The sequence below is a fragment of the Rufibacter roseus genome (assembly GCF_001647285.1).
Lineage (GTDB): Bacteria > Bacteroidota > Bacteroidia > Cytophagales > Hymenobacteraceae > Nibribacter > Nibribacter roseus.
Genome location: NZ_LRML01000005.1, coordinates 115,343 through 173,013 on the forward strand (window position 1 = coordinate 115,343; position 57,671 = coordinate 173,013).

Annotated in this window: 46 protein-coding genes (1 of these 46 cut by a window edge); 21 read left to right on the forward strand and 25 right to left on the reverse strand. The window is 47.1% G+C overall.

The genetic code is table 11. The features are described 5' to 3' along the window. Positions 1 to 1,437 carry the 5' portion of a hypothetical protein gene (locus A8O23_RS08935; protein WP_066619840.1) on the reverse strand. The gene continues 180 nt to the left of window position 1, outside the view, so 1,437 of the gene's 1,617 nt are visible here — the first part of the coding sequence; it begins with the start codon at positions 1,435 to 1,437; its stop codon lies beyond the left edge, outside the window. A 194-nt stretch (positions 1,438 to 1,631) separates the two neighbouring features. Between A8O23_RS08935 and A8O23_RS08940 the strand changes: the two genes are divergently transcribed. The 4 genes from A8O23_RS08940 to A8O23_RS08955 all read left to right on the forward strand — a co-directional run bounded on the left by A8O23_RS08940 (position 1,632) and on the right by A8O23_RS08955 (position 5,155). Continuing rightward, positions 1,632 to 1,904, forward strand: coding sequence for a hypothetical protein (locus A8O23_RS08940; protein ID WP_066619842.1), 273 nt, complete (start codon positions 1,632 to 1,634; stop codon positions 1,902 to 1,904). Positions 1,905 to 2,008: 104 nt separating this feature from the next. Continuing rightward, on the forward strand, positions 2,009 to 2,299 hold the full coding sequence (locus A8O23_RS08945; protein ID WP_066619844.1) for a hypothetical protein: 291 nt from the start codon (positions 2,009 to 2,011) through the stop codon (positions 2,297 to 2,299). Between the two features lie 267 nt (positions 2,300 to 2,566). Further along, positions 2,567 to 4,438 (forward strand): glycoside hydrolase family 2 protein, encoded by a 1,872-nt coding sequence (locus A8O23_RS08950; RefSeq protein ID WP_066620412.1) that lies wholly within the window; start codon positions 2,567 to 2,569, stop codon positions 4,436 to 4,438. Between the two features lie 237 nt (positions 4,439 to 4,675). Further along, on the forward strand, positions 4,676 to 5,155 hold the full coding sequence (locus tag A8O23_RS08955) for a very short patch repair endonuclease (protein WP_066619846.1): 480 nt from the start codon (positions 4,676 to 4,678) through the stop codon (positions 5,153 to 5,155). Between the two features lie 71 nt (positions 5,156 to 5,226). Here A8O23_RS08955 and A8O23_RS08960 read toward each other — a convergent pair whose 3' ends face one another. Then, the gene (locus A8O23_RS08960) at positions 5,227 to 6,369 is read right to left on the reverse strand and encodes a TlpA family protein disulfide reductase (RefSeq protein WP_161486712.1); all 1,143 of its coding nucleotides are present in this window, start codon (positions 6,367 to 6,369) and stop codon (positions 5,227 to 5,229) included. Positions 6,370 to 7,054: 685 nt separating this feature from the next. On the opposite strand from A8O23_RS08960, the gene A8O23_RS08970 reads away from it, so the two are divergent. Then, positions 7,055 to 10,603: a BamA/TamA family outer membrane protein gene (locus A8O23_RS08970; RefSeq protein ID WP_082882968.1), complete on the forward strand. Its 3,549-nt coding sequence runs from the start codon at positions 7,055 to 7,057 to the stop codon at positions 10,601 to 10,603. A gap of 133 nt (positions 10,604 to 10,736) precedes the next feature. Here A8O23_RS08970 and A8O23_RS08975 read toward each other — a convergent pair whose 3' ends face one another. After that, positions 10,737 to 10,997 (reverse strand): hypothetical protein, encoded by a 261-nt coding sequence (locus A8O23_RS08975; RefSeq protein ID WP_066619865.1) that lies wholly within the window; start codon positions 10,995 to 10,997, stop codon positions 10,737 to 10,739. Between the two features lie 258 nt (positions 10,998 to 11,255). Here A8O23_RS08975 and A8O23_RS08980 point away from each other — a divergent pair, with 258 nt between their 5' ends. Both A8O23_RS08980 and A8O23_RS08985 read left to right on the forward strand, forming a co-directional pair. After that, the gene (locus tag A8O23_RS08980) at positions 11,256 to 11,501 is read left to right on the forward strand and encodes a hypothetical protein (RefSeq protein WP_066619867.1); all 246 of its coding nucleotides are present in this window, start codon (positions 11,256 to 11,258) and stop codon (positions 11,499 to 11,501) included. Between the two features lie 12 nt (positions 11,502 to 11,513). Then, entirely contained in the window at positions 11,514 to 12,608 is a 1,095-nt protein-coding gene (locus tag A8O23_RS08985; protein WP_239693372.1) for an MBL fold metallo-hydrolase, read from the forward strand. Positions 12,609 to 12,865: 257 nt separating this feature from the next. Here A8O23_RS08985 and A8O23_RS08990 read toward each other — a convergent pair whose 3' ends face one another. The 3 genes from A8O23_RS08990 to A8O23_RS09000 form a co-directional block, all read right to left on the reverse strand. Continuing rightward, the gene (locus A8O23_RS08990) at positions 12,866 to 13,489 is read right to left on the reverse strand and encodes a PRC-barrel domain-containing protein (RefSeq protein ID WP_066619871.1); all 624 of its coding nucleotides are present in this window, start codon (positions 13,487 to 13,489) and stop codon (positions 12,866 to 12,868) included. Positions 13,490 to 13,513: 24 nt separating this feature from the next. Continuing rightward, a complete protein-coding gene (locus A8O23_RS08995) occupies positions 13,514 to 13,708 on the reverse strand; it encodes a hypothetical protein (protein ID WP_066619874.1) in 195 nt (64 codons plus the stop codon). 269 nt (positions 13,709 to 13,977) lie between these two features. Beyond that, positions 13,978 to 14,985: a hypothetical protein gene (locus A8O23_RS09000; RefSeq protein ID WP_082882969.1), complete on the reverse strand. Its 1,008-nt coding sequence runs from the start codon at positions 14,983 to 14,985 to the stop codon at positions 13,978 to 13,980. A gap of 153 nt (positions 14,986 to 15,138) precedes the next feature. On the opposite strand from A8O23_RS09000, the gene A8O23_RS09005 reads away from it, so the two are divergent. The 3 genes from A8O23_RS09005 to A8O23_RS09015 all read left to right on the forward strand — a co-directional run bounded on the left by A8O23_RS09005 (position 15,139) and on the right by A8O23_RS09015 (position 17,698). Beyond that, positions 15,139 to 15,843, forward strand: coding sequence for an SIMPL domain-containing protein (locus tag A8O23_RS09005; protein WP_066619877.1), 705 nt, complete (start codon positions 15,139 to 15,141; stop codon positions 15,841 to 15,843). A gap of 142 nt (positions 15,844 to 15,985) precedes the next feature. Next, complete coding sequence (locus A8O23_RS09010; protein WP_066619879.1) at positions 15,986 to 17,134, forward strand: ribonuclease D; 1,149 nt, start codon at positions 15,986 to 15,988, stop codon at positions 17,132 to 17,134. 177 nt (positions 17,135 to 17,311) lie between these two features. Continuing rightward, entirely contained in the window at positions 17,312 to 17,698 is a 387-nt protein-coding gene (locus A8O23_RS09015; protein WP_153042134.1) for a DUF6960 family protein, read from the forward strand. Positions 17,699 to 17,769: 71 nt separating this feature from the next. On the opposite strand, the gene A8O23_RS09020 is transcribed toward A8O23_RS09015, so the two are convergent. Further along, complete coding sequence (locus tag A8O23_RS09020; protein ID WP_066619886.1) at positions 17,770 to 18,642, reverse strand: manganese catalase family protein; 873 nt, start codon at positions 18,640 to 18,642, stop codon at positions 17,770 to 17,772. 501 nt (positions 18,643 to 19,143) lie between these two features. Here A8O23_RS09020 and A8O23_RS09030 point away from each other — a divergent pair. Continuing rightward, the gene (locus A8O23_RS09030; protein ID WP_066619892.1) at positions 19,144 to 19,362 is read left to right on the forward strand and encodes a hypothetical protein; all 219 of its coding nucleotides are present in this window, start codon (positions 19,144 to 19,146) and stop codon (positions 19,360 to 19,362) included. 144 nt (positions 19,363 to 19,506) lie between these two features. Here A8O23_RS09030 and A8O23_RS09035 read toward each other — a convergent pair whose 3' ends face one another. Then, on the reverse strand, positions 19,507 to 20,721 hold the full coding sequence (locus A8O23_RS09035; RefSeq protein WP_066619900.1) for an NAD(P)-dependent oxidoreductase: 1,215 nt from the start codon (positions 20,719 to 20,721) through the stop codon (positions 19,507 to 19,509). A gap of 204 nt (positions 20,722 to 20,925) precedes the next feature. Here A8O23_RS09035 and gcvP point away from each other — a divergent pair, with 204 nt between their 5' ends. Then, complete coding sequence (gene gcvP / locus A8O23_RS09040; protein ID WP_066619902.1) at positions 20,926 to 23,844, forward strand: aminomethyl-transferring glycine dehydrogenase; 2,919 nt, start codon at positions 20,926 to 20,928, stop codon at positions 23,842 to 23,844. A 408-nt stretch (positions 23,845 to 24,252) separates the two neighbouring features. Beyond that, a complete protein-coding gene (locus tag A8O23_RS09045) occupies positions 24,253 to 24,873 on the forward strand; it encodes a DUF4136 domain-containing protein (protein ID WP_066619904.1) in 621 nt (206 codons plus the stop codon). Between the two features lie 767 nt (positions 24,874 to 25,640). Here A8O23_RS09045 and A8O23_RS09050 read toward each other — a convergent pair. From A8O23_RS09050 to A8O23_RS09070, 5 genes are all read right to left on the reverse strand, one after another. Next, positions 25,641 to 27,635, reverse strand: a complete 1,995-nt coding sequence (locus A8O23_RS09050) for an OmpA family protein (protein WP_066619907.1) — start codon at positions 27,633 to 27,635, stop codon at positions 25,641 to 25,643. A 20-nt stretch (positions 27,636 to 27,655) separates the two neighbouring features. Continuing rightward, a complete protein-coding gene (locus A8O23_RS09055; RefSeq protein WP_066619910.1) occupies positions 27,656 to 28,618 on the reverse strand; it encodes a PorP/SprF family type IX secretion system membrane protein in 963 nt (320 codons plus the stop codon). A gap of 30 nt (positions 28,619 to 28,648) precedes the next feature. Continuing rightward, on the reverse strand, positions 28,649 to 34,675 hold the full coding sequence (locus A8O23_RS09060; RefSeq protein WP_082882970.1) for a DUF7507 domain-containing protein: 6,027 nt from the start codon (positions 34,673 to 34,675) through the stop codon (positions 28,649 to 28,651). A gap of 484 nt (positions 34,676 to 35,159) precedes the next feature. Next, positions 35,160 to 36,044: a lipoyl synthase gene (lipA, locus tag A8O23_RS09065; RefSeq protein ID WP_066620425.1), complete on the reverse strand. Its 885-nt coding sequence runs from the start codon at positions 36,042 to 36,044 to the stop codon at positions 35,160 to 35,162. 69 nt (positions 36,045 to 36,113) lie between these two features. Beyond that, positions 36,114 to 36,875, reverse strand: coding sequence for a hypothetical protein (locus tag A8O23_RS09070; protein WP_066620433.1), 762 nt, complete (start codon positions 36,873 to 36,875; stop codon positions 36,114 to 36,116). Positions 36,876 to 36,947: 72 nt separating this feature from the next. On the opposite strand from A8O23_RS09070, the gene A8O23_RS09075 reads away from it, so the two are divergent. After that, positions 36,948 to 37,355 carry an OsmC family protein gene (locus A8O23_RS09075; RefSeq protein ID WP_066619919.1) on the forward strand — a complete coding sequence of 136 codons (408 nt, stop codon included), beginning with the start codon at positions 36,948 to 36,950 and terminating at the stop codon, positions 37,353 to 37,355. 132 nt (positions 37,356 to 37,487) lie between these two features. Here A8O23_RS09075 and ytxJ read toward each other — a convergent pair whose 3' ends face one another. The 4 genes from ytxJ to A8O23_RS09095 form a co-directional block, all read right to left on the reverse strand. After that, entirely contained in the window at positions 37,488 to 37,826 is a 339-nt protein-coding gene (ytxJ, locus tag A8O23_RS09080) for a bacillithiol system redox-active protein YtxJ (protein ID WP_066619922.1), read from the reverse strand. Positions 37,827 to 37,856: 30 nt separating this feature from the next. Continuing rightward, on the reverse strand, positions 37,857 to 38,195 hold the full coding sequence (locus A8O23_RS09085; protein WP_066619925.1) for a hypothetical protein: 339 nt from the start codon (positions 38,193 to 38,195) through the stop codon (positions 37,857 to 37,859). Further along, positions 38,192 to 38,485: a hypothetical protein gene (locus A8O23_RS09090; RefSeq protein WP_153042135.1), complete on the reverse strand. Its 294-nt coding sequence runs from the start codon at positions 38,483 to 38,485 to the stop codon at positions 38,192 to 38,194. The genes A8O23_RS09085 and A8O23_RS09090 overlap by 4 nt, the downstream gene beginning before the upstream one ends. Positions 38,486 to 38,593: 108 nt before the next feature. Continuing rightward, positions 38,594 to 40,573, reverse strand: a complete 1,980-nt coding sequence (locus A8O23_RS09095; RefSeq protein WP_066619930.1) for an alpha-ketoacid dehydrogenase subunit alpha/beta — start codon at positions 40,571 to 40,573, stop codon at positions 38,594 to 38,596. Between the two features lie 311 nt (positions 40,574 to 40,884). Between A8O23_RS09095 and A8O23_RS09100 the strand changes: the two genes are divergently transcribed. From A8O23_RS09100 to A8O23_RS09120, 5 genes are all read left to right on the forward strand, one after another. Continuing rightward, the gene (locus tag A8O23_RS09100) at positions 40,885 to 42,168 is read left to right on the forward strand and encodes a M16 family metallopeptidase (RefSeq protein WP_066619932.1); all 1,284 of its coding nucleotides are present in this window, start codon (positions 40,885 to 40,887) and stop codon (positions 42,166 to 42,168) included. A 190-nt stretch (positions 42,169 to 42,358) separates the two neighbouring features. After that, positions 42,359 to 43,105 carry an energy transducer TonB gene (locus tag A8O23_RS09105; RefSeq protein ID WP_066619934.1) on the forward strand — a complete coding sequence of 249 codons (747 nt, stop codon included), beginning with the start codon at positions 42,359 to 42,361 and terminating at the stop codon, positions 43,103 to 43,105. Positions 43,106 to 43,153: 48 nt separating this feature from the next. After that, entirely contained in the window at positions 43,154 to 43,666 is a 513-nt protein-coding gene (gene ispF / locus A8O23_RS09110) for a 2-C-methyl-D-erythritol 2,4-cyclodiphosphate synthase (protein ID WP_066619936.1), read from the forward strand. Positions 43,667 to 43,768: 102 nt separating this feature from the next. Further along, positions 43,769 to 45,382 carry a M28 family peptidase gene (locus A8O23_RS09115; RefSeq protein ID WP_066619946.1) on the forward strand — a complete coding sequence of 538 codons (1,614 nt, stop codon included), beginning with the start codon at positions 43,769 to 43,771 and terminating at the stop codon, positions 45,380 to 45,382. Positions 45,383 to 45,662: 280 nt separating this feature from the next. Further along, complete coding sequence (locus A8O23_RS09120) at positions 45,663 to 47,045, forward strand: LutB/LldF family L-lactate oxidation iron-sulfur protein (protein ID WP_066619949.1); 1,383 nt, start codon at positions 45,663 to 45,665, stop codon at positions 47,043 to 47,045. A 119-nt stretch (positions 47,046 to 47,164) separates the two neighbouring features. Here A8O23_RS09120 and A8O23_RS09125 read toward each other — a convergent pair whose 3' ends face one another. The 5 genes from A8O23_RS09125 to A8O23_RS09145 all read right to left on the reverse strand — a co-directional run bounded on the left by A8O23_RS09125 (position 47,165) and on the right by A8O23_RS09145 (position 52,835). Further along, positions 47,165 to 47,395 (reverse strand): hypothetical protein, encoded by a 231-nt coding sequence (locus tag A8O23_RS09125; RefSeq protein WP_066619952.1) that lies wholly within the window; start codon positions 47,393 to 47,395, stop codon positions 47,165 to 47,167. A gap of 167 nt (positions 47,396 to 47,562) precedes the next feature. Further along, complete coding sequence (locus tag A8O23_RS09130; protein ID WP_066619955.1) at positions 47,563 to 48,639, reverse strand: aminotransferase class V-fold PLP-dependent enzyme; 1,077 nt, start codon at positions 48,637 to 48,639, stop codon at positions 47,563 to 47,565. 82 nt (positions 48,640 to 48,721) lie between these two features. Further along, complete coding sequence (locus tag A8O23_RS09135; protein ID WP_074988348.1) at positions 48,722 to 49,531, reverse strand: glycosyltransferase family 2 protein; 810 nt, start codon at positions 49,529 to 49,531, stop codon at positions 48,722 to 48,724. 271 nt (positions 49,532 to 49,802) lie between these two features. After that, positions 49,803 to 51,695, reverse strand: a complete 1,893-nt coding sequence (serA, locus tag A8O23_RS09140; protein ID WP_066619960.1) for a phosphoglycerate dehydrogenase — start codon at positions 51,693 to 51,695, stop codon at positions 49,803 to 49,805. 183 nt (positions 51,696 to 51,878) lie between these two features. Beyond that, positions 51,879 to 52,835, reverse strand: a complete 957-nt coding sequence (locus tag A8O23_RS09145) for an asparagine synthetase A (protein ID WP_066619964.1) — start codon at positions 52,833 to 52,835, stop codon at positions 51,879 to 51,881. Between the two features lie 162 nt (positions 52,836 to 52,997). Here A8O23_RS09145 and A8O23_RS09150 point away from each other — a divergent pair, with 162 nt between their 5' ends. Continuing rightward, positions 52,998 to 53,462 carry an Lrp/AsnC ligand binding domain-containing protein gene (locus A8O23_RS09150; RefSeq protein ID WP_066619966.1) on the forward strand — a complete coding sequence of 155 codons (465 nt, stop codon included), beginning with the start codon at positions 52,998 to 53,000 and terminating at the stop codon, positions 53,460 to 53,462. A gap of 90 nt (positions 53,463 to 53,552) precedes the next feature. Further along, positions 53,553 to 54,437 (forward strand): glycerophosphodiester phosphodiesterase, encoded by an 885-nt coding sequence (locus A8O23_RS09155; RefSeq protein ID WP_082882972.1) that lies wholly within the window; start codon positions 53,553 to 53,555, stop codon positions 54,435 to 54,437. A 273-nt stretch (positions 54,438 to 54,710) separates the two neighbouring features. Here the strand turns inward: A8O23_RS09155 and A8O23_RS09160 are convergent, their stop codons facing one another. From A8O23_RS09160 to A8O23_RS09170, 3 genes are all read right to left on the reverse strand, one after another. Continuing rightward, positions 54,711 to 55,853 carry a DUF4407 domain-containing protein gene (locus A8O23_RS09160; RefSeq protein WP_066619967.1) on the reverse strand — a complete coding sequence of 381 codons (1,143 nt, stop codon included), beginning with the start codon at positions 55,851 to 55,853 and terminating at the stop codon, positions 54,711 to 54,713. A 198-nt stretch (positions 55,854 to 56,051) separates the two neighbouring features. Further along, entirely contained in the window at positions 56,052 to 56,792 is a 741-nt protein-coding gene (locus tag A8O23_RS09165) for a hypothetical protein (RefSeq protein WP_066619968.1), read from the reverse strand. Positions 56,793 to 56,811: 19 nt separating this feature from the next. Then, entirely contained in the window at positions 56,812 to 57,594 is a 783-nt protein-coding gene (locus A8O23_RS09170) for a hypothetical protein (RefSeq protein ID WP_066619970.1), read from the reverse strand. Positions 57,595 to 57,671 lie beyond the last annotated feature (77 nt).

The following is a 57,671-nucleotide window of genomic DNA, read 5'->3' on the forward strand; positions in this document are numbered from 1 at the left end:
ATAAATTGTAACGTAGCTGCCTTGTAAGGCATAACCTTTCAGGTCAAATAAATCATTGCCGCCCAGCCCGTACAGGTTTATTCTTTTTGTTTCGTTTGCAAAAAAAGTACGTGCATAAACCTTAGCCCCATTGGTGTTACTAGCCGACAGGCGAAAAACCTCTACTACGGTTCTACCCTGTGACAGCCTATGCACTACAAACCGCTCTGCTTCATCAGTACCTACTACGGCTACTTCTTCTGCTAAAATGTCGTAATACTTTTCTGCCGCCTGCGGCAACAGCTGTAACCGCTTCTTAAGTACTTGATACGTCTCCTCGCCTATCAATTCGTACACTTCTGCTGGAAACTGACGCACGGCTGCTCTCAATACAGAATCGTTTAGCTTATTCTGCAGCTCACGCGCCAACCGTTTGAAATCAGCCTGAGTCACCTCTGACAAAGCACGTGCATCTAAAAATGAAGCGTTAATGGTGAGGCCGTAAACATCTTTGAATTCTGGATGAAAAGAAGAGAATTTGCGGGCGGCAAATTTACGCGTGGCAAGCCAAGGAATGAGACCATCATCGTAGCGTCCGAATGCCTGGTCCCGGTCTTTAGGCACGGGCTTGTACCAAGTCTCGCCCTGGTGCCTATACTCTGCCCAGTCCCACTGCCCCTCATGTCGGTCCCAGTCGCTGATAAGGAAATCCAGAAGTCGGGCACGGGCATACGCCCATTGATCAATCCGGTGGCGGTTAGATTTGTACCGACGCACCAGCATTTCTTCAGTATCTAACAAATCAACAGCGTTACCAAACTGCCGCGAGAGCGATGATTTGTTAGAAAACTTTTCTTCCATCAGGAACAGCTTACTACCAAACAAGGTGGAGTACTGTTTAAAATCATTGTCATTGGGCATGACAAACACCAACTGAGGGGTTGGGTGCAAAACATTAGCGGCGCTGGCTAGCGGAGCTACCGCCAAGGCACCGTACGGATTAGTGGCAGAAATTTGGTCCCGCACAAAGGACCCCAACACCGTGTTCCGCCAGAAGGGAGGCAGCACCTGAATAGGATCTTTATCAACAGAGCGCAAGGCGAAGCGGCGACCCATAGAATCAGTCAACGTAAGGCTGGTCGTTTGCATACCACCACCTAGTTTTTCAATGCGCAGCCCGCCTCTCTGGTCTCCCATGTGGAACACCTTTGCTTTAACGGGCTGCCCCCACACCCTGCGGTAGTGTTTCCCCAGAAAAAACTCGCCAAGTCCTCCTCTTATATAATGGGCACCGGCACTCACGATCACACTGTCTGGTGCACCTTGGGTAACCGAGTTATCTCTGACAAAAGTAGCTTCTTGGGCATGAAACCCAGACTGCTGGTCGGCGAAGAAAAAGGCCGCTACTCCTAAAAGGAAAATTAGACCTATGACAGACCGCAGTATTATTTTCTTCATTTTACTTTTCTTGGGGGCAGCGTAAAGCTTTACCCCAAAACAGGCGGAAAGGTTAAGAACAAATATGCCATTAATTGCTTACCTGCACTGGGGCCTCTGTGTTAATTCAGCTATATTTAGCCACTTTTAGTTGCTGTTAACCTTGCAACTGAGTCCTGCGTAAGACAATTTCTCTAACCTAAACACATAATATAATGGCAAATAGTGCTACCTACAAAGGCATAACCCCTGAATTGTATAACAACCTGCGCGGCAAACTTGGCGCCGCCGGTATTGAGCTACAGGGCAACAGCGGTCGTGTCTCTAAGCAAGGCGTTACCGCCGACTATGCCTATGAAGAGGCATCACAAACGCTGCAAATCAACAATGTGCAGGTAAGCTTTCCGGCCAGCATGATGTTTAGCCCAGACAAAATCATCCAAAAAATAAATGAGGCTGTGCGTGGTGCCGGCGGACAAGTAGCTTAATTGAAAAAAGCTTGTCCGTAGTAATGGATCTTGCGTATAAACATTTCGGTGTGTTTTAGAAAGCGTGCCGTACTTAACTTTTAATACGCAAACTACCTTTTACTATGGAACAAACATCAAATACTTCTACCCACTTGGTACAGCCCAAAGACTTTGCCCGCACTGTAGAGTCTATCATGCATGTGTACCAAGGTAACCATGACGTGCTACCGGAATTACTTTCAGACGCCGGCAAACTTATGTTAAAGGCCCGCCAGAAAATGACACCGGTACAAATGATTTTATCTGTGGCAGCGGTAGCCATTGGGGCTATTGTGTTGGTAAGCTACAGCGGCCACCAATTTGCCGATGCTGAAGAAGTAAAAGACGATAACAACAGCGGAGATAATAAATAATTCTCTGTTACCATAAGCAGCAAAGCGGCGGTTCCTTTTTGAAAGGGGTCGCCGCTTTGCTGTTTCTACGCTACCGTATTTTATAAAAAGGAATAACTCACAACCGTCCGCTTCATTTTGATATCAAAGACACCATTTAAATTTTACTGCCCCTAATTGATTACTATACATTTTGCTCCTTAAAGTACTCCCTTTAAAGTCTTCTTACTATATTGTTCACATTGAATATAAATGAGCATTGGTAGTTACACAAATGACTTTGATAGCATGAAGAAAACCCCGTACATTTTACTTCTCGTTTTACTGTTTCAGGCAAGTATATCCAGTGCCCAAACTTCAGATTGGCAACTTGTCACCGGAAAAATAACATCACCCTGGGCAGAAAAAGTAAACCCTGCTAACCCTTTACCAGAGTATCCACGCCCGCAGCTTGTTCGTGAAAATTGGCAAAACCTGAACGGGCTCTGGCAATACAAGGTGCAACCACAGGCTCAGCAACAAACAATTCCTACCTCTTTTGATGGAAAGATTCTGGTGCCGTACGCCATTGAGTCTGCATTGTCTGGTGTAGGCAAAACAGTGGGTAAAGAGAATGAATTATGGTACAAAAGAGACATCAGCATTTCTTCAAAGCTGCGGAAGCAAAAAGTGTTGCTGCACTTTGGAGCAGTAGATTGGCAGTGCGACGTTTATGTGAATGGCCAGAAGGTAGGCAGCCACCAGGGCGGCTACGATCCGTTTAGCTTTGACATTACATCGGTTCTGAAAAAAGGAGCCAAGCAGGAGATTGCCGTGCGGGTATGGGACCCTACCAATGACGGACCACAGCCCAGAGGGAAACAGGTAAAAAAACCTGAAAGCATTTGGTACACTCCGGTAACAGGCATCTGGCAAACGGTATGGCTGGAGTCAGTACCGCACACGTATATTGCTTCTACAAAACAAACTCCTGATATCGACAAACAAACCATTACGGTAAATGCCCAAGTGCAAAATCCGCAGGCGAATGACCGGATAAAAGTTACTGTGTGGGATGGCAAAAAGAAAGTGAAAGAGCAGGAGATGAACGCCAACAGCCCAACAGCTATCAAAGTGCCTAACCCTAAACTGTGGAGCCCTGAAAACCCGTTTTTGTATGATTTGCAGATAGCCGTTGTTCGGAAAGGGAAAGTGGTGGATGCAGTAAAAAGCTACTTTGCGATGCGCAAAATAAGTATGGCCCCTGACGCTAACGGAATCCAACGCATGCTACTCAATAACAAGTTTGTATTTCAGTACGGGTTCTTGGATCAAGGTTGGTGGCCCGACGGGCTTTACACTGCACCAACTGAAGAGGCGCTTATTTTCGACATTGACAAGACAAAAGAGATGGGCTTCAACATGATCAGGAAGCACGTAAAAGTAGAACCAGCCCGTTGGTACTACCACTGCGACAAATTAGGCATGCTGGTATGGCAAGATATGCCGAATGGTGACTGGGGCGGACGCTGGGGCAATAAGCCCGGTATTGAAGGCGATGGCCAGGACATGACCCGCTCAGCAGAATCAGAACAAATCTTCCGGACCGAATGGGAAGAGATTATGAAAGACCTGCACAACTTCCCTAGCATTATAGTATGGGTACCTTTCAATGAAGCCTGGGGCCAATTCAAAACTGTTGAAATAACAAAATGGACCATGGACTTAGATACGTCGCGATTGGTGAACAGTGCCAGCGGCGGCAATTTCCACCCGGTGGGCCACATTATTGACATGCATAATTACCCTGGCCCAGTAATGCCACGCGCTGATTTGTTTGGAGCTAAACAAGTTATTGTACTGGGCGAGTTTGGCGGCCTTGGCTTGCCAATAGAAGGTCATACCTGGCAGCAGAAAGACAACTGGGGTTACCAGAGTTTCAAAAACGCCGATGAGTTGTTTGAGAAATATAAATCTTTCACCGAGAAACTGGAAGACTTAATAAAAAGAGGATTGTCGGCGGCTATCTATACCCAGACCACTGACGTGGAAATTGAAACAAACGGTATTATGACCTATGACCGGAAAGTGATTAAAATTCCGGTTGAGAAGTTAAAAGAGGTAAATAGGAAGCTCTACAACCCTGCCTTGGTGGACATGGGAAAATCGGCTGCGAAATAACCTCTGGCTGTTTTAGTGACGGTGACAGCTTAACCATAAGCAGGACGTACCAATCACAGCACTTGTAGATACTCTGAACAATTTCCATCTACCAAAGGTTTAGCAGAAGCTGCAGCCAACACCACAAAAGTCGTTTTAGCTCTGTTTTTGAAAAAGCAGGGCTAAAACGACTTTTCAGTTACCGTTTGGGCACTCTCTGAGTTTCATTTGTGTTCTTATCTTGCCGCACCCACTGCCATGGCCAACCGCAAGAAAAAATATACCACCTCTACTGCCTCGCCGCTTACTGCCCAAGAGAAGATAAGCCGATATATGCGGGGCAACAAAAGCAAAGACACGCAGCCTGAGCTGCTGTTGCGCGGAGCGTTGTGGCAGGCGGGCCTTCGTGGTTACCGTGTGCATTGGAAAAGTGCGCCGGGCAAGCCCGATGTCTGCTACCCCGGCCGTAAGCTGGCTATTTTTCTGCACGGCTGCTTCTGGCACCGCTGCCCCCATTGCCAACCCGCCTTGCCTAAATCAAACATTAGTTTCTGGGCTGAAAAATTTGACCGCAACGTAGCCCGAGACCAGCAGCACCGTGAACGCCTGCGCGCCGCTGGTTGGCAAGTATTGATTATCTGGGCATGTCAATTGCAGAAAGATTTGCCAGGTTGTGTGCGCACTATCAAAGGTCTACACCAAGGCGTGCCGGATAGTTATTGGCTGGAGGCGGCGTGAGAAGAATGCGAACTGGCTGTTTTAGGCCTGAATTAACAAAAAGAGGCCGAAAACAGAAGCAGGCATTATGTTTACTTTCTGTATTTCTCCAGCGTCTTTTCCAGCTCGTTGATTGGGATATCATACTCCACAATTTTGCCGCTGCTTATTTCTACTAAGGTATAGGTGGGTAGTTTCATGGCTCCCATATTGGCCAACATCTCTTTATCTGCCGGGTTGAAATGGTACTGCGGATAGTTAAAGGGTTTCTTCTTTAGGTAGTTGCTCCAAGCAGGTTGTTTTTGGTCTACCGAAACGCCTACTATTTGCACATTGCTATCTTTGAACTTTTCGGCTAGCATTTTCACAGTCGGTTGTTGTTGAATGCAGGGGCCGCACCAAGTGGCCCAGAAATCTAAAAGAACATATTCTTTACCGCCATACAAATCATACAGGGAAACAGGTTTTAGGTCCTGATTTACCATTTCAACATTGGGGAAGGGCAGACCATCTTTGGGCGCATCTCTTTTAACCTTGTCCGCAAAAGACGTCTCTATCTTCTGCATCTGGGCTGAGGCTTTTAAAGCAGGGCTAAAGCTGTCCAAGGCATCGCGTATTTCATTTCTGTATTCATAGGTCATTCTAGGCACCGGCAAATTAGCCAATGAACTAGCCATGCTCAGCGAAACCAAAGAATTATTGTATTTTTTGATTAACTCCACAGTGGCAAGGTTACGGTAGCGGTTCAGGTCGTCTAGAAAATTTCCTGAATGCACATATTGCTCATCCACCCGCTTCTGCTTGTACATGGCGTGATAGGTAGAATCAACTAAGTCAAACTCTCTTTTGTGCCGGTTAAGTTCTCCACCCTTCACCCGCGCCCATTTGGCAGCATTGTCAATATTAACTTGAATCTCAGCTGTATCAATTAAAATTCTATGCCGTTTAACATTCTTCAAGTTCTCCTTATAAATCTTATCATCCATCTTAGGTAACGGGCTTATGAATAGGAAGGCATTCACGAGTGAATCTTGATAATCTTGCCGTAACTGAATTGTGAAGCTGTTATTATTAATGGGCCCTCTATTAAACTGCACCGTCTCGGCGGAGCCGCCCGTTACCAAATAAACATAAGAACCATTAACGCCTGTACTATTCACAATTTTGCCGCTCACCGTTACTTTATCAGATTGGGCTTGAAGAGATTGGAGGGTCAGCGCGAGAATGATTATCATCACCCAAGGCGCCTTTTTAATTAAATTTCCCATATTCTATTTATTTAATTGACGATACAATGTATGCTACCCAAACACCGGTTGTGCTTAGGCTCAGTAGGTAAATAAAGGGCAGAAATTCAGAATAGAATATATAAACTATAAATCTAGTTAAAGCTTGCAGAAAACCAAATCTTTCTATTACTTTTTAAGTGTCAGCCTCTTAGGAAGCAGATAAGAAGCTTTAAATAAACTAGCTAAAGGCGTAAGAACTGCTTCAATTTGCCAATTCAAACATTGCCCCTCTGCAGCGAAATTAATTTTCAGAGGCCTTCTTCAAACAACTTTATCCAGAGCTTGTATAGCTAATTGCCTTACTTCTCCTGTCATTCTTTCTACTTCCTGCAATTATGGCAATGGCTCCACAAGTAGTAGCTAAAAAGCCGAGCGGTATAAAATAAGATGGGGCTTCTGAATGAGTTTCAACGTAACCAATATGAAATGTTATTAAAAAGCCGCACTTCCATCTGCGGTGAACTACAGCTTCAGTTCTCTACTCTTACATATGCTTAACCTAAACCCTATGAGATTGCGTAAACAGCGTCAAATGCTTCTGGTTTCCTAAAAAAGGCAAACCTGCTGTTTTAGGTGTGATTTTGCAAAAACAGGCTTAAAACAGCAACAGCAGACAACATGCAATTCTTATATGAAAAGAAACTTACCCCGCTGGGTAATCCCGCTTTTACTTTACACCAGCTTTTTGTGCCCTTCTACCAGTTGGGCACAACTACCTGCTTTACCATCTACACAGCCTACGCATACAGTATTAGTAGCCGGAAGATGGTCGCCGGGGCAAACGACGGCGGTACCGCTACCGCTACTGCAAAACCAACTGCAAACCGCAGGTAAAAACAGCACACTTGTATTCGTGGGCAATCCTTTTGCGCCGTTCACGCTACCAGGGGTTGCTTCGTCTGAGCGGCCGCCGCTAGAGGCGCAACTGAAAACCCAACTAGACTACCTGAAAAACTATCAGGGCCAACTAATTTTTATGCCCGGCGAACATGATGCCAAAGGCCGCGTGGTGCAGGAGGTGCGGAACCAGGAGCGTTTTATAGAACAATACCTGCAGAAAGAGAATATTTTTCTGCCCGCCAATCATTGCCCAGGCCCAGCAGAGGTCTCCCTCACCGACGATCTGCACTTAGTTTTGCTAGACCCTCAGTGGCTAATGCCCAACCGCCGCATGGATGAGGAGGAAGAGCTACGGGGGTGCCCCACTGTGGGGGGTACTACCACTCTGGCCGCACTAGACGATGTGGTACGGAACAACGAAGACAAAAATTTGCTGGTGGTCATGAATGTATCACCAGAAATGAGCAAGCTGGAGTACCGGGTCATGCACCGTCAACTAAACCAGTTCTACAACCAATACAGTGGACTGGTGCACGTAGAAGGAAACTCTTCGGGTTTAGTGCACCAGGTAAAAGACAGCATTCATTATATAGGGGCTGGCTTGGGCGCTACCAACACAAAGCCCATTAAAGACGGCACCACCGTTTACGGAGAAGTTAAGCCTGGCTTGGTAAAATTGCTCTACTACCCCAACGGCGAAACTTGGTTGGAAGTCTGGACCGCCCCTGATCTAAACAGTGCCACTGGCCAAGTGGCGCACCGTGCCTTAATTTCTCGCAAACCCACTTTAGAGCAAATGAAAGAGCGGGTGAGTAAGATGAATCTCAATTTTGAGGGGAAAACCGGTACCTTACCCGCCAGTACCTATTACAACGCCAGCGGTTTCAGACATTGGCTGCTGGGTCAGAACTACCGCCGAGAGTGGGCGCAGCCGGTCACTTTACCAGTGTTTGACATAGGCGCCATGCACGGTGGCCTTAAGGTCATTAAACGCGGCGGCGGATTCCAGACCAAATCTCTTCGTCTGGAAGACAGCACCGGTCGCCAATATGTGCTCCGGTCAGTAGAAAAATACCCCGATGATGCGCTGCCCCGCATACTCAGGGAAACCATTGCCGCCGATGTTGTGAAAGACCAAATATCGGCTTCGCACCCATACGGAGCCTTAGTGGCTGCTCCCCTTGCCGATTCCGTAGGTGTGTACCATACTAATCCGCAGTACTTCATCATTCCTGATGACCCACGTTTTGGCCGCTATCTCAAAGGCTTCGCCAATACCATTGGTTTGTTTGAAACCAGACCAGACGAAGATTTATCTGATATGCGGAGCTTCGGTAACACTGAAAATGCAGTGGGCACCCCTAAAGTGCTCGAGAATATACTGGAGGACAAAGATGATCAGGTAGACCAGCTGAGTGTGCTGCGCGCGCGCCTCTTTGACTTTTTCATTGCCGACTGGGACCGCCATGATGACCAATGGCGCTGGGCTGAGTTCAAGAAAAAAGGCAAAGGGAAAATTTACAAACCCATCCCTCGAGACCGTGACCAGGCATTTTTTGTAAACCAAGGAGTTGTCCCAAACATTGCCAGCCGCCGCTGGATTCTGCCCAAGGTACAGGGGTTTGACGAGAGCCTGAGAGACATAAAAGGCTTCAACTTTAATGCCCGCCACTTTGACCGTACTTTTTTAACTGGCCTTGAACGTTGGCAATGGCTGGCTATGGCAGATTCTTTGGAGCGTGAGCTAACTGACGAGGCTATTGAAGCAGCCGTAAAACAATTACCTCCCCCAATTTATCAACAGTCAGGGGAGTGGCTAACTAAAACGTTAAAAGCTCGCCGTGCCACTATCAAGCGTGACGCAGAGGAATATTATGAGTTTTTGGCTCATAAAGTAAACGTGGTAGGCACTGACCAAAACGATTATTTCACCATTGAACGCAGCGGCGATGGCTCTACATTGGTGCGCATGTACAAAGACGAAGATGAAACTGACACTCCGCTGTACCAGCGCCGGTTCTACCCAGATGAAACCCGAGAAATTAGATTGTACAGTCTGGGAGGCAATGACAAAATCGTAGTCACAGGTACTGCGCCAGAAGCAAGCCGACTACGCATCATTGGCGGAGACGGAGAAGACATCATCACCGACAGTTCCTCGGTAGAGGGCTTGCGCCGGCTTACCTATGTTTATGATACTTCTCAGGGCAACAAACTAAATCTAGGTTCTGAGGCACGCAACCTTACCAGCAAGCGCCCTCCTACCTATGACCGCCTCGGTTATAAATACAACTATCTAGGCCCACTAGCCTCATTTGAATATAACCGCGACGACGGCTTCTTATTAGGAGCTGGGGCGCTGCTGAAAACGCAAGGCTTTCAAAAAGAGCCTTATGCCATGATGCAACGGCTTGTGGGAAGCTACGCCTTTAACACCCAATCTTTTTTGATTGATTATGCCGCACATTTTCCGCAACTGCGGCTAGGCCTAGACCTAAAGCTTAACGTAAACTGGAAAAGCCCCGGCTTCTCTGAAAACTTCTTTGGGCTGGGCAATGAAACGCCTTATAACCCTGACATAGAAATTGAATACTACCGCTACCGGTCTGCCCAGTTTTACGCCAATGTGCTAGTGGGCCGTAAACTCAGCGAGTATGAAACCATTTTTGTGGGGCCAGCCTATCAAATGGTGAATGTTGAGCGCACCCCTGGCCGTTTTCTGCCCGTACAGCCCAACGAAAACTCACAGCTAGCAGGTTATTATGAGCGCCATAACTACGCCGGTGCCAGAATTGAATACGTATTAGACTCGCGTGACATACCTAATCTTCCGGCCAAAGGGGTTTACTGGAAAGTTGCCGCCGATCTGCTTGATGGCACCAACCAAAGTTCCAACAACGTGGCCATGGTTCATTCGCAGTTCGCCATTTATAGAACGCTTAGAGTTCCGCTCAAGCTCACGCTGGCTACCCGCTTTGGCGGCGGCCACACATTTGGCGACAACTACGAGTTCTTTCAAGCCCAGGTGCTGGATGGCCCAACTACGCTGCGGGGGTACCGCCGCAACCGTTTCAGCGGGCAAAGCAGCCTCTACAATAACACTGAGGCCCGGCTACGGTTGTTCAGCTTCACCACGTATCTGTTCCCAGCCTCAGTGGGCGTATTTGGTTTTCATGACATAGGCCGCGTTTGGGTAGAGAATGAAACCTCTAACAAGTGGCACAGGGGCTACGGCGGCGGCGTTTGGTTGGCCCCGCTGAACCAAATCGTTATTTCGGCAGGCTTTGCCACCTCTTCAGAAGAAAACCTGATTCTGGTTCGGGCAGGGTTCCTGTTCTAAATTCTGCTAAACCTATAAACAGAAAGGGCTAGCCAAATGGCTAGCCCTTTCTGTTTATTACCTGTTTTTCTAAAAACAGCTCCAAAACGCCACTTCAAAAAAATCTAAGTTTTAGATCTTAGATCTAAAGAATCTAGTTCAAAAAGATAGAAAACAGCTCAAAACGGTTAGAAGAGAAGCTCCAATGAGATGGGGACGGGTGAATTTCATCACCGGTTTCATCCACAATGGTCACAGCCATGCCTTCCTCCTGGTTTAGAGGTTCTGTAAAATGTTTTACGGTATATACATGCCCTTCTTCAATCCATTCTTCTGGCTCAAAGCTAGGCAAGGTGGCGTCAATGCACTTGGCATAGACCATCATATAGCTGGGTGGATAGATCAAGTTTACCATGTCTTCTAAACTATAAACAGGTGAGAAAAATTCCGGTGACGTAATGTCTCCTTTTCTAACAGAGCAAAGACCTGGCCAGGTTTGTTTCCTTGTTTTGCATTGAAAAGGTAAGACTATAATACGTAAAGAATTCGGATAAACAAGAGCCTTCTGGTAAAATAAAGGTTTTCTACGTACCCTCTTGCTCAGGCACTCGTACACATAGATGCCGGTTTTGCCGGCCTTAGTATTGATTTATCACTTAAACCAATTCACATCATGGAAAAGGACAATAAGTATAACGAGAAAGAAAAATTACCAAACGGCACCCAAGCAGCCGATGATCTGAAACAAACGTCACAAGAGCCCGGAGCCAACGCCAAAGGCAATGCCAGTGCACAGCAAGGCGGCCAGCAGCCCGGCAACAGCCAGGGAGGACAAGGCGGCAAGTCTACCGACGGTGCAAAAAATTCACGCCACGACACCGGCGATGAATTGAGCGTATTTGGCCGTTTAGACAGCTAAGTTCTGAAACCTATGCGAGACCATGTAACCGACGTGCTGCGGCAAAAGCAGCACTCCTGCTTTACCGTGGCACCAGGTGTCATGGGTATGGAGATTGTGTTTGTCAACCTGTTCTTTGTTGAAAACCCAGATAAATCTTGGGTACTCATAGATGCTGGCCTCTACGGCTCTGCCGATAGAATAAGAAGAGCCGCTGAAGAACGGTTTGGCAAAGACAATCCACCCAAGGCTATTATCCTCACGCACGGACATTTTGACCATGTGGGTGCCCTGCAAACGCTAGCCGATTACTGGCAGGCACCAGTTTACGCGCACCCACTGGAGCTACCTTACTTGACAGGTGTCTCCAGCTACCCTCCACCTGACTCAAGTGTAGGAGGCGGTGCTATGGCTTATCTGTCGTTCATGTACCCTAAGAAACCCATTAAGTTTAGGGGCAGGTTAGAGGTGCTTCCGTCTGATGGTTCAGTGCCTTTTATGCCTGAGTGGAAATGGATTGAAACGCCCGGACACTCACCAGGGCATGTGTCTCTTTACAGGCAGCATGACCGTGTATTGATTGTGGGGGATGCTTTTACCACCCGTAAACAAGAATCGGCGATGGCAGTATTGACGCAGAAGCAAGAAATCTGCGGCCCTCCTGCCTATTTTACCCCAGACTGGAACGCCTCAAGGCAGTCAGTGCAGATATTGGCATCTTTAGAACCAGAAGTTGCCGCTACTGGCCACGGCTTACCCATGAGTGGTGAAAAACTGAGGCAAGGGCTGGAAGAACTATCTAGGTTATTTGACCAGTTAGCCATTCCGAACAAAGGCCGGTATGTAAAGCAGCCCGCCATTACTAACAGAACCGGGGTAGTATCATTGCCACCTCGGGTTAATAATACCGTACCTAAAATTTTGGCCGCTGCCGGATTGGCCGCCATTGCAGGTTTTGCCACGTACTCGTTCTTTACACGAAGAAACGGCGGCACCAACAGTCGTATAAAAAGAACCTGGCCCGGCAAAGTAAAATCCACGAACCGCTATTTAGCCAGTGTTCCGTCGGTTGAACAGACACCTGTTAGCGCCCATAATCCAAACGCTACTACTAACAATTATCCTTGATAGAAAGTTGAGATTATACACAAAGAAGGCGAGCCTGCGGGCTCGCCTTCTTTGTGTAAAGTGGTGGTGTTCTAATAGATTGTGCTTTTGCTCTATCAAAATTAACCTTTAGGCACCGCTACCTGTTTTAGGTCTACTTTTCAAAAAACAGGGCTAAAACGGCATTCCTTAAAATTCCCACACCTTTACTTTTTCTAAATAATAAAGAGCCTGTGCAGGAGATTCTGCCAAGGCTCTTTTAAATGGGTCTCACTTAGTTATAACCCAATGGCTTTCCGCTTCAGCGCAGTAAACTCATCGGGGGTAATGGTGCCTTCATCCAGCATCTGACGCAAGCGCTCAATGGTGGCAATGTCTTCCTGAATAGGCGAACTACTCACTTTTGGCTGGCGGTTGCGGTAAAAACGATCCTCATCGAAATGTTCCCGGTTATAGAACTCTTCTGTAGGGGCTGTATGGCCTCCAGATGGCGCGCTATAGGTATCAGTGGGGTTAGTGAGCACATGCATGATACGGTACTCCATCTCGTCACTTATAGGTCCGCCTTTGTAGAACGGGAACCGAGCCAGCGATTCTTGACTGATGTCTGCTAAAAAAACCTGATCACTTTCATCGTCTAAGTGGGCTGCGCCAATGGGCACAACTGTATGCCGGGTGTCTACGTCTGGCAGAAGCAAGTGCTTGTCTACGTCAATGTCAAGATAACGCACTTTCATAACCGACCGGTCTACAATCAGATCGTCTACCACGCCAATCCGCTGGCCATCGGCACCAATCACTTCCCATCCTCTTATATCTAGGTCGTTATTAGCTACTTTAAAATCTGTTAGGTCATGCAGGGCGGCCAACCGTCCTGAGCCATTGTTATGTGAAGTTGTCATAGTTTTATCTTCTTAGTAGGTAAATCAGGTGGTATAATAATTGGGGGAAACGGGCATAACCCAACCAGTGGCTGGTACGTCAGTTGTCTCCGGACTGTTTGTTTGCGGTTCTAAAAGGTAGCGGTACAGCAACCAGCCTACTACGGCCAGTATGAGCAGCACTATAATCCAGCTCCAGCCGCTAGAGCGCTTTTTTGGTTCAATGTTAATTTCTGCCATAGTTTTATTTGTATTAGCCGGACTACACAAAGCCCTAAACATGGTACGAAGCTTTCTTTTAGATGTTTATGAAGCTTTGGTTGGCAGATTTATAGATGGGCGCTATCGAAAGAGAAAGACTACACCACACGAGACAGTGTTTCTTCAGGTGCAGAAATAACCAGCATAGAAGTAAAACGCAAAGAACCTGTTTTGGAGCTGTTTTTGAAAAACGAGCCCCAAAACAGGTTCAGTAAATGTGTTCTGGTTTAGAACAGGAGTAGTTGCCCCTACTTCTCTTGCTCCGGTATTTGTGGAAACTCAATAAACTCTCCTTGGGGAGTGAACAGCATACTAAGGGGTTCCTGCGGGTTTTGCAATATCTGTTCTTGTGAAATACCCCAGTTAGCCCATGCCATAGACAATAATTTGGCATAAGAGCTGTTCTGCCATGGGTTGAAGATCACATTGGTAACATCATCAATAAGACTGTCCATGACCACGTATTCGTCTTGCGGCTTGACTGTACGCAGCAGATAATCCGGAATAACGTTGAGCAAATAACCGGCATAGAAAACCCGTGCACTGAATTCAGCGGCTTGTATGGGTTGCAGCTGCCGGGGCTCTACCTCAGTCCAGACACGGCGCATGGCTTGCTTGATCATGCCGTTGTCCAAGAGGCAGCAAATGATCAGGGTGTTGTCCATCCGCAGGCTGAACATCATGGTAGACAACTCGTCTCGGTACTCAAACCGCTCAGGCTCTGCCGAGGCATCTACGTCTACCACAAAAATAGAGCTCGGAATAAAATCAGGGAACACCATAGGCACCCGCAGAGACTGCAGCACCTTGAAAAAGGCTTGGAACTTGAGCAGCATCTTAGGTTGCTCACTAACGGCATACTCTGGCTTTATTAGCGGGTCCTGCTCCCGAATCAATTCGGTGATGAGCGTGCCGTAGAACATTTTACCCATCCACTGGAAAAGCAGCTTTTCATCTAAAGCCCGCAAGCCCGCCACTCCTTTCTTCTGGGCCTCCTGCACTTGCTCTTCTAAAGGCTGCAGGTATTGCTCTTGGCAGCGGCGGCAACAGGGTATCTTCAGGTCTTTAAACTGCACCACACTCTGGTCCAGCAGCCGCAGGGCTTTTTCGGCAAATGCGTATTCCTCCATGAGCCACTCCGGAAACACCGTCACTTCCTGGTCTTCGGTAATGTTGGTGCCGCACAAAAAACAAATTTGCCGGCCAAAGCGCATGTGCTCAAAAGGATCAAACAGCGTGAGGTGTTGGGGTAGCATAAGTATTTTGGGTTAAGCGGAGAAATACAGAAATAAAGCGCAAAGATACATCTCAAACTTGAGCCCTATACCGCTTTTTCGTTTCCTGCGTTATACCGCTATTAAATTAGGCACAGTACTTGCCTCTGCCTTCTAAACTAAATTATCACACCTATGAAAACTCTTTTATCTTTTGTCGCCGCCTCAATATTCTCTTTAGCTACCGTTACTGCTTTTGCGCAGCAAGCTCCACTGCCACCTTTGGTTTCTGTCAGCGGACAGGGTGAAGTAAAAGTAGTGCCAGACCAAGTTACATTTATAGTTGGGGTAGAAGTACGGGAGAGAACCTTGGAAGAAGCCAGAAAAATAGCAGACCAGCGCACTTCTGCCCTCTTGAGCGCGCTTAAAAAAAGCGGCATTGATGAAAAAAATATACAAACGGCTTACGTTTCTTTTCAGCCTATTTACAATGGTGAGTATGGCCAGACAACACCCCAGTTTTACATGGCTACCCGCACCATTTCGGTGGTATTGAATAAAATTGACCGCTATGATGAAGTAATGGCAAACCTTTATAAGGCGGGAGCCAATCGGGTAGATGGCGTTAGCTACCAAAGCTCACAGCTCAGCAAGCATCAGGAAGAAGCCCGTAAAAAGGCAGTGCAGAACGCCAGGCAGAAAGCACAGACGTTAGCCTCTGAGGCCGGCGCCAAAGTTGGCCGGGTGTACAACATCACCGAAGGTGGCACCAACAGCCCTAGCCCTGTCATGATGAAAATGGCCCGTGAATCTATGGCCATGGGTGCCGGAGAACCTACTTTAGCTGCCGGACAGATAGTTGTTTCGGCACATGTAGAGGTAAGTTTTGTTCTTGAATAAAGGTTAATCGCCTCTTACAACGGCTCCAACAGATAAAGTTTTTCCGTTTTCGGCCTCTTTTTCAGAAAACAGGCTGAAAACGGAAACTCTTACCCGCAGTTCACCGTCAAGCAAATTCCTATTTTTTAGGTACATTTGATTTATGAAGGAACCTGCATTTGTCCTGGAAGGGAAGCCTGTGCATGTGGTAGAGTCAGCGGAAGCGTTGCAAACAGCAGTTAACCACCTTGCCCAGAAGCCAGAACTTGCTTTAGACTTAGAATTCGACCAACACCACTATACCTATGGGTTTAATCTCTGCCTGATTCAAATATCAGACGGGCACGATTGTTTTCTGATTGACCCTCTCCCTGTTCAGGACCTGCAGCCCCTCTGGGATGTGCTGGAGAATCCCGCCATTGTCAAGATTTTTCACCACGCTAACAATGACCTCATGCTGCTGAGCATGCTGGGTTGCCAGGTGCGCAACATTGTAGACACCGCCGTTGCCGCTAAGATACTGAACTATGCCAAAGCGTCTTTAGGCAATTTGCTCGAAGAGGAACTGGGTCTTCGGCTGGACAAATCACAGCAGATGAGCAACTGGAACCAGCGCCCTCTGTCTAAGCGACAGATGGAATACGCCGCCCAGGATGTGCTGTACCTGCATGAGCTCAAAAAAGCCATGGTGTCTAAAATTGAGGAGCTTGACCGCATGCACTGGCTCAAAGAAGAAGACCAGTTACTGGAAGAAATCACCTTCACAGAGCAAGCCGACCCACACCTCAAAATAAAGTTTCCGCAGCGGCTCACGTATTTCCAGCAGTTTATCTTAAAGCCCATTTATGACTTCAGAGACCAGCTTGCCCAGAAATGGAATTTGCCCGCTGGCCAGGTAATCAACACCAGTGCTTTGATGGAACTGCTGAACAAGCCGGAGCAGGGAATCAATGAATGGCTGTACCACACCAGAGGCATTCATGGTCGCCTGCAGCAGGAGCGGTTTGAGCAGCAGCTGCAGCGCATTATAAACGGGGCTATGCAAGAAGCTAAGAAGAGACAGATTCCTAACCGCGTTCCGCCCAGCTCTTTTCCACCCCGGCTTAAAACTCCTGAAACCGAGGCCCGCAAAGAGCAGCTGTGTGTCGTGCAGAAGGCCCTTATAGAAAAGTACGGAGCCTATACAACTCCAATGCTGTTAGACCAAAGCATCATTACCCACTACAGCCAAACCGGTGAATTAGTGGTAAACAAAAACTACGCCCGAGAGATTGTTCTGGCTACGGCAAAAGAATTGGATGTAAAGCTCTAGTTTAAAGAGTGAAGGAGTAAATCTGTTTGTCTTTCTGCAGTTTCTTTCAGAAAGGTGATCTGAATTTTTCCTGTTTTACCGCTGTTTTTCAAAAAACAAGCCCAAAACGGTTTCTGCGTATAGGGCTTGTTTAGGCCTTTATTGGGCTGTAAAATTATAATTTCTATTGTTGCTTTTATGCCAAAGAAGAGTCTCGAATTTGGTCTTTACCCGTGGTTACCCGGCCATGGTTATTCCTTGATTCACCCAGCCAACCGGCGCGAGTTTGAGTTGCTGGAGCCCTACAATAAAGTATTTGAGAAAATTGATGAAATAAATGGCTGGCTGCTGCTCCGCTACTCAGATGAAGAGTTTAAGGTGCGCCCCGACATGTTTACCACCATTCCTAAGTTACCCTTCACGTTTGGCGAGTGGGTACGGCCTGCCAGTCAGCCTACCGGCCCCGTTGCCGAGATTATGGATATTTATTGGAGCGTTTCTGATGACGCTCCTTTCTTTGCTTTACGCCAAGGCAAACGCAAGCTTGACGGTGTCTACCGTCAGGAGCAGCTGCGACCAGCATAAGAGCTTTTACAAAGGCTATAAATAATAAACTCTCCGCCAAAAGCGGAGAGTTTACCTACTTGCTACTAAAACTAAAGAGCATTTTTCACCTTGTCTATAATTGAGCCGGAAGAGTTTTTCATCTCCTCCACCTGGGCATGGCCTTTCGGATCTGGCGGCCCAAGAGTTGGCTCATCGCCTACCGGCGCACCAGGCTCCATTTTAAAGGTGCCTTTGCCGTCAATTGATTTACCTTCTGTCCAGCGGCCAGCGGCATTTTGGTCTTTATAAATGTTGGTGGTAATAAAGTTGTAGTTGAAGTTTTGGTTTTCCTCAGCCTGCGGGAAGCTGTTCGGGATTGGGTGCACATTTTCTACACCGCCCAGTTCTTCAAGAACCGCTAACCATTGGTTCTGGTGCATGGTATCACGGGCAATTAAAAAAGAAAGCATGTCTTTCATACCAGCGTCATCAGTGGCTTCCCACAAACGGGTGGCTAGTACCCGGCCCGCAGACTCAGCCGTTACGTTTGCGTACATATCGGCGGCCAAGTTTCCAGTTCCTACTACCCAAGAGCCATTAAATGGTACACCGCTGGCGTCAACGGCCAAAGCAGCTAGCCCTGTAGATAAAAAGTGGCGCGGGTTCATACCGCCCATAACCGCTTCTACCACCGGATTTTTGCCAACAATCTCATCAGTCAACGACATGTCGGCTCCTTCTAAGTTCAAGGCTACAGCTGTGGCCAGCATTTCAATATGTCCAATTTCTTCGGTACCTGTCTCCAGCAGCATGTCTCTGTACTTTTGAGGCCCTCTGCTGCCCCAAGCCTGAAACAAGTACTGAAAGCAAACTTTCATTTCTCCTTCTATGCCACCAATGGCCTGCTGCAACATCTTCGCAAAAGCCGGATTAGGCTTATCAACCTTCACCGTATACTGTAATTTTCGATCGTGAAAAAACATGGATTAAATATTTTAAATGAAACAAATTATCTAATCCTATTTATACCACAACAACCACAGTTGGTTTGATAAATTAACTAATTTAATTTTCTAATAATATTCATAAAACAAAATATATAAGTAATTTAAACAGTTGTAAAGCAACAACTTACAAATCAATAGTAAGATTATAAATATATAATACGTATTAAATTTCAGTATTTTTACTGATAAATGAGTTATAGTCACTAATCAATAATCACACTTAATAATGAAACATTTTTTAGTTATTCAGCTAAAATGAGGCAAGTAAAATTCATAATAGATGAGGTGGTACTTTTTTGCTTGCGATGCAGAGGCTTCAACTAATACTAAAAAAACGCCAGTGAGTGTTTTTGCGGTTGACTTTACCATCAAAGAAAGAGCAACTTCAGGTTTCATCTGATTGCCATTGTAGCCAAACTTATCTTTTTCAAATGGTTGACGTATAAACATCCCAACTGAAACCAAAAAACTAAAACTATGAAAAAGTTAAGCAATGTAGCGGCGGCGGCCTTAGTAGCCGTTTCTTTTGGATTTGCCTCTTGTGACTCCAAAACCGCTAACAATATGGAAACTGAAACTGAAAACACCATTGATGATATCAGCGCCGAAGCAGATTCTCTGTCTCTTGACTCTATTGAAGTAAGAGATCAACCGGTAAATGATGGTGTTGCCGATAAAATGGAGAATAATCAATAATAATACTGTTCGTCAGAAAGCAAAAGCCCGCCGAGAGTATTTCTCGGCGGGCTTTTGCTTTCTGTAGTACTTTAAAAATATAGTCCTCTCAGCGCCTGTTTTAGGTTTATTTTCGTAAAAACAGGCCTAAAACAGTGTTTACTTTCAGCCGAAGGCGTAGTCGTGCAGGTACTGGTACCGCTCACATAGCTGCCCGTCTTTGGCAATGGTGGCACGCGCCAGTACTCCTTCTGGGTCACCGTTCACCAGGTGAGGCAACACCTTGTCTATCAGCTGTCTTCCAAAGTCGCGGGAGGCATTGCGGGGCAGTTCGCAAGGCAGGTTGTCTACCGCCATTACGGTTACATTTTTGGAATTGCTGTACGCTTCTTCCAATTCGCCGGTCCAGGGATTATAGTCATAGGCGGGTTTGTCAATAGAAGATACTCGTTTTGTGCTCGGAATAGAGCCGCCCACGTCGCAGGTTATGTCTGCAATGGTGTTGATCTTGAAATCTGGTTCCCGCATGAACTCCTCAGTAAAAAGCACTGGTGCCTGCGGGCTCCAATAGGCACAGGCCAGCAACAAATCAGTGACCTTGGCAAACTTTACAAACGTAGATTGGTACAGGTGCGGGTTCTGGTAAAAATCCTGCGAGTCCCACACGGCCACATCGGGGCGGGCGTGGTAATCAGAAGAACGGAGCTGCGTGAACACCGGCTCGGCAAATTCTTTGTATAGGTAGTCAAACACGCTCACCTGCTTCAGGCCCATGCGGGTGAGTACCTCAATGGCACCCTGCGCCACCCGCCCTCCGCCGGTTACGGCAATTTTTATGTTCGGCAGAAACTTCACTTTGAAGAATTCCTCCTGCATGTCTTCCATGTCTACACACTCGTGCGCAGGTTTCAGGTGGAAGAGATTCCATTTGCGGCCATACGTGAGCAGCCCGTTATAAGCGCCCACAATGCCCGCCCACCGTCCGAACGCCACTAACCGCTCGCCCCGCTCGTTGGTAATGGTTTCATAATCTATAAGCCTGATATTCTTTTCCAGCACCGCCCGCAGCAGCTTCTGATTGTGCGGCTGCTTTTTAATGGTGTGCGAGAAAAAGAAATAGGTTTTATTAGGGATAAGCTGCTCTACAGGCACCTCTTTCACGCCCATGAGCACATCACAGTTGCTTAAATCTTCTTTCAGCGGAATGCCTAAATCAGTGTATTCCTGGTCTGCAAAACATCGGAAAGGGCTGGGCTGCACCGCCAATCGCACACTCGGAAACGCCTGCAGCACTTCCAAGCATTTTTTAGGCGACAGAGGCACTCTTTTGTCAACAGGAACTTTTCCTTCTCGCAGGACACCAATCTTTAGTCTTTCCATGAAATTTTATAGCGTAAGTGGCTGTTTTAGGGCTGTTTTCTGAAAATTAAGTCTAAAACAGGAAAGGCTTTTTTGCCTTGTGCGCAATTTAAGAGCAATGTCTGTAATAAGTGAATTTTAACATCTACTTTTGTGTATTCTTACTATGACTAACGCTTGTTTTTAAGAGTAGATTAAAACTTTTCCTCTCAACGCTTTAGAAGCATGACCTATAAAACCAAACCTGCAGATATATTTAAGGAACGTCACAACGGGCCTGACAAAGAGCAAATACAAGAGATGCTTCAAACCATTGGAGCAAACTCACTGGACCAGTTGATTGATGAGACTGTGCCGGCGGCCATCCGCCTGAAGAAGCCTCTTAACTTGCCAGCTGCCTTAACCGAGCGTGATTTCCTGCGGAAGTTCGCTCAAATAGCCAAGCAGAACAAACTGTACAAGTCGTACATCGGGCTGGGCTACCATGATACTATTCTGCCGCCTGTTATTCAGCGTAACATCTTAGAGAACCCAGGCTGGTACACTGCTTATACTCCTTACCAAGCTGAGATTGCTCAAGGTCGTTTAGAGGCTCTGATTAACTATCAGACCCTGGTGATTGACCTAACCGGAATGGACATTGCCAATGCGTCTTTGCTGGATGAGGCTACCGCCGCCGCTGAGGCTATGAACCTTCAGTACTCCCTGCGCAAAGGCAGTCGGAAAAATGCTACCCGCTACTTTGTATCGGAGCAGGTGCTTCCGCAGACTATTGACGTGCTGGTTACCCGCGCCACTCCGCTAGGGATTGAACTGGTGATTGGCGACCACCGCACCGCTGATTTAAACGACGACACCCTCTTCGGTGCTCTGGTACAATACCCGGCTGCCGACGGCGAGGTGTTTGATTATACTGATTTCATTTCACAGGCGCACGCCCAGGAAATATTGGTAGCCGTTGCCGCTGACCTGCTAAGCTTAACTCTTCTGAAAGCCCCAGGTGAAATGGGTGCCGATGTGGTGGTTGGTTCTTCGCAGCGCTTTGGCGTACCTATGGGTTATGGCGGGCCTCACGCAGGTTTCTTCGCTACCAAAGAAGATTATAAACGTTCTATTCCAGGCCGTATCATTGGGGTGTCAGTAGATGCCAATGGCTACAAAGCCTACCGCATGGCGCTGCAGACCCGTGAACAGCACATCCGCCGCGAAAAAGCAACTTCTAACATTTGTACCGCTCAAGTATTGCTGGCTGTAATGGCAGGTATGTACGCTGTGTACCATGGTCCACGTCGTTTGAAATACATTGGCCTGAACATTCACAGTTTAGCGCAGATTTTAGAAAAAGGGCTCAAAAACGCTGGCTTTGAGCAGCTGAATGAGAACTACTTTGACACCCTTCAGATTTCTGTGGAGAGTGCCGAAATGCAGCAGGCTATCCGTCAAGAGGCTGAAGCCGCTGGCATCAATTTCCGTTATTTCGGAGAGAACAAAGTGGGCATTTCTTTGCACCAGAATACTGATTTAGGTGAGGTAAAAGAAATTTTAGCTGTTTTTGCCAAAGTAGCTGGTAAGCCAGAAGTGACGATCGAACTAGACGAGCTTCCGGAGGAAACCAACATTACCTGGCCTGAGTCCTTGATCAGAACATCAGCGTACTTGCAGCACGAAGTATTCAACAAGTACCACTCTGAGAGTGAATTGCTGCGTTACATGAAGTACCTGGAGAACAAAGATTTCTCCCTAACGCACGGCATGATACCGCTGGGCTCTTGCACTATGAAACTGAACGCCACCGCCGAAATGATTCCGGTGACTTGGCCAGAAATTGGTTCTTTACACCCATTTGCCCCTGCTGACCAAGCCAAAGGCTACGCGCAGATTTTCAAAGATCTGGAAGCTTGGCTGTGCGAGGTAACTGGATTTGCCGCTGTGTCATTACAGCCTAACTCAGGTGCCCAAGGTGAGTACGCAGGTTTGATGGTGATCAGAGCCTACCACGAAGCCCGCGGCGATCATCACCGTACCATCTCTTTGATCCCGTCTTCGGCGCACGGCACCAACCCAGCCTCTGCGGTAATGGCCGGCATGAAAGTGGTGATTGTGAAGTGCGACGAGAAAGGAAACATTGACGTAGCCGACTTAAAAGCCAAAGCGGAGCAATATAAGAATGAGCTTTCTTGCCTAATGGTGACTTATCCGTCTACCCACGGTGTGTACGAGGAAAGCATATTGGAAATCTGCGAAACAATTCACCAATACGGTGGCCGCGTGTACATGGACGGCGCCAACATGAACGCTCAGGTAGGCTTGACCTCGCCGGGTAACATAGGTGCTGACGTTTGTCACCTGAACCTGCACAAAACCTTCTGCATTCCGCACGGCGGCGGCGGACCAGGTGTAGGCCCAATTGGTGTGGTGGCTGATTTGGCTCCGTATTTACCAGGTCATGCCGTGGTAGATTTAGAAAGACCAGAAGCCATCAATGCCGTTTCTGCCGCCCCTTGGGGTAGCGCTAGCATTCTGCCAATTTCGTATGCCTACATCTCCATGATGGGCGGCGAAGGTTTGACAGAGGCTACCAAAATTGCCATTCTGAATGCCAACTACATCAAGGCTCGCTTAGAAAGTCACTACCCGGTGCTGTATGTGGGTACCAACGGCCGTTGCGCCCACGAAATGATTCTGGACTGCCGCTCCTTTAAGAAAGCAGGCGTAGAAGTAGAAGATATTGCTAAGCGTTTGATGGACTACGGCTTCCATGCCCCGACAGTATCTTTCCCAGTAGCGGGTACTTTGATGGTAGAACCAACTGAAAGCGAAAGCAAAGAAGAGCTGGATCGTTTCTGTGAGGCTATGATTTCTATCAGAGAAGAAATCAGAGAGATTGAGGAAGGCAAAGTTGATCAGAAAAACAACGTACTTAAGAACGCACCGCACCCTGCACACGTAGCCTTAGCTGATGAGTGGACCATGCCCTACAGCCGCGAGAAAGCAGTTTACCCGGTTGCATACACACGCGTTGCCAAGTTCTGGCCAACTGTTAGCCGTATAGACAGTGCCTACGGCGATAGAAACCTTATCTGTAGCTGCGCTCCGGTAGAAGCCTACAATGAGCAAGGACAGGAGATGAATGCCATTGGCTAAGAAAGCTAGCGCTTGGGAACTAGACCTTAGACATTCATTTTAATAAACAGAAACGCTGCGGAAATTCCGCAGGCGTTTCTGTTTTAGGCCTAATTTCTGAAAAACAGCTGCAAAATTGCTTTGCCATTCTAAGATGAGTTTTCATTTGCTGATTCAGTTCTTCCTATATTCATCATGTCCTTTACAATATTCAATTGTACCCGATTTATAAGTGGATTTAGCCCATCCGTCCATCCCGATAAATTAAATATTTCCTAACCTAAACCTTTACCTTAGGCACAATTATTGTGTTTAAATTGTATAATAAACATAAGCCTGAGTTAGCTAACAGAGTAGTTTAGAGCTACTGCTTGTTTACAATAGCATCTGGCTTTATGGTTTTACTAATGTTTTAAACAAGACAAATACATGAGACAATCAAGCAGATTATTAAAGTCTATGTTAGGGTTGGCGATGGTGGTGTTGGTGATGGGCTTTACTGGCTGCGCCCCTACTTTTAACGTCAGCACCGATTATGACAAGGCAACCAATTTCCAGCAGTACCAAACCTGGAGCTGGTATCAAGACCAACCTGTCGCTAAAAGCGATTCTACCCGCCGGTACAGCACGTTTCTGGATAAACGAATAAAGACTGCTGTTGAAAATGAAATGGCCCGTAGAGGCTTCACCAAAGCAGACTCCAGAAAAGAAGCTGATATGCTGTTGGCCTATGATGTGAGTATTGAAAGCATGCAGGAAGTTAGACCAGATTATATGACCATCCCTTCTATTGGTTTCGGTTACTGGTATGGGTACCGTTATGCGTATAGGTACAACCGCTTGTATAACAACACCACGGTACGCGAATATCAAGAAGGAACTATTATTCTGGATATTGTAGACACCAAGTCGAATGAGTTGGTGTGGCGCGGAACCGGACAAACCACGGGCGGCGAGAAAGCCTTGACCCAGGAGAAGGTTCAGGAGATTGTAACGCAAATTTTAGCTAAGTATCCTCCTCAGAACACAGGAGTCACCGCTAGCCGTTAATACGCTTAGTATTGAAGAGCCCTAAAAATTTAGGGCTCTTTTTTTTGTTCCTGCTGATTACGTATTTCTGATACTCCCCCTTTGAAGGGGGCGAAGGGGGATGTTTACTCCAGCAGATCCACGCGTTTCTGATCTTACTCTTTTGCGGTCATCCTGAGCCTGCCGAAGGATCTAACGAAGACTATTACTCCTACCAGAGATTTTGCCTACTACTTCCGCTTTACCCTCCGCCGTTGTTGTGTGTTCTCTCCAACAACTTCAATGCTGTTTCTCCCACAACTGCTTTTGCCTTATTTCTACCTGCCTCGCTTCCTGCTTAGGTTTGTCACTTTTCTCCTTGATGAGAAAAGTAACCAAAAGAATCAAAAAGCCCTTAAACTCGCTGCCGCTCAAACAGTAAGGGCTTCATTAAATTTACCACCTGGCCACCGTGCGCTGTTCCATAGCTTCTGTGGCTACTACTAAATTGAACCTGCGTCTCGTGCTCCCGCTAAGCGCCTGCGTGCCCTTGGCACTGCGTTGCCCGCTCCCGCAGGAAGAGCTAAGGAGGGGTGGTGTCTTTCTTTGTTATTAGATGACTCAGGACTTATTAGAGAGGGCTGGGTTCTTTTATGTAGAGAAGCTCACAAAAAAGGCTATTGACGCCTAAAGCTTTACTCTCAATTCTTTTGCGCATTCTTGTTTTCGCCCTCCTTTCTAGAAAATAGGCTAAAAACGAAAAGCCGCCCTAGGTGGGCGGCTCTTCTATATCCATTAGGTGCTGAGAATTACTTGATGGTAAACTCTGTACGTCGGTTCATTTGGTGTTGATCTTCGGTACATTCTACCCCATCAGAACATCCATTCACTAAACGCGTTTCACCGTAGCCTCGCCAGGTTAATCTGTTTCTAGGTATGCCCTGTTTCACCAGATACTCTACAGCGGCCTGGGCTCTGCGCTCAGATAAAAGCTGGTTGTAGCCATGGCCTTCGCGGCTGTCAGTGTGAGAGGCTAGTTCAATTTTGATAGATGGGTTATCCTTGAGCATCCGCACGAGTTTGTCTAGTTCTGCGGCGGCATCTGGCCGAATATTCCACTTGTCTAAATCATAGTAGATTTTCTCAATGGCAATGGTGGTATTAATGGCGCTCTTATCAAAAATGAGCGTTACCCGGGTAGTATCTGCCAATGAGGTGGTGTCAATTTTTACAGTGGCGGTTTGTCTTAAGTAGCCAAGTTTGTCACCAGACAACTCATAGGTTCTGCCTTTCATGACCCCGTAGTTGTATTCACCGTTGGCATTGGTGAAGGCAAAGATAGAGTCTGTAGAATTTTGCACAGCTAAGCCCAATCTAACATCAGACAGAGGCTGGGTCACACTACGTTTGCCAGGAGTCTGCACGCGCTCTAAGGTAGTAACAAGTAAAACTGCGTTGCTCAACAACTTGAAGCTGTAAATATCATCAGTACCGTTGTTGCTTTCGCGGTTTGAGGAAAAGTAGCCCACTTGCTCACCTTGCTCATTGAGCATAAAAGTCATCCCAAAATCGTCTTTAGGCGAATTAAGTGGCATGCGCATATTCTCTGGCTTAGACCAGGTAGTACGGCTACCGCGGGTGCGGAAGACATCTAAACCACCAAAACCTAAATGCGTGTCTGAGGAGAAGTACAGGAAGCCATCGTTGTCAAAAGCCGGGAACATTTCTTTACCGGCTGTGTTTATGGTTGGGCCTGCGTTCATAGGCTGTCCCCAACTGCCGTCTGGCTGTCGCTCTGAGTAGTAAATGTCGGTTTGGCCCTGTCCGCCTGGTTTATCTGACACAAAATACAGCACCTGCCCGTCTGGCGAAATAGCTGGGTGTCCTACATTGTACTCGCTTACTTTATTGTATTCAAATGGTTTTACATCTGTCCAATTAGAGCCATCGCGGCGGGCTGAAAAAATCTCTAAACGGTTAATGTATTCATTTGTCATTGGCTTTTTCACCCAGCTGGTAGGGTCAACATTCACATTCTTCTGCTTTACCAACACCATGTTGGTACGGGTAAAGTAAATGGTGTTGTTGGCGCTATCCATTACGGCGGGGCCATCATGGTAGATGTTGTTTAAGGTAGCATCTACAATGGTGGGAACTTGCCAGGTACTGTCTTCATTGCGCTGGGCATAGAACATTTGCAGATAGGGCCTGCCGGTCCAGCCATACTGCCCCGGATCTTTTATTTTATCATCCTGGTTCGCAGGAGATCCGCCACGGTCAGAAGTAAAAAGAATACCATCTTCATATATGGTTGGGCTAAAATCTGCGTTGGCAGAGTTGATCACCGTCTCATTCACCACAATGGCTGAGGGTGGCTCTTCCATTAGTTTCATGGCAAAGTCTATGGCTTGTGCCCTTGCGTTAGCCTGCGCCGCCTGAGCCGGCGCTTTCATGGCATAGTTCTGGAACTGGGTTTTGGCCTCAAAATACTTTCCGTTGCTTTGTAACGCCTCAGCATAGTAAAAGATGTTAATTGGGTCCGCTTCTGGCATGGCCACTACTCTGGCGTACCACTCTTCGGCTTTCACCGTTTGCCCCGTGAGACGATAAGAGTCTGCCAGGCGCTGTGCCCCTTTCAGTTTTGGTTCTTTTCCATTGAAGGCCTCCTGGTATTCTTCAATGGCCAGCATGTAGTCAAAATTCTCATAGTGATAGTCTGCCTTGCGGGTGGTCTGGCAGCCTTCTATTATAAAACTGCCTATCAAAAGAATAGCCAGAATATAAGATTTGTATGTGTAGCGCATAGGTTCTTCTGATGTTTATGTTAGAAATACCGCGGGGTTACCATCTTCGTTTCCTGCTTACGCAGGAAGGTGTAGCCAACAGATATCTCATGAGTACTCAAGTCACTGAGGGTATTGTGCAGGGTAAAGTCATAGGCATAGCCCAGCCGGAACCTTGGAGTTATATAAATGTCAGTCATAACCGCAATGGCATCTCTGTGGCTTAAGCCTTTGCCTTCAAAATCATTTTTGAAGATGTTGATTCCGGTACGGTACGAGGTTCCGAGCCAGATACGCTCTTTAAACAGAAAGAAGAAGTTGAAGTCTACGTTAGAAGGACCGTCAAAATTGTCTTTCAGCATAAAGCTGGGTTTGAACTTGACATTCTCGCCTATATCTGCCACGTAACCAGCGGTAAAGAAGTAGTGTCTTTCTGGGTCATAGTTGATGTCTCTGTCTATGCCCAAAAGGTCAGTAACCGACACCCCTGCGTAAAAGCGCTCAGTATGGTAGAAAACCCCCAAATTCAAGTTTGGGCTCCAGGTTCTCTCTTTCAGAGCATTGATCACCGCTGGGTCGTCTGGTCTATTTGGATCGCTGCCGGTTACCAGCTTACTGCCATCTACCGCAAAGTGAGACATACCCGCTGCCAACCCGACACTAATTACACTGCTGGCGCTTAATGGCAGTTTAACAGAGGCATCAATGGTTACGTTTTTACGGTTCTGCGCTCCAATCTCATCGCGGGTAGCATGGAAACCCAGCCCTATACTTCTGCTACGGGTAAGGCCATCTAAACTGAAGGTCTGTGTGTTAGGAGATCCTGCCAAGTCAGTCCACTGGGTGCGGTGGAAAGCGTTCATGGTCAGGTTTTCCTTTACTCCCGCATAAGCAGGGTTGATCACCAATTGATTAAATATATATTGGGTGTACTGTGGCCGATGCTGGGCCCAGAGACTTCCGGAAGCCAGCATCGTCATGATCAGTATTAAACTTCTTTTCATGTTATTGATAATTAATGTTACACTCAGCAATTAGCGAACTACTTGTACCCAACCTCTGTAGGTTTGCTCCTGTCCGTTACAGCCCCTTACTCTTAATACATAGAAGTAAGTAGCTTCTTCCAGACCATTAGCCGCCCAAGTGTTACGGTAGCTACGGGTTCTGAATACTTCATTACCCCAGCGGTTGTAGATGAACAGATCGTTGTCTGGGAACTTCAACAGGTTCTCAATTACCCAAGTGTCGTTCACGCCGTCTCCGTTAGGGCTAAACACTGTCGGGAAGAACAGCTCACTGTTTCCATCTGCCGCATTGATTTCAACAGAGGCAGTAGCGCTTCCGCAACCACCGTTGCTGGCCACCACCGTCAGTGTTCCGGCAGCATTTGGTGAACTAGCCTGCAGAGTGACAGAGGTTCCTGTGGCAGTGGTTCCACCACCAGTGAATGTGAAGCCCGCTGGTGCGGTCCAGGTGTAGGTAACTCCAGCTTCAGGAGACATGATAGAGTAATCTAGTCCTCTACATGGTCCGGTGTTGTCCATAATTTCCGGAGTGGCAGGCGTAGCACCAGGCGTGATAGTTGCCGTAGTTGAAGCAGCACTCTGCCCACAAGTATTATTAGCGGTGACAGACACAGTTCCGGCAGTAGAACTTGGTATTACTGTTACAGTAGCCCCAGTATTATCTCCCTGGAAAGTCCAGCCTTGTGGCAAGGTCCAGGTGTAGCTGGTGGCGCCTGTTACCGGAGTCACACTAAGCGTGACAGCTACGCCTGAGCAGTATTGGTCAGTAGACGCTGTGATGGCACCAGGTGCATCAGGTATTCTATTCACAGTCAACGAAGCAGTAGACGGTACGCTGTTAGAGCAATTACTGTTAGGGTTTACTGCTATAAATGAGAGGTTGTAAGTACCTGCCGGCACATTTGATCCTACTTGCAGGGTTATAGTGTTACCGCCGCCAGATACTCTTGTGACCCCAGCCGGAAGACCAGTTACCTCAAAGGTGGTTACTCCAGCAATTGGCGCAATAGAGAAGGTGGCATTATTACCCGCACACACAGAGGTGTTGCCTACTATTGGAGTCGTTGGCCGCACGCAAGTGTTTTCAGTATCAGTGTTATCATCTTCATCCGGATCATCTTCGTTTCCATCAACCACGGCGGTGTTTGCAATTCTACCTGCCATGGTAGTGGTAGCGGTAATGGTCAACTCTCTGAACTCTCCATTTAGAAGATTACCTATGGTCCATACACCGGTGGAGTTATTGTAGGCATCAGCTGGTGCCGCACTTACAAACTGCAAGCCGTTTGGCAGCACGTCTGTCACAGTTACCCCAGTAGCATCACCAGGGCCGGCATTCTCGGCGCGTAGGATGTAGGTAATGTTTTCACCTAATGTCACCTCACTTTCGTCAGCAGACTTTGTGATTGATAAGTTGGCCAAACCTCCACCAGCACCTACTATAGTGATCACAGTAGAAGAGTTATTCTGAGGTTGGTTATCAGCTTCATTGCCAGTAACAGTGGCGGTGTTTACAATTGTACCGGCAGATGTGATCGTTCCATTCACCGTCATCACCACCATTTGCCCCGGAGCCAGATTACCTATAGTCCATACGCCCGTAGCCATGTTGTAAGACCCTCTTGAAACGGCTGGTTGGCCATTGATCGTTACCTGCGCCGTAGGCAGTATGTCTAGTACCATCACGCCAGTGGCAGTGTTTGGTCCATTGTTACGAGCTGTTACCGTATAGCGCAAGGCATCTCCTACGGCAGCCATCGTTTTATCTACTGTCTTTACTACTTGTAGATCAGTAGCCATTCCTGGATCAACGTCTTCACCGCTGATGATGGTAATTACAGTAGAAGTATTATTTTCCGGCCGCTCATCTACCTGGTTTCCGGAGATAACTGCGGTATTGATGATAGAGCCACTGGTAGCAGTGATAGTACCTGTGACAATCATTATCGCACTTTGTCCTACTTCCAGGTTTCCGATGGACCATATTCCAGTTGTGGCATTGTAAGAACCAGTAGTTACTCTTGGCTGTCCATCAATGTCTAACTGCGCAACGGGTAATATATCTGTTACCATTACACCGGTTGCCGCATTTGGCCCCGCGTTTCTGGCAGTTATTGTGTAGGTAAGTGTCTGGCCAGTTGTGGCACGGGTTTTATCAACGGTCTTCACCACTTGCAGATCAGCAAGGCTTCCTCCTCCGGCTCCAGTACCAACTACTGTTACCACAGTTGCCGTATTGTTGCCTGGGTTTTGATCAGCCTCATTTCCGCCAATAGTAGCAGTGTTCACAATAGTTCCGGTGGCGGTAATGGTACCAGCTACAGTCATGGTCACTTCTTGGCCGCTGGCAAGATTACCAATGTTCCAGATTCCGGTACTCATGTTATAAGAGCCGGTAGACACATTTGGCTGTCCGCTGATGTTTAGCTGGTCAACTGGCAACCTATCACGAACAATTACTCCGGTGGCATTAGCTGGTCCGTTGTTACGGGCAGTAATTACATAGAACAACGGCTGCCCAACAGTGGCTCGGGTTTTATCAACAGTCTTAGTTATCTGCAAGTCAGCTAAAACTCCAGGGCCACCATCTCTGTCAACAATTGTGATAACGGTAGAGGTGTTGTTCTGTGGCTGCGGATCCGCCTCATCCCCTCTTACAATGGCTGTGTTCACAATAGTACCAGCCGAAGTAATTGTTCCAGTCACGGTGAAAGTGGCTGTTGAGCCGGTAGCTAAGTTACCTACTGTCCATATACCCGTGACTCTGTTGTAGGTACCACCTCCAGAGATGGTAGGCGTGCCGAAATTAGCTTGCATATCTGGCAGCACATCTATCACCAGCACGTTGGTTGCTGCGTTAGGGCCGTTGTTGCGCACCGTCACCGTGTAGGTAAGCGGGTCGCCAACACTCGCGCGGGTTTTGTCAACCGTTTTAACTACCTGCAGGTCAGTGGCATTAGCAGGGTTAGGATCTGTACCGTCTGTAATTACTGTGATGACCGTTGAGGTATTGTTCTCAGGACGCTCATCTTGTTGATCACCGTCAATCACAGCAGTGTTGACAATGTTACCGCTGTTAGCTGTCACAGTACCTGTAATTGTAAAGGTAGCAGTGGCACCAACGCCTAAGTTTCCTATGGTCCACACACCGGTAGAGGCATCAAAGGTGCCGTTTGAAACTGTAGCCGTTCCAAAGTTCACCATACCAGTAGGCAGAGCATCTGTTACTGTGACGCCAGTGGCCGCATTGGGACCTATGTTGCGAGCTGTTACAGTATAAGTAATTGTCTGCCCAGTGGCTACGCGGCTCTTATCTACCGTCTTCACCACTTGCAGATCAGTACCGCCGTCTCCAGGGCCACCAGTACCAGGCCCAACTACCGTTATAACGGTTGAAGTGTTGTTGCCCGGTTGCTGGTCTGCTTCATTACCGCCAACAGTGGCAGTATTGACAATAGTACCGGTAGCTGTAATTGTACCCATCATCATAAAGGTGGCAGACTGTCCACTGGCAAGATTACCAATGTTCCAGATTCCGGTAGACATGTTATAAGTGCCAGTAGAAACCACAGGTTGCATGGCAAAATTGACTTGACCACTTGGCAGCCTGTCTACTAATATAACTCCGGTGGCATTTGCCGGTCCGTTGTTTGTAACAGTAATGTTATAGGTAAGAGGGTCACCTACATTCGCGCGGGTTTTATCTACCGTTTTAACCACCTGTAGATCTGCCAGCACACCTGGCTCTTGGTTATCTCCATCTACAATAGTGATAACGGTAGAGGTATTGTTCTGCGGCTGCGGATCAGCTTCGTTGCCTCGTACTACGGCGGTGTTCACAATAGTACCTGCCGCCGTTATGGTGCCCGTTACAGTGAAAGTAGCGGTAGCGCCTGCTGCCAGATCACCCACTACCCACACGCCGGTGGCAGGGTTGTATGTATCACCGGACGGGATGGTAGGTGTTCCAAAGTTCACCTGCGCCACCGGTAGCACGTCAACTACCAGCACGTTGGTGGCCGCGTTAGGCCCGTTGTTGCGCACAGTAACAGTGTAAGTCAGCGGATCACCCACCATGGCGCGGGTGCGGTCTACTGTCTTCACTACTTGTAAATCAGTGGCGGCGTTTGGATCTGGTTCGTCAGGGTTAGTTCCGTCTGGTACTATTATAGTGATGACGGTAGAAGTATTGTTCTCCGGCCGCTCATCATCCTGATCTCCGTCTATCACGGCTGTATTGACAAAATTGCCACTTGTGGCGGTGATAGTACCCGTTACAGTAAAGGTAGCGGCAGCTCCAGCTGCCAACTCACCAATTGCCCAGACACCAGTTGCGGCATTATAGCTGCCATTTGATACTGTAGCCGTTCCAAAGTTTACCATACCGCTTGGCAGCACGTCGGTTACCGTTACTCCGGTAGCAGCTGCTGGTCCAGCGTTGCGGGCCGTGACAGTATAAGTTATGGTTTGGCCAGGGTTAGCTCGGCTCCGATCAACAGATTTTGTCACCTGCAGGTCGGCTAAATTATCTCCGCCGCCACCACCGGTGCCAGGTACAACTGTTACCACTGTTGATGTATTGTTGCCGGGCTGCTGGTCAGCCTCATTGCCTCTCACGGTTGCCGTGTTTACAATAGTACCGGTGGAAGTGATAGTGCCTGAAATAGTAAATGTGGCAGTAGCACCGCTATTCAGGTCCCCTACCGTCCAAATACCAGTGGACATATCATACGATCCGGAGGAAACGGTAGCTTCACCGTCAAAATTAACTTGACCTACAGGAAGAATGTCTCTCACGAAAACACCCGTAGCGTTTTGTGGCCCGTTGTTTTGTACAGTGATGTTGTAAGTCAACCGATCGCCTACGTTTGCGCGGGTCTTGTCTACAGTTTTAACCACCTGCAGATCAGTCACTACCGCTGGAACATCTATCGGCTCCTCGTCTTCATCATCATCTTCGTCTGGGTCAGGCTGATCTGCTATTACTGTTACGCGGTTACGAATATCGGTTCCGGAAGCCAACACACGGGCTCTGATTCTAATAGTAGCAGTTTGGCCAAAATCAAGATCACCAATGAAGAAAACGCCAGTGCTGGCGTCATAAGGGAAATTAGCAGCCACACCATCTAAAGTAGAGGTGTAGTCAATAAAGGCAACCTCATCTGGGAATGTTTCCCTGACCTGCACACCGGTTGCATTATCTGGGCCTTGGTTACGAACAGTAATGGTATAAGTAACGGTGTCGCCAATGGCTACCACTGATCTGTCAACTGTTTTGGTAATTGCCAGGTCAGTTTCAACAATGGTAGGAAGAAATATAGTGTTGTTGTTTAGAAACACATCCCCATTAAGGGAAAGCAGGCGTCCTTCATGCGTAGTGCCTTCACTTAGGGTAATGTCATTCTGAACCAGCATATTCCCCTTCAAGGCCGCAGAAGTACCAACTAATTGACCGTTGGCGTCAACTATGTTTCCTGCAATTTGAAAGAAGATGTTTTTAGGCTGCGCTCCATTTTGCACAGACATAACAGAACCGTCTTCTACCCTGAAGTCGCCATTAACTTGGAAAATGAAAACGCTGTTCGGGTTCCCTCTTCCATCTAGGCGCAGCTGGCCTCTTAATAGAGCGTCACCATCAAAACGATAAACGCCTGGCCCCAAGACAGTACCCAAGACAGCTTCTGGCGTTTGCGCAAAGCCTTTGCCTAATTGCTGACCAGTAAGATTTTGTGTTGGGGTTTGTGCCGCAAGCGCATTGTACGCATTCTGCGCATCTGCATCTGCTGCTTTGGGCTCTATGCCACCTCTACTAGTTTCTCCAAGTACAATGCCTGGCGGAAAGCCAATGATGGTACTTAAATCTTCAGATGTACCCAAATCTGCGTAAACCAGCGTGCTCCCCACGTTGGTGACCGAAGTACTACCCAACACCGCGAACTCCTGGGCTGCTCCAAGGTTAGGGGCAGTTTGGGCTTGTGCTTTTGGTGAAAATGCGATAGCAAACATTGCTGCTATCAAGTGTAAAATTTTCTTCATGCGACCACGTAACAATTATTATCAGATAACTCAAATCTTATATAGTCATATTAGAATATGAGCTCCTTCGTGTACTCGCTTCTTTTGCAAAAGTTACGGCGTATAAAAAAGATGCAAATACCTCTGTTTACACCCGTTCAAATTCTTCATTTTCAGCATGAATAAAGAATAACTATTCCCCGCTTAATTACACCCCTTAAATATTTTATTTAATTAAAAATCAATACATTACATTAATTTTGATAAGTATTCTTAAGAAGAACAGCAGCATAATACCTGCTACAGGACAGTAAACAAGGAATTACAACTCTTGAATATTAAAATATACAGATATATTAAGTACAAAAAAATACAACTGTATTCTTTGAACTTTTATAAATACCACAAGGAGAAACAAGCTTTGAATAATGCAAGACGCCTTAAACGAAAAAAGCCCTGCAAGGTTGCAAGGCTTTTTTCATCTGTTTTGGATAAATATAGAAAACTATACGTGCACGTGGCGCTCAGCATGGTAAGAAGAGCGAACCAAAGGCCCAGACTCCACATACTTAAGCCCCCGGCGCAAACCTTCTTCACGGTAGTGGTCAAATAAATCTGGGTGAATAAACTCAGCTACCTCCAAGTGCATTTTGGTAGGCTGCAGGTATTGGCCTAAGGTAAGAATGTCTAAGCCATTAGCGGCTAAATCATCCATAGCCTCATATACTTGCTCTTTGGTTTCACCTAAGCCTAACATGATACCAGTTTTGGTGCGCTTGCCGTACTCCTTTATGCGTCTGATTTGCTCAAGGCTTCTGTCATACTTTGCCTGTGGCCGTACCTGACGGTAAAGGCTTTTCACGGTCTCTACGTTGTGAGAAACCACCTCCTGCCCTGCAGAAATCATTACCTCCAATGCTTCCCAATTCGCTTTTACATCCGGAATAAGGGTTTCAATGGTAGTCTCTGGCGACAAATTCTTGATTTGAACAATGGTCTCATGCCAAACGCTGGCCCCACGGTCTTTCAATTCATCGCGGTTCACTGAAGTGATAACGGCATGCTTCACGCCCATTAGCTGAATGGCCTCGGCTACACGGCGGGGCTCATCTAAATCATATTCATTGGGGCGGCCGGTGGCTACGGCACAGAAAGAGCAGGAACGGGTACATACATTGCCTAAAATCATGAAGGTGGCGGTACCGGCTCCCCAGCACTCGCCCATGTTAGGGCAATTTCCGCTTTCGCAGATAGTATGCAACTTGTAAGTATCCACCAGCTGACGAACTTTTGCGTATTCTTTGCCTACAGGCAACTTTACACGCAGCCAGTCTGGCTTACGGTTTTTGGTTTGAGCTTCTGCTGGTTGTATAACCGGCAATGCTATCAATTGATCCATGGCACAAAGGTACTAAGAGAGTAGCGGATAGACAACAAACACTCTTGTGTCCAGGAATGTTCAACGGCGACGGCCGTAGTAGAGCGTAAGATAAACGGAGGTAAAACTACTGCTGTTGGTAGCCTGAGGAATAATAACAATGTCACTGGTAAAGGCTTCATACATTAAACCTACCTCTATACCGGTCACACTTTCCATGTAGCGGCCGTACTCAAAGCTTACCCCTGCTTTTATGTTGCCTCCAAACTTTAGGGTAGGCTCAGCCAGACCTGTAAAAACCCCAGAGCTCCCTACAATCCGATAATCTGGTTGCGTGTGCACACTAGGGTCATATTGCTCAGTTCTTACATCAGGAGGACCCAGCGGATTGCCATTATTATCATAGCGGGTATAGTCATACTGAATGTAATAGGGCGCCAGAAAGCCTATAGAAGGGCCGGCGGCCACTAAGCCGTTTACCTGCACTCCAGACTCTGCCGCTTTACGGAAGAAGGTGTACTCACGTCCGTACTGAGGCCTTAACACGAACAAGTAGTTGCTTTTCCCCACCACAAAAGAGGCTCCAGTATAATGGTTCTGCCATCTGGTTTCTTTCGGGTGCTTCACCTCAACTCCTTCCAGGGCCCAAAAGTGATACCATTTGTTTTGCAGGTGGTAGACCTGCTTGATCATGGCTCCGCCCAATAGACCGCCGTTGGTGTTAAAGTTTAACCCGTACGTAAACTCACGGGTATAGCCTTCCTCTTCCTCCAGAACCTGGCCAAAAGCCAACCCGGCAGGTAAAGTGCAAGTCAGAAGTAGTATGAGTAAAATTTTACGCACGTTGCTATAGGCTATGTTTTGTATAAAAGTAAGTAACTTTACAGGCACCTCCAAATACTTAAAAATAAGACAATGAGTTCAATGATGCTCCGCTATACCGGCCAATTGCGCACCCAGGGCACCCATTTGGCATCTGGCAACACCGTAGTAACCGACGCCCCCGTTGACAACAATGGTCGGGGAGAAGCCTACTCACCCACAGATTTAGTCTGCAGCGCCCTGGGCAGCTGCATGATGACCATTATGGGCATTGTAGCAGACCGTAACGCCATTGACTTAACCGACATGACCATGGCCATCACCAAACGGATGGCTGCCGAACCACGTCGCATCTCAGAAATTGTGCTGGAGGTGCAAATGCCCGCCCGCCAGTTCTCTGACAAGGAGAGGTCTATGCTGGAAAATGCCGCCCGCACTTGCCCGGTAGCCCTAAGCCTTCACCCTGATATTCAGCAAACCCTTCTGTTTCACTACGCTTAGCGGCTTCTCCAGAACGTTAGTTCTCCTTGATATTATATACAAGCTGCCGTTTTAGGGCTAATTTTCTTAAATTAACCCTAAAACGGCAGCTTTGTTTCTCTTTTCTACTACTTCTTCCTTTTACACGGTAAGTTAGGCCGCTACTTTCTTTACTTCTTGCAGGTTTATACCCAAGTGCGAGGCATTGTACTGGCACTGCCCGTCTTTGATCAGCAACAACTGCGGTGACTCATGGCGCACCCCAAACACATTGGCAATTTCATTTGAAACGGGTCTGAAAGATAGCAAATCAAGATAATAAGCTTTTACCTGGTCTAAGCCCGCATCAGCCCATTGGCGCTCCAATCTGCTTTTGGCTGTTGCGCTGATTGAACAGCTGGTACTATGTTTAAAGATAATGATAGGTCTTTCTTTAGACTCTTCTCTTATTTGTTCTAACTGGTCTGTACTGTTTAATGAATGCCACTGCATGTTTTTCAAGTTTGGGGTTAAGAAAAGGCACTACTTCTTCTTTTTCTGCTTGGCTGCCTTTTGCTTTTTGGGTTTTACTTTGGGTTTAGTGACCGGGGTGCCATCAGTATTCATAAGCGCCTCGTCTCGTTCCTGGGCATTTACTCTTTTGCGGCCGCTCTCCCCTCTTTTAAAATTATAAGCTTCTACGTTCAGATGCGTTTCTTGGTAGTCTGATTTCACCTTTTTTGCCTCACGTAAACTTTTCTTGAGTTCTCTTTTTTGTTGACCGGGAGAAATGAATTCTGTTTGGGCTGAAGCTGGCAACGCCAGCAGACACATAAGACTAGCTACAAAACCTATTAGAAATACTTTGGCGAAATGCTTCATTTTAGTCCTATTCGTTGTAGTAATGTACCTTTTTTCTTTGGCGAAGCTAGTTTCACTTTCTTCTTTTTCACTAGCCCGCGCTTGTCAAAATCCATGTCGCGTCCGCCATAATCGCGGCCTTCGTTGGCTTGGTCCTCGGCTGTTGGCTCGCTTTTTTTCTTGGCAAGGCCAAAGAAAGAGAACTTCTTCTTACCGGTCACATCTGGGCAAGGTATTTTTCCAGAGCTGCACCCACTTAGTGAAATACTCAAGATCAAAATTCCTACGCAAGCAACAGACCTTATTTTCATAGTACTTAAATCTCCTCTGTTATACGCAAACCTAAAATAGTTGGACACGTAGGCCGCGTTTTAGACCTAATTTACCAAAAATATGCCTAAAACGCTATATTCAAGTACTTAAAAGCTAAGCAAAGCCTCTACCTTTTCGCGCAAGCGTTTAATTGGCAGGAACTCCTGCTCCAACGGGGGGGAAAACGGAATAGCGGTGTCTAAACCACCTACCCGCACCACCGGGCCATCTAGCTGCTCAAAACAGTGCTCTGAGATCCAGGCAGCAATTTCAGCTCCAATGCCTCCGGTAAGGGTGTCTTCATGTAGAACCACTACCCGCCCTGTCTTGGCCACTGTTTGCTGTACGGCTTCTTTGTCCCAAGGCAGCAAAGTACGCAAATCCAGCACATCAGCGCTTACGTCTGGCATGGTTTGCAGCAGTTGCTTAGCCCAGTGCACACCCATGCCGTAAGTGATAATAGAGAAATCAGTACCTTCCTGCGCCAGTTTGGCGCGGCCTATTTCAACGGTATAATAATCATCTGGAATGGCCTCAGTGAGTGAACGGTACAGCAGCTTGTGCTCAAAGTACATGACTGGGTTAGGGTCTTCAATAGAAGCGACCAGCAAGCCTTTGGCATCATAAGGGGTAGAAGGGTATACTATTTTCAGGCCTGGCGTATGGAAAAACCACGCTTCGTTGCTCTGCGAGTGGAAGGGTCCGGCTGCGGCACCAGCCCCCGTGGGCATACGCACCACCACGTCGGCATTCTGGCCCCAGCGGTAATGGCTTTTGGCCAAATTATTCACTATTTGGTTAAAGCCTTCGGTCACGAAATCAGCGAACTGCATCTCTACCACCGCCTTTTTCTTTTTGATAGAAAGCCCCAACCCCACACCAATAATAGCCGACTCGCACAGCGGTGTATTGCGGATGCGCCCTTTGCCGAATTTCTCCACAAAACCCTCGGTTACTTTAAAGACACCACCGTATTCGGCAATGTCCTGCCCCATAATGACCAGTTCTGGGTACCGCTCCAGGCTCTGGCGCAGGCCATCTGACACGGCATCTACAAAGCGTTTATCAGTGCGGGCGCTGTCTTTGGGCTTGATAACCGTCTGAATGAACGGCTGGTACATGTCCGCTATTTCTTCTTTGGGGTCTGGGGTAGGCATAGGAGCGTTGAAGGCCGTCTCCAGCCCCCGCTCAATCTCTTCTCGTATCTCTTCCCTTATGGAAGCCATTAATTTTGGCGTGAGCACCTTCTCATCCAGCAGGTATTTCTCAAAGTTATCTACCGGATCTTTCTTGCTCCAGCGCTCAAACAGCTCCTGTGGCACATATTTAGTACCCGATGCTTCTTCGTGGCCACGCATCCGGAAAGTCATGGCCTCAATCAAAATAGGTCTTGGATTTTTACGGATGCTGCTGGCGGTCTGGCGAACGGTGTCATACACTTCCAGCACGTTGTTGCCGTCTATCTGCAGAGCATCTATACCGTAGGCGGGGCCTTTATCTATGAAGTACTGACATTTGAACTGCTCATTACTAGGCGTAGACAGGCCGTAGCCGTTATTCTCAATAATAAATATAACGGGTAATCCCCACACCGCCGCTACGTTTAGCGCTTCATGGAAATCACCTTCGCTGGCACCACCGTCGCCGCTGTACACCACCGTTACTTTCTCCCGTTTCTCCAGCAAGTCGGCTAAGGCAATTCCATCGGCCACGGCCAACTGCGGACCCAGGTGTGAGATCATGCCTACAATATGGTGCTCATTGGTGCCGAAATGAAAAGAGCGGTCGCGGCCTTTGGTGAAACCGGTTTTCTTACCCTGGAACTGCGCAAACAAACGATCTAACGGAATATCGCGGCAAGTAAAAACGCCCAAGTTACGGTGCAACGGCAGAATGTATTCATCTGCGTCTAACGCCAGGGTAGAGCCCACCGAGATAGCCTCTTGCCCAATGCCCGAAAACCACTTGCTTACTTTGCCTTGGCGCAGCAGAATCAGCATCTTCTCCTCAATCATGCGGGGCTTCACAATGCCGCGGTACAGCATCAGCAGGTCGTCGTCGGTATAGTCTTTTCTATTGAAATTCATATTAGAATAGCGTTATCAGCGGGGGAAGTAAATTTAACGGGAAATATAAGTAAGCTTGCGCTTTTTTAGGTGTTTTTGCCCTGCTTTTCTAAAATAAGCACCAAAACAGAATTAAATCATGGCCGTTTTAATCCGGTGCTCCAATATTTTGCATGCCCACAGGCAAAGGTGCACCTAACGTAAAGCTTCATTCAAGGGTTGTTCGGGCGCAAAACTTTGCCTTTTAGAACCGGTTTACTTTTCAGGCTAGGTTTATGTACCTTCGCAGGCCTATCTCCGTTCTTATTACATAAGAAATTGTGCTTTAGCTTATGATCCAATTCAAAGAATTTACTTTAGATAATGGCCTGCAGTGCATTGTGCATGAAGACCCGACTTCGCCGCTGGCGGTGGTAAATGTGCTGTACAACGTAGGCTCCCGCGACGAGGAAGAAACCCACACGGGCTTTGCCCACTTGTTTGAGCACCTCATGTTCAGTGGTTCGGTAAACATACCAAACTATGATGAGCCGCTTCAGCAGGCTGGCGGGGAGAACAATGCCTTCACCAGTCCCGACCTCACCAATTATTACTTAACCGTACCGGCACAAAACGTAGAGACTGGCTTTTGGCTGGAGTCTGACCGCATGCTGAGTTTAGCGTTTAGTGAACAAGGGTTAGAGGTACAGCGCAAAGTGGTGGTAGAGGAATTTAAGCAGAATTATCTGAACAAGCCTTACGGTGATGTATGGCTTAAGCTTAGGCCACTGGCTTACCAAACACACCCGTACAAATGGGCTACCATTGGCAAAGAAATCAGCCACATTGAAAATGCCGTAATGGATGACGTGCGGGCTTTTTTCAAGAAGCACTACTCGCCATTAAATGCCATCTTAGTAGTGGCTGGCAACATTACTTTTGAAAGAGCCAAAGAACTGGCAGAAAAGTGGTTCGGCCCAATTCCAAGCGGCGTAAAATATGAGCGTAACTTACCGCAGGAGCCCCGCCAAACTCAAGCCCGTTTTTTAGAGGTGACCGCCGATGTACCGCTTACCGCTATTTACAAAACGTACCACATGCCCGGCCGCACCAGCCCCGACTACTATGCCGCTGATTTAGTAGGTGACGTGCTGGGCCGAGGGAATTCTTCACGCCTGTACAACCAACTGGTAAAAGAGCAAAAGCTATTTAACTCCATTGGAGCATTTGTGACCGGTTCTATGGAACCAGGCCTCCTGGTAATTCAGGGGAAACTGAACGTGGGGGTAGACCCACAAAAAGCCGATGCCGCCATTGAAAAAATTGTGGAAGAATTCCGTATGGAATATGTGAGCGCCGAGGAGTTGCAGAAAGTCAAAAATCAATCTGAAACTTCTATTGTGTTTTCAGAGATTGAGTTGCTGAACCGTGCTATGAACCTTGCCTTTGGCAAACTAATGGGCAACCCCAACCACATCAATGAAGAAGGCGCAATGGTACAGGCCGTTACCGTGGAAGATTTGCACCGCCAAGCCCAGGAAGTACTTCGCCCCGACAACTGCTCTACGCTGATCTACCGCGCCGCGCCCGGCAACGAAGCCCGCGAGGATCTGGAAGAAGTACTGGAGGAAATGTAGTATCTGTTTTGGGGCTGTTTTCTGAAAAATTGCCCCAAAACAGATATGCAATCAAGTGTTTACAAACTTGCCGCACCCGCCCTTGTTGGTGTTGTCATCAATAAAACTTTTTGCCGTTCATCTCAAATGTAAGCGCCAACTCCCTTGTTGGCGATAATACCAACAAGGGCACGAAAATTTTGCTAAAATCATGACAAAGTCTATAAAAAAAGCCAAGGAGGCAGTGATTGTAGTTCTTCTGGCCATAGCTGTTTCTGCAGCCGCCAATGCACAGCAGGTAGACTCCGTCTGGTTTGACAAAAGCTGGAAAGAGACCTCTGATCTTCAGCAGCGCGTTTATCTGCGAACAATCAAACCCGTGGATAAGGCTTTTGAGGTAACTGATTATTACCCCAACGGCAAAGTCCAGATGCTGGGCTACTTTGCCTCCATGAAGCCAGAAAACCGACACGGTGAGTTTAAGTACTATTCTGAAGCAGGCACTTTAACTTCTAAGAATATATGGGTGAACAACATGGTGGCGGAAACTTTCACTTATGATGAATCTGGAAAGCAAACACTGCATGTCATCAAGAAGGAATATTTAGCCACGCTTTCCGCTCAGGAAAAACTGGAGAAACATGGCATCAAGGAAATAGAGAAACACCCTGAATTTCCGGGCGGGAACAGTTCTTTTTCAGCGTTTCTGACTAAGAACTTAAAATATCCTCCAGCAGCTTTGAAAGACAGCATACAAGGCAGGGTCATTGTTGTTGCTACCATCAACGAAAAAGGTCAGCTAACCAATGTACGGGTGGCGCAAAAAGCTCATCCTTTACTAGACGAGGAGGCCTTACGGGTAGCCAACCTTCTCCCAAAGAAGAAATGGTCCCCGGCCCAGAACAAAGGCAAAAATATAACTGCAGATTTCGCTTTCCCGGTTATGTTTAAGCAGTAACCATCTTGGTTCTCTAATAACTAAAAACAAACAACTAAACACTCCCAAATGAGCTTTCATATAAGAACCGGCTTCGGCTATGATGTACACCAACTGCAAGAGGGGCTTGATTTCTGGCTAGGCGGCATCAAGATTCCGCACACCCACGGCGCCCTTGGCCACTCCGATGCCGACGTACTTATCCATGTGATTTGTGATGCTCTGCTGGGCGCCGCCAACCTGCGCGACATCGGCTTTCATTTTTCTGACAAAGACCCTAAGTACAAAGGCATTGACAGCAAAATTCTGCTGCGCGAGGTCATGCAACTGATACGGGGCAAAGGCTATGAGGTAGGCAACATTGATTCAACTGTTTGCTTGCAGGAGCCCAAAGTAAACCCGCACATTCCGGCCATGAAAACCTGTTTGGCCGAGGTAATGGGCGTGGCCGAAGAAGACGTTTCTATTAAAGCCACTACAACCGAGCATTTAGGCTTTGTGGGTAAGAAAGAAGGTGTGGCCGCTTTTGCCACCGTATTGATTTTCAAAAAACAGGGAATGATTGCCCGCGAGCCGTTTTAAACTTGTTTCTTTAAAAACAGGCCCAAAACAGCTATCGTTTGTTAGTTATTTAAAATTGGAGTAACATTAAGGTCATTTTCCAGATTAACAAAACAACACTACATGAAGAAGCATTTATATACCTTAGGCTTGGCCGTGGCGCTGTTGAGTGGCTGCTCCACCTCACAAACCGCTACTCAACAGCGCATTAGCGCCGAAGAGGCACCTAGCCACTTCGCCGGCACCATCACTGCCGCCGATTTAGAGAAGCATCTCCGCATTTTGGCCTCAGATTCTTTAGAAGGTCGTGAAACCGGCGAGCGCGGTCAGAAAATGGCAGCAGAGTATATTGCCAACTTCTTTAAAGCCAACAATATTACTGGTCCAGTTTCCACAGGTTCAAACCCTTACTACCAAGAATTCAACTTAGAAAAAAGCACCTGGGGTGAAGGTTATGTCATGGTGGGGCAGCAGAAGTTCTCCATGGGCAAAGACTTTTTTGTGCTGGGCGCTTCGCCTTTCCAAACTGAGCAGAATACAGAAGTTGTGTTTGCCGGCTACGGCATTGACGACCCCGCCTACTCAGACTACACCAACCTGAATGTAAAAGACAAAGTGGTGGTGGTGTTTTCCGGTGAACCGAAGAAGAATGACGGCAACTACCTCATCAGCGGCACCGACAAAATGAGCACCTGGACCCAAGACCCACGCACTAAATCGGCGGCCGCCACTAAAAAAGGAGCCAAAGCCGTATTCGTGATCACGGGCAATACAGACGCTGATTTCCAACAAATGACCAGGCGTTACGCAGGTATGTTAACGCGTCCATCTATTGGTTTCGGAAGCACTCCAACTGAGCCAAGAGCAGCACTAGCATACATTTCCCCTACTTTGGCGGCCAACCTGCTAAACGTGAAGCCTGAGCAACTAACATCATACAATTCCTCTGTTGCCAAAGCCGGTAAGTCTATTTCGTCGCCGTACAAAGTGGCCGCCAACGTAAAGATTAAGACAGAACGTAACCGCCAACCATTACCAACTGAAAACGTGCTGGGCTACATTGAAGGCACTGACCTGAAAGATGAGGTAATTGTTTTAAGCGCTCACTATGACCACGAAGGCATAAAAGACGGTAAAATTTACAATGGCGCCAATGACGATGGTTCTGGCACCGTGGCCATCATGGAAATTGGCCAAGCCTTTGCCGAAGCCAAAAAAGCAGGTCACGGACCACGCCGCAGCATCTTAATTTTAGCCGTAACCGGCGAAGAAAAAGGCCTGTTAGGTTCTGAGTACTACACAGAAAACCCAATATTCCCGCTTGCCAACACCATTGCCGACCTGAACATTGACATGATTGGCCGCAACGACAAGCAGCACGAAGGCAACTTCAACTACATTTACGTGATTGGGTCAGACAAGCTTTCTTCAGAACTGCACGCCATCTCTGAGAACGCCAACAAAACGTACGTGAACATGGAGCTGGATTACACCTTCAACGACCCGAACGACCCGAACCGTTTCTATTACCGTTCTGACCACTATAACTTCGCCAAGCACAAAATTCCGGTGGCATTTTACTTCAACGGCGTGCACGAAGACTACCACCAACCAACCGACGATGTGGAGAAAATAAACTTTGACGCCGCCCAAAAAGTGACCCGTCTGGTATTCCACACCGCCTGGGATCTGGCTAACCGCGACAAGCGCATTGTGGTAGACAGCAACAAAAAATAAGTGAAGCTTATTTAGTTCTGTGTCCTGAGTCTTGAGTGCTGAGTTTCAATACATGAGTTTTTAACTCTTGACTCAGCATTCAAGACTCAGGACTTTTTTAGGGCAGTTGTATCTTATTGCAAATAAGCTCGTTATTTTTGCGGATGGTTTTTGGCAGAACAAGAGCCGTAGCCATATAGTGACATTGCTGTTTTAGGCCTGTTTTTCAAAAATCAGCTCTAAAACGAGACTAGGTTTAGCCGGAAATAACCTGCTACGCCATATAAACCAGGAGAAAGAATTGAGCAGTAAACTAAAGCAATTTCTGCAGGACTCGGAGAGGAAGGCATTTGACCTGGACCATCGGCAGAAAATAAGGTTTAACATAGGCAAGTACAACGCAGCGGTGCAGAACGGCCTCGCGGCGTATGACAACCATGAACTGGCCCGTCAGCGTGCATCGTTCCTGAAAACTCAGACCATCAATAACCTAGACAAATACCTCATGGAGTTTGAGAAGAACTTCATTCAGAGAGGCGGAAAGGTGATTTGGGCGCAGAACACTCAGGAAGCATTGCGTGAGATTGGCGCTATTATGAAGCGCAAACGCGCCAAATCGGTGGTCAAGTCAAAGTCTATGAGCACCGAGGAAATTCACCTGAACGACTATTTGGAGAAGAACGGTATTGAAACCGTAGAGACCGATTTAGGCGAATACATTGTACAGCTAGCGGAGCAACGGCCTTACCACATTGTCACGCCGGCCATGCACATGTCTAAAAAAGACATATCCGAACTATTCACCAAAAAGCTAGGAATACCGCCCACCGATGACGCCCAGCAACTGGTACTTACCGCCCGCAAACTTTTAAGAGACAAATATACCCAAGCTGAAGTGGGCATAACGGGCGCCAACTTCCTGATAGCTGATATTGGTGGCATTGCCGTGACCGAGAACGAAGGCAATGCCCGCCTTTCCACCACGTTTCCTAAAACGCATATTGCGGTTGTGGGCATTGAGAAGCTGATTCCCAGCATGCTGGACCTTGATCTGTTCTGGCCATTGCTGAGCACCAGCGGCACTGGGCAAAACATAACCATCTACAACACCATTTTAACTGGGCCGCGCCAGCCCACTGAGAAAGACGGCCCCGAGGAAATGTACGTGGTGCTGCTAGACAACGGCCGCACCAACCTGCTAGCTCAGCCGGAACAGCGCGAGGCTTTGAACTGCATCCGCTGCGGCGCTTGCCTGAACGTGTGCCCCGTGTACAAAAACATTGGGGGCCATACCTATGAGACCACCTACAGCGGCCCCATAGGATCAGTGATCACGCCTCATTTGGCTGGTTTTGAAGAAAACAAGCACCTCAGCTACGCCAGCTCTCTTTGCGGAGCCTGCACCAGTGTTTGCCCCGTAAAAATCAACCTGCACGGCTTGTTGCTGGCCAACCGCCGTTACAGCGTAGAGCAGGGTCTGGTAGACAAAAACGAAAAACTGGCTTTCCGCTTCTGGACCTACGGCATGAAAAACCGGAAGCTACTGAATTTTGCTCCGGCCGCCGTTAAGAACTTCGTGCTGAAGCGGGTACAGAAAGACACTTGGGCCGTGCGCCGAGAGCCCCTACTAGCCGCCCCTGAAACTTTCACTGATATGTGGCGAAAGCAACGCGGCAACGAATAACAAGCCAATAAAAAGAGGCCTTCTATTACTAGAAGGCCTCTTGGGTTTTACAATAGGATGGTTTGGAATGTCAGCCGTTTTTGGCCTATGTTCTTTAAAACGAGGCGAAAACAGAAAAGTTAGCCCCGGTTTACAGGTTTACCTTTTCTTAACTTTACCTTCTTAGAAGACTTTGACTTATTAGCTTTCGACCTTTTAGGCTTAGCCTTTTTCATTTTGTTTTTTTTCTTACCAAAGATTGGCCCCTGCTGTTCTGTCACAGTAGTTACGCCCGTTCCCTGAGCATCTAAAACCGGAGAAAAAGATAACAATAGTGCTGAAATCAATATAAAAGGTATGTGCTTTCTCATGGTAATTGAGGGGGATTAATTATAAAATGCCACCCCCTCTTTTACGCATCCAAATTCATATAGATTAGAAATTCACATACTTAATGTATTAATTAACAGAAATTTAAACCACGGCACAGTATGCTTGCCCGCTAACACTCAACTTGGTTGCAGACACTTTCCAGTACCTATAACTGCCTTAACGCCTTCACCAATTGGTCTACGTCTGCTTCAGACACTGCCGGGAAATTAGCTATTCTAATCTGTGTTTCTTTGTAGTTGCCGTACCCAGAGCCTACTACTAAGCCCTGCTCTTTTAGCTTTGAAATGACCTGGGCAGCGGGTCTGTCAACCACGTCGGCAACAACTACAGTTGGGGAGCGGTGCAAAGGGTTCTGCACAAAGGGTTTAAACAGGTTGCTTTCTTCTAAGAAGTTGTACAGCTGAATAGCCTTAGATTCGGTCTGTCTTCTGATTGTGTCTATACCCGCGGCTAACATGTCTTCCACTATGTGACAGAGCAGGTAAATGTCCAGCACGTTTGGGGTGCACGGGGTTTGGAACTGCAAAAATTGCTCGTGTAAAGACTTGATGCTATAGTGGCCGCCCGTGTACTGCTGCCCCTCCAACTGGGTGGCTTTGCGGCGGCAACGCTCATTCACGAGCCAAACACCTAAGCCTGCCGGCAAACCAAACCCTTTCTGCACCGAGAAAAAGGCCATGTCTACTTTAGAAAAATCTAACGCAGCGTATGGTGCGCCAGATACTATGTCTACAGAGAGCAGTGGGTCCGGGAACAGCGTGCGTAGTGCATGAATGTCCTGCACGGGCATGCAAACGCCGGAACTAGTCTCATTCTGCGCCAAACCCACTAGCTCCGTACCTTCCAGAATCTGAAAATGGTCAATGTCAAAGCCCTCCCCAAACGGCACCTGCAGCACCTCTGTTTGCCGTCCCAGCCATTTGGCATGGTCCAGGTATTTCTTGGAGAAAGAACCGTTCACCAAATGGAAAGAGTTTTGCGCTGTCAGGTTTTGTAAACTACGCTCCCAGATTTCAGTGGCGGAGCCGGTAAAGTAAATGGCATACTCCTCCGGCAGATTGAACAGAGCCCGCAAGGCGGCATCGGTGCGGCGGTACAAGTCTTTGAAGGCTTGGCTCCGGTGGCTCTGCGAGAACACTTGTTTGTCTAAACCAGCTTGCAAATGCTGGGCAACAGTTGGGTACAGTTGCGCCGGGCCTGGGGTAAAATAGATAGGAGCCATGTTCTATGTTAATTTTTAAATGTGCTGATGCAAATAACCGTTTACGGGCTGATTTTTAAAAATCAGCCCGTAAACGTCTGTCTTATTTCTTTTTTTTCGGAAAGAATCTTCTTAGATATTGTTTTAAGAAAGCTTCAAATGGAGCTTTCTGGTGGTACCGGTATTTGCGCGACACCTCTTCATGATGCTGAATAAACAGATCTTGGTGTTTAGAAAAGATGTACTGCTTCATGGCCAGTTGCTTGTCTGCATGATTGGACTCAGTGATTAATGAACCAGCCCTGATACGATATTCATACAGCACCTCATCCACGAAATGAAACGTGTATTTTGATGTACCAACTCTGATCCAGAACTCCCAATCCTCGTACCCCATTACGGCTTTGTGCTCGTCTTGCCCCCCTAGCTCCTCCCATGTCTGCTTCCGAACTACCGCACAGTTGTCAATGTAATTGTGCATGAGAATCAGTTGCATGTCAAAGGGTTTTACCTTATATCGTCGTTTTTTAGCGGCTTCTCCGAAAAAAAAAGGGGTACCATATACCACACCCACCCTCGGGTTAGCATCCATTATTTTTATACCTCGGTCTATATAAGCTGGCCTAATACGGTTATCAGCGTCTAATAACAGCAGGTATTTCCCTTTACTTGCCCTTACCCCCGTATTTCTGGCCGCCGCTGGCCCTTGGTTTTCCTGATGAATTACCTGTACTTCGCCCTCTTTTTTCAGCTCTTTCAGCAACTGTAAGGTAAGTGGGTCTTTTGAACCATCATCCACCACAATAATTTCATAAACTCTTTTGTCAGGATACTGGCGCACACTTGAAAGCGCATCGGGCAAATATTCGCCGCTGTTATAGCATGGAATAATAATAGAGACTATCGGAGTCACAATTTTTTAGTGGTGTAAGAAGAAATAATGTGCAAAATTGACAATTAAAACTGGTAATGCAGGCGGTAACTTAACTAAGGCCATTTAAAAACAAGGAGCCGTTTTCGGCCTCCTTGTTTTTAAAGAGACCGAAAACGGCTTGGTTTCAACCTAACGCCTCTATTACTATTGCTTCTCCAATATAATTATTAGTGTAGAAGTTAAGAATTTGAATATGCTCAATGGTTCTACAAAAGCATTTCTAATTCTTGTTTTCTAATTTGGCGGAGCACTAGTACAGCGCGCGTGACTTAATAGTATCTGGTATCTGCTTCAGTTCTTTGGTTACAGAACGGTTGTACTGGGTGTCTACATCGGTGATCACGTAGCCAATAGTCTCGTTTGTTTTGAGGTACTGACCCAAGATGTTGATGTTGTTCTCGGCCAGGGCATTGTTGATTTTGGCCAAAATACCCGGCACGTTGCGGTGTATGTGAATAAGGCGGTGCGCGTTCCGGAGAGCAGGAAGTTGCAGGTTCGGGAAGTTTACACTGTTGTAAGAACCGCCAGTATTAACATAGTCTATTAACTTAGACGGAACGTACTGGGCAATGTTCTCCTGCGCCTCTTCGGTGCTACCGCCAATGTGCGGGCTCAGCAACGTATTAGGTAAGCCTTTCAACGCCGATTCAAACGACTCTTGGTTGTTTTTAGGCTCGTACGGGAATACGTCTACGGCAGCGCCTCTTATTTTACCGCTCTTAATGTTTTGGGCCAGCGCCTCAATTTCCACCACGTGGCCACGGGCCAGGTTCAGGAAAATAACGCCTTCTTTCATCATGTCGAACTCCTTGGCCCCTATGATGTTTTTATTGTCTGGCCGGCCGTCTACGTGCAAGGTGACAATGTCAGCTAAAGACAAAAGCTCTTCCAGGGTGTTGCAGACTTTGGCGTTTCCTAGAGCCAGCTTGTCTACTACATCATAGAAGTACACTTCCATGCCCAGCCCCTCGGCCAATACAGAGAGCTGTGACCCTATGTTACCGTAGCCTACAATACCCAGCTTCTTGCCTCTTATTTCGTTTGAGCCTTTCGCAGATTTGTCCCACTCGCCGTTGTGCATGCGGTTGCTTTTCTCCACAATGCCCCGGCTTAGCATGATGATTTCGCCAATGGCCATTTCAACTACGCTGCGGGTATTGCTGTACGGAGCATTAAACACCACTATGCCACGTTCGGTACAGGTTTGCAAATCAATTTGGTTTGTGCCAATGCAGAATGCGCCTACGGCCATTAAACGTGGCGCGGCGGCAATGGCTTTGGCGGTCAATTGTGTTTTAGACCGAATACAGATGATAGACACATCATGTATTTTCTCGCACAGTTCGTCTTCTTCCAGCGCTCCGGCAATGACTTCTACATTGTACCCTTCTTGCCGGAACATGTTGATGGCGTGCTCATGTATTCCCTCCAACACCAGCACTTTTATGCGGTTTTTAGGGTAAGAAAGTGCACTTGGCAATTTGTTCACATACAGGAACTCGTCTAAGCTTGGGGTAACGTGGTCGGCTTTGTTCACCACACTGTCGCGTTTCACGTTTTCAGTGAAAGCGTAGAATTTATCGGCTATGCCGGCTTCTTTTATTTCGTAGTCAGTGAAACCGTCACCAATTACGTAGATCTCGCCTTCCAGCCCTAATGACTTTATTTGCTTGGCTTTGCCTTGGTTTTGGGTGAGCACGTTGTCGCGGTCAAACCCGATGATGTTACCGTCTTGGTCATACACAAAGCTATTGGCAAACACATGCTCGGGCTTTACCCCCAGTTCGGCCACAATAGGCACAATAAATTCTTTGAACCCGTTGGAGATAATGTAGATATCTTCTTTATAAGCCTCAAAGAAAGCTTTGTTCAGTTTGAAAGACTCAGAAATTTGCCCACGAAGGTGTTCAATGAGGTCATTGATGTGGGATTTATTGGCCTTGAGCAGGGCCAGTCTTTTTTCCAGCGACTCGGTCAGTGGAATTTCGCCTTCCATGCCCAGGTCGGTGAGGCGCTGAATTTCAGTTAGTACCTTTTGGCGCTGCTGCGCGTCTGGCACACAAATAGCACACAGGGCGTCCAAAGCTTCTACCTTGGTAAAGGTGCTGTCAAAATCAATGATGAAGTGCTTATGCGTACTCATGGAAGACGAGAAATTTAAGAAACAAGGCCGCCACTTTATAGCTGCCGTTTTCCAGTTAAGGCAATAAAACAACTGCCGTAATTGGAGCCCCAATATCGGGCACGTATTTGTTAAATAAAAAGCGTTTTTGGTTTGTTTTTGATAAAACACGCCAAAAACGCTTATAAATTCTATAAAGTTAGTTTAAAACAACGCCGGCATCCCTGGTCTACGTGAAAATGGGGTCACGTTGTTGATGTCTGGTATACGGCAAATGTAGCGGGCCATGCGTTCCACGCCAAACCCGGCACCGGCCGTGTACGGCAACCCTTGCTCTTTGGCTACTTCCAAATAATGCCTGAATGCTTCTTTATCGCTTCCGGTCTCGTCCATGCGTTTCAGAATCTGGTGGTACTCATTTTCACGCTCGCCCCCAGACAAACCTTCTCCAAAGCCTTCGTTCCATATTAAGTCATAGTTCAGGTAAGTACCTGGGGCTGCCGGGTCTTCTTTATCATAAAACTCACGCTTGTGGTTAAGCAACCAAAACGGTCTTTCGGCTTCTTTTGATTTAATATGCTCATAGTCTGCACCGTACTGCGCCTCTAGTTCTTCAGTACGGAACACCTCCAATTGGCCTATCTCGGGCAAGAAGTCAGGGCGGTATTTTGCCAGCACTTCGGGCAGCTCTTCTTCTACTTTTGAAAAAATAAACTGCACCAACTCTTCCATAAAGCTGCGCACAAAGGCGCCGTCTTTGTTCCGGAACTCAAAATCTATTTGGGTAAACTCAAACATGTGGCGCCCGGTGTAGGCACGGTCGGCAAACTCTAGCCGCACGTTAGGTGACACAATATAAATAGCTTCCAGCTCCGGATTAAGAAGAGTTAGCTGTTTATGAAATATCATAGATTTGGTGAGGCTCCAGCGGCTACCGGCATAAGAAATGGCTGCATCTACCACACCATGGTTGAGCGGGTCAGTAATAGGAGACAACATCAAGGGCATTAGCTGCACCAAGCCCTTTTTGAACATAAAATCATGCGCCGCTCTTATGATAGCCTGCTGTACCTTAAGCACATCAACTGTCTGCGGCCCTTGTAACTGAGCAAGTGTGCCTTCTAGTGTCACTGCAGCATCAGCAATTAAATCACGTTGCATAAAAAATATTATAAATGTGTTAACGTTTTATTATTATCATTATCACAAACATAAATAAATTTATTAATGTCTGTTAAATTTATAAATGTTAATTTTGTACCTTAGTACTTCAATAAGAATGTATTATCTTTGTTGTAAAATTGATAAAAAAACACTCAAATAATGGCTCAAAATTCAGAAATTGATATCCTGGACAGACGAATTCTAACAATGCTTATGTTAGATGCTACCAGAGCCTACACTGATATCGCGAAAGAATTACAGGTTTCTGGCGGTACCGTGCACGTGCGCATGAAAAAACTGGAAGACCTGGGGGTTATCAAGGGATCACATTTGTTTATAAACCCTAATGCTGTTGGGTATGACATCTGTGCTTTTATAGGTATTTATTTAGAAAAGGGCTCTGCATACCAAACAGCGGTTACTAGCATGCGTGAGGTGCCAGAGATTGTGGAAATGCACTACACCACTGGCCAGTGGAGCATGTTCGCCAAAATTATTTGCCGCGACACGCTGCACCTGCGTGAAGTATTGAATGAGAAGATACAGGCCATTGAAGGCGTAGAACGCACTGAAACCTTTATCTCGCTGGAGGAAAGCATCACCAGGCAGGTAAATATTTTATAATTCTTATTTTTAGCCCCTTACCTGCGTTGGGAGTAACCTAAAACAATGTTATCTTTCCATGCTGAAGCCTCTATATAGGCCAGCGCTGTTATGAGCGAAAGATTCATTTGGGTTAGACCCAAGGCAGAAAGGGCGCTGTTGTCCCTTTTATTCTTCTTGTCAATAAGTTTGAGTGCCTGCAGCTCCGCAGATACTTCAGGAAAGCTATTTCTCTTAAAGAAGCAAGCCAGAAAGGTGACCGTGGTTGCCCACAGGGGAGCCTCAGGCCTTGCCCCTGAAAACACCATTGCCGCTGTAAAACAGGCACTTGCCACCCACGCTGATTTTATTGAGGTAGATGTTCACCAAAGCAAAGATGGGCAGGTAGTTGTTATACATGACGCCACGTTAGACCGCACCACCACCGGTAAAGGGAAAATATCTGATTTTACTCTTGCTGAGCTTAAAGAATTAGACGCTGGGGTAAAACATGACTCTGCGTTTGCCAACGAGCGTATTCCCACACTGGCTCAAGTAATCAAAGCCGTAAAAGGCAAAAAGAAACTACTAATTGAGTTAAAGAAAGGCGAAGACGGCTACTATACGGGCATGGAGCAGAACGTGCTCAACATTATTCGGGAACACAAAGCCGAAGACTGGACAGTTCTCCAATCATTTTACGACCCTATTCTGGAGAACATCTGGAAAGCAGACTTCGTCATTCCTACCCATAAGCTGATTGTAGGTAAAATACCGTTTCTGCCTGTTTACATTGACCACACCCTCAAATTTGGCAGCTTTGACAAATACTCAGAAGCAGTAGCCATTAACATTCACCGCTACTTCGCGTCAAAATCATTTATCACCTCCTTGCATAACCAAGGCTTCAAAACCTTTGTCTGGACCGAAAACAAACCAGAGAATATTAAAAGGCTGTTTGAGCTAGGTGCCGATGGTGTTATGACTGATAATCCGGAACTGGTGGAGTGGAAGTGATATTTCGTTGATCGTTATTCTAAATAAGGCTGTTTTCGAGCTGTTTTTCTAAAATGAGCCGAAAACCCACTTCTGATAGTCTGGGTAATTTTAGTTAATCTATCTAGTTGCTGTGCATGAACAATCCCCCTTCCACCTATTCTAGGTGTCTATTTTTTCCTTCTTGAGGTGATTCACTAGAAGTTTGTAAACTTCATACCTCATGAAGCAACAAAAAACAAAAAGCCGCTGCTTTCAGGAAAAGCAGCGGCTTTTTGTTTATACAGTTAAACCTTAGTAGTTATCCATGTATGTTTCAGTTTCGCGGCGAATTTTCTCTTTGCCGGTTTTGAGGCGGGCATGTGCATTGGTACGCGCCAATTCTAGGTCCACATCGGCATCGGTTTTTACGGTCTCGCGGCGGTTGTAGCTGTAATGCTCCATGCGGGCATCTTTGCCAGCTTCATCAATGGCTTTGCGGGTATCATACTCCCGGCGGCGGTGCTCCAGTTTTTCCAGGCTCTCCAGTTCAGTAGTGGTTTCTACATCGCGCAGCAGATCATCATAAGGGCCGCGCTTTGAGATTAACTTGGTGAAGATAGGAGCAGTTTCCAAGCAGATAAATAACAGCATGATAAAAAAGCTGGGCAGCCAGGGTAGCTTTTGCAGGGCTTCCATACGAGCCATCAGGCCACCATACTCTTCAAAACGTGCCTTACCCTGGGCTATAGATTTATCACGTTGGGCGGTAAGGGTATCAATTCGGTTCTGACGCTCCGCTATGAGCAGGCTGTTTTGCTCTTGCAGTTGCTTCAGTTCCGCGTCAATCTTATCGTACTGAGCTTTCTTCTCCTGAAAAATAGGACCTCTTCCTATCTTTTTTGTTCCGCCGGTACCATCGCTCTCCGCACTCATTTGAGCATACAGTGTATCTCGCTGGGCAGATTTGGTTGCTATTTCAGACTTAATGCGGTCAATGTCTTTGCGCACCGAGTCTGTTTCAGTGAACTGCTGATTCACCAGTTTCTGGTGCTCTAAAGCTAGTTGGGCTTTCTTCTCCTCTAGCACACTGTCAATTTCCTTCTGGAAAATACGCAGTTCTAAAGGCTTGGAAATAACAATGGCTAACACCAATGCCAGCACCAAACGGGGTAGTATCTGTAAGAACTCCTTCCAGAACTTTCCTTCTTTCCGGATAGTGGACACAATAAATCGGTCAAGGTTGAAGATAACGGCGCCCCACAATAACCCAAACGCTACTGCTGCCCATACATCATCAAAAACAGTGTATAGCGCATAACCACCAGATAAACTGGCTAATACGCCCGTAAACAAAACAGTGGCCCCAATACTGCCAAACTTGACATGTTCTGACTTAGGACATTGCGCCAGAATGGTATCATCGGCGCCGGCGCACCACCAAAAGAAGTTTCTCATATAGAGCAGAAACACGGAGTGCCCCTGATTAAAGATTATTATCCCTTAAACGACAAAGGTGTGGGATTTGCTATTTCTCCTTGGCAAAAATGTGACCAAACTAGTCAAATTTGTGACTAAAAATAAAAACCGCCACACCTGACTTACTTAATATCAGCTATAGCGGTAACTTACTGGCTATTAGTTTGGTTCCTGAGCCTACTGATTCTCCTGATCTAGCTGGTTGTACAGCAGCAAAGAGGCGCTGGCACTGGCTAGCACCATTTGCAGGTCTGGGCTGAGGCTGTTGCGCAGCCACACTTTGCCGCTGTTTACCGTTTGCACCGTAGCCAGTACCTGACCACCCCGTGAAAACTCATAACCCAATGGTTTGTCTGAAGGCAGAGATTTTCCTTCCCACTTATACAGCGGCAACACTTCTATTTCATATTCTTTGTTCTTAAGCGAGCCTTCAAAGTTAGTCCGCTGCATGTAATTACCCGGATCAGCCAAGGAAAGGCGCCACTCTCCACTTTCCGCAGACCTAAACGCTACCTGCAAAAACTCCCTCTGTTTATCCAAATTGAAAGACCAACCTGCCGCCTCTACTGCAGTAGTGTTCAGCATGGCGGCGGCTTGCACAAATAAGGTTTTACGGGTAACGGTGTCAATTACACCGAAGCTATACCTCTGGTAGGCTTCAGATACTCTGAGTAAGTTTTCCTGACCATTATCTGAGCTGCGGGTCCAGCCTCTCTTCACATCTTCCACTTGGTAAGCCCCAAATCCAAACCCTTTTTCTTTACCCATTGAGAGACGCATCGCCGACCGCCCTTGTACCGGCATTGCCGAGGCCTCTGCTTTAAAGTTTTCGTTTACCCGCATGTCAGGCACGGAGCAACTAGTTAAACTAAAAACTATGGCCGCTATTGGCAGGAGAATATTTTTGAAGAGACGCATAGATTTTGATGGATATATATTAGAAAAGAGAGATTGGCAGTTTTACTTTAGGATTTTGAGGCTCTGCGCCATTTTGCTGGTTTAATTTGCGGTACAGCAACAGAGAGGCAGATGCGGCACTCAAGACTTTCCGCTGTTCTGAGGTTAATTCATTTTTCAACCACAACTTACCCCTCCCGCTAACCTGCACCGCCCCTAACAGCTCAACGCCAGATTTAAATTCATACCCTAAAATTTCTGTAGAAGAGCCCCTATAGCTGTTTTGGTACTGGTACACGGGCTCCACGCGTATTTGAGTGGCTCCGTTTTGAAGCACCCCTGAAAAATCTTTGAATAAAATGTCGTTGCCGGGGTCTTTAGTGATCAATTGCCACGCGCCACTGCTTCCTGCTTGTATGCTGCTTACAAACACCTCACGATTTTCGCCACCTAACTCTATAGAAAATACCTTGCCCAACGGTATAGATTGGCTGCTGACGCCGGCTTCTGCGGTCACGTAGGTTTCAAGGCCTGCACTGTCTCGCAACACAAACTCATACCGCTGGCTTTTGCGCGATCCCTCTACCTGGAAGAAAGAAAACCCGCTGGTTCTGGTCCAGCTGCGGCGTATATTGGTTACAGCATAGGCACCTAACTGAAAATCTTTATTGGGCCGTAGCGCTTTTCTGCCTACCACCGGAACTTCTGAAGCCGTTTTAGCCAAGGCCGCATCTTGGTGCATGTCAGCCACTTTGCAGCTGCTCAATAACGTGCCGCCTATACTTACTGCCAGTAATGCTATGGTTATCTTTTTAAAAAACATCTTTGTAGAAAGGAAAGCTTGCTTATCTTAGTGATGGTGAAAAGACCGCCCACAAAACATTTACCCCTATTATCTGC

Excerpts from the sequence above, each read along its gene's own strand:
- A8O23_RS08940 (WP_066619842.1), top strand. The coding sequence starts at position 1,632 with ATGGCAAATAGTGCTACCTACAAAGGCATAACCCCTGAATTGTATAAC.
- A8O23_RS08945 (WP_066619844.1), top strand. The coding sequence starts at position 2,009 with ATGGAACAAACATCAAATACTTCTACCCACTTGGTACAGCCCAAAGAC.
- A8O23_RS08950 (WP_066620412.1), top strand. The coding sequence starts at position 2,567 with ATGAAGAAAACCCCGTACATTTTACTTCTCGTTTTACTGTTTCAGGCA.
- A8O23_RS08955 (WP_066619846.1), top strand. The coding sequence starts at position 4,676 with ATGGCCAACCGCAAGAAAAAATATACCACCTCTACTGCCTCGCCGCTT.
- A8O23_RS08960 (WP_161486712.1), bottom strand. The coding sequence starts at position 6,369 with ATGATAATCATTCTCGCGCTGACCCTCCAATCTCTTCAAGCCCAATCT.
- A8O23_RS08970 (WP_082882968.1), top strand. The coding sequence starts at position 7,055 with ATGAAAAGAAACTTACCCCGCTGGGTAATCCCGCTTTTACTTTACACC.
- A8O23_RS08975 (WP_066619865.1), bottom strand. The coding sequence starts at position 10,997 with ATGGTAAACTTGATCTATCCACCCAGCTATATGATGGTCTATGCCAAG.
- A8O23_RS08980 (WP_066619867.1), top strand. The coding sequence starts at position 11,256 with ATGGAAAAGGACAATAAGTATAACGAGAAAGAAAAATTACCAAACGGC.
- A8O23_RS08985 (WP_239693372.1), top strand. The coding sequence starts at position 11,514 with ATGCGAGACCATGTAACCGACGTGCTGCGGCAAAAGCAGCACTCCTGC.
- A8O23_RS08990 (WP_066619871.1), bottom strand. The coding sequence starts at position 13,489 with ATGACAACTTCACATAACAATGGCTCAGGACGGTTGGCCGCCCTGCAT.
- A8O23_RS08995 (WP_066619874.1), bottom strand. The coding sequence starts at position 13,708 with ATGGCAGAAATTAACATTGAACCAAAAAAGCGCTCTAGCGGCTGGAGC.
- A8O23_RS09000 (WP_082882969.1), bottom strand. The coding sequence starts at position 14,985 with ATGCTACCCCAACACCTCACGCTGTTTGATCCTTTTGAGCACATGCGC.
- A8O23_RS09005 (WP_066619877.1), top strand. The coding sequence starts at position 15,139 with ATGAAAACTCTTTTATCTTTTGTCGCCGCCTCAATATTCTCTTTAGCT.
- A8O23_RS09010 (WP_066619879.1), top strand. The coding sequence starts at position 15,986 with ATGAAGGAACCTGCATTTGTCCTGGAAGGGAAGCCTGTGCATGTGGTA.
- A8O23_RS09015 (WP_153042134.1), top strand. The coding sequence starts at position 17,312 with ATGCCAAAGAAGAGTCTCGAATTTGGTCTTTACCCGTGGTTACCCGGC.
- A8O23_RS09020 (WP_066619886.1), bottom strand. The coding sequence starts at position 18,642 with ATGTTTTTTCACGATCGAAAATTACAGTATACGGTGAAGGTTGATAAG.
- A8O23_RS09030 (WP_066619892.1), top strand. The coding sequence starts at position 19,144 with ATGAAAAAGTTAAGCAATGTAGCGGCGGCGGCCTTAGTAGCCGTTTCT.
- A8O23_RS09035 (WP_066619900.1), bottom strand. The coding sequence starts at position 20,721 with ATGGAAAGACTAAAGATTGGTGTCCTGCGAGAAGGAAAAGTTCCTGTT.
- gcvP (WP_066619902.1), top strand. The coding sequence starts at position 20,926 with ATGACCTATAAAACCAAACCTGCAGATATATTTAAGGAACGTCACAAC.
- A8O23_RS09045 (WP_066619904.1), top strand. The coding sequence starts at position 24,253 with ATGAGACAATCAAGCAGATTATTAAAGTCTATGTTAGGGTTGGCGATG.
- A8O23_RS09050 (WP_066619907.1), bottom strand. The coding sequence starts at position 27,635 with ATGCGCTACACATACAAATCTTATATTCTGGCTATTCTTTTGATAGGC.
- A8O23_RS09055 (WP_066619910.1), bottom strand. The coding sequence starts at position 28,618 with ATGAAAAGAAGTTTAATACTGATCATGACGATGCTGGCTTCCGGAAGT.
- A8O23_RS09060 (WP_082882970.1), bottom strand. The coding sequence starts at position 34,675 with ATGAAGAAAATTTTACACTTGATAGCAGCAATGTTTGCTATCGCATTT.
- A8O23_RS09075 (WP_066619919.1), top strand. The coding sequence starts at position 36,948 with ATGAGTTCAATGATGCTCCGCTATACCGGCCAATTGCGCACCCAGGGC.
- ytxJ (WP_066619922.1), bottom strand. The coding sequence starts at position 37,826 with ATGCAGTGGCATTCATTAAACAGTACAGACCAGTTAGAACAAATAAGA.
- A8O23_RS09085 (WP_066619925.1), bottom strand. The coding sequence starts at position 38,195 with ATGAAGCATTTCGCCAAAGTATTTCTAATAGGTTTTGTAGCTAGTCTT.
- A8O23_RS09090 (WP_153042135.1), bottom strand. The coding sequence starts at position 38,485 with ATGAAAATAAGGTCTGTTGCTTGCGTAGGAATTTTGATCTTGAGTATT.
- A8O23_RS09095 (WP_066619930.1), bottom strand. The coding sequence starts at position 40,573 with ATGAATTTCAATAGAAAAGACTATACCGACGACGACCTGCTGATGCTG.
- A8O23_RS09100 (WP_066619932.1), top strand. The coding sequence starts at position 40,885 with ATGATCCAATTCAAAGAATTTACTTTAGATAATGGCCTGCAGTGCATT.
- A8O23_RS09105 (WP_066619934.1), top strand. The coding sequence starts at position 42,359 with ATGACAAAGTCTATAAAAAAAGCCAAGGAGGCAGTGATTGTAGTTCTT.
- ispF (WP_066619936.1), top strand. The coding sequence starts at position 43,154 with ATGAGCTTTCATATAAGAACCGGCTTCGGCTATGATGTACACCAACTG.
- A8O23_RS09115 (WP_066619946.1), top strand. The coding sequence starts at position 43,769 with ATGAAGAAGCATTTATATACCTTAGGCTTGGCCGTGGCGCTGTTGAGT.
- A8O23_RS09125 (WP_066619952.1), bottom strand. The coding sequence starts at position 47,395 with ATGAGAAAGCACATACCTTTTATATTGATTTCAGCACTATTGTTATCT.
- A8O23_RS09130 (WP_066619955.1), bottom strand. The coding sequence starts at position 48,639 with ATGGCTCCTATCTATTTTACCCCAGGCCCGGCGCAACTGTACCCAACT.
- serA (WP_066619960.1), bottom strand. The coding sequence starts at position 51,695 with ATGAGTACGCATAAGCACTTCATCATTGATTTTGACAGCACCTTTACC.
- A8O23_RS09145 (WP_066619964.1), bottom strand. The coding sequence starts at position 52,835 with ATGCAACGTGATTTAATTGCTGATGCTGCAGTGACACTAGAAGGCACA.
- A8O23_RS09150 (WP_066619966.1), top strand. The coding sequence starts at position 52,998 with ATGGCTCAAAATTCAGAAATTGATATCCTGGACAGACGAATTCTAACA.
- A8O23_RS09155 (WP_082882972.1), top strand. The coding sequence starts at position 53,553 with ATGAGCGAAAGATTCATTTGGGTTAGACCCAAGGCAGAAAGGGCGCTG.
- A8O23_RS09160 (WP_066619967.1), bottom strand. The coding sequence starts at position 55,853 with ATGAGAAACTTCTTTTGGTGGTGCGCCGGCGCCGATGATACCATTCTG.
- A8O23_RS09165 (WP_066619968.1), bottom strand. The coding sequence starts at position 56,792 with ATGCGTCTCTTCAAAAATATTCTCCTGCCAATAGCGGCCATAGTTTTT.
- A8O23_RS09170 (WP_066619970.1), bottom strand. The coding sequence starts at position 57,594 with ATGTTTTTTAAAAAGATAACCATAGCATTACTGGCAGTAAGTATAGGC.